54 protein-coding genes and 1 pseudogene (2 of these 55 running past the window's edge) are annotated in these 55,642 nt (G+C 72.5%); 38 read left to right on the forward strand and 17 right to left on the reverse strand.

What is annotated here, in order from left to right; translation table 11 throughout:
* Positions 1-912, reverse strand: partial view of a type I pantothenate kinase gene (gene coaA, locus ACP7BI_RS04455; RefSeq protein WP_425843994.1) — the 5' portion only. Its footprint begins 21 nt before the window's first position; only the first 912 of its 933 coding nucleotides appear in the window; it begins with the start codon at positions 910-912; its stop codon lies off the left edge, out of view.
* A gap of 34 nt (positions 913-946) precedes the next feature.
* Between coaA and glmS the strand changes: the two genes are divergently transcribed.
* The 9 genes from glmS to ACP7BI_RS04500 all read left to right on the forward strand — a co-directional run bounded on the left by glmS (position 947) and on the right by ACP7BI_RS04500 (position 8,777).
* A complete protein-coding gene (gene glmS / locus ACP7BI_RS04460; protein WP_425843995.1) occupies positions 947-2,791 on the forward strand; it encodes a glutamine--fructose-6-phosphate transaminase (isomerizing) in 1,845 nt (614 codons plus the stop codon).
* A gap of 41 nt (positions 2,792-2,832) precedes the next feature.
* Positions 2,833-3,201 (forward strand): holo-ACP synthase, encoded by a 369-nt coding sequence (locus tag ACP7BI_RS04465; protein WP_425843996.1) that lies wholly within the window; start codon positions 2,833-2,835, stop codon positions 3,199-3,201.
* On the forward strand, positions 3,201-5,081 hold the full coding sequence (gene tsaE, locus ACP7BI_RS04470; protein ID WP_425843998.1) for a tRNA (adenosine(37)-N6)-threonylcarbamoyltransferase complex ATPase subunit type 1 TsaE: 1,881 nt from the start codon (positions 3,201-3,203) through the stop codon (positions 5,079-5,081). Before ACP7BI_RS04465 ends, tsaE begins: the two co-directional genes overlap by 1 nt.
* Positions 5,078-5,644, forward strand: a complete 567-nt coding sequence (gene tsaB, locus ACP7BI_RS04475; protein WP_425843999.1) for a tRNA (adenosine(37)-N6)-threonylcarbamoyltransferase complex dimerization subunit type 1 TsaB — start codon at positions 5,078-5,080, stop codon at positions 5,642-5,644. Before tsaE ends, tsaB begins: the two co-directional genes overlap by 4 nt.
* Positions 5,641-6,114 (forward strand): ribosomal protein S18-alanine N-acetyltransferase, encoded by a 474-nt coding sequence (rimI, locus tag ACP7BI_RS04480; protein ID WP_425844000.1) that lies wholly within the window; start codon positions 5,641-5,643, stop codon positions 6,112-6,114. Before tsaB ends, rimI begins: the two co-directional genes overlap by 4 nt.
* Complete coding sequence (gene tsaD, locus ACP7BI_RS04485; RefSeq protein ID WP_425844001.1) at positions 6,111-7,160, forward strand: tRNA (adenosine(37)-N6)-threonylcarbamoyltransferase complex transferase subunit TsaD; 1,050 nt, start codon at positions 6,111-6,113, stop codon at positions 7,158-7,160. The genes rimI and tsaD overlap by 4 nt, the downstream gene beginning before the upstream one ends.
* A 73-nt stretch (positions 7,161-7,233) precedes the next feature.
* Complete coding sequence (locus ACP7BI_RS04490; protein ID WP_425844002.1) at positions 7,234-7,602, forward strand: DUF4190 domain-containing protein; 369 nt, start codon at positions 7,234-7,236, stop codon at positions 7,600-7,602.
* A gap of 48 nt (positions 7,603-7,650) precedes the next feature.
* Complete coding sequence (locus ACP7BI_RS04495; protein ID WP_425844003.1) at positions 7,651-8,478, forward strand: hypothetical protein; 828 nt, start codon at positions 7,651-7,653, stop codon at positions 8,476-8,478.
* Positions 8,475-8,777: a hypothetical protein gene (locus ACP7BI_RS04500; protein ID WP_425844005.1), complete on the forward strand. Its 303-nt coding sequence runs from the start codon at positions 8,475-8,477 to the stop codon at positions 8,775-8,777. The genes ACP7BI_RS04495 and ACP7BI_RS04500 overlap by 4 nt, the downstream gene beginning before the upstream one ends.
* An 11-nt stretch (positions 8,778-8,788) precedes the next feature.
* Here ACP7BI_RS04500 and ACP7BI_RS04505 read toward each other — a convergent pair whose 3' ends face one another.
* Positions 8,789-9,952, reverse strand: a complete 1,164-nt coding sequence (locus ACP7BI_RS04505) for a THUMP-like domain-containing protein (protein ID WP_425844006.1) — start codon at positions 9,950-9,952, stop codon at positions 8,789-8,791.
* A gap of 143 nt (positions 9,953-10,095) precedes the next feature.
* On the opposite strand from ACP7BI_RS04505, the gene groES reads away from it, so the two are divergent.
* From groES to ACP7BI_RS04525, 4 genes are all read left to right on the forward strand, one after another.
* Positions 10,096-10,392, forward strand: coding sequence for a co-chaperone GroES (gene groES, locus ACP7BI_RS04510; RefSeq protein WP_211450405.1), 297 nt, complete (start codon positions 10,096-10,098; stop codon positions 10,390-10,392).
* Positions 10,393-10,454: 62 nt separating this feature from the next.
* Positions 10,455-11,366: an EamA family transporter RarD gene (gene rarD, locus ACP7BI_RS04515; RefSeq protein WP_425844008.1), complete on the forward strand. Its 912-nt coding sequence runs from the start codon at positions 10,455-10,457 to the stop codon at positions 11,364-11,366.
* A gap of 167 nt (positions 11,367-11,533) precedes the next feature.
* Positions 11,534-12,814 carry an ABC transporter substrate-binding protein gene (locus ACP7BI_RS04520; RefSeq protein ID WP_425844010.1) on the forward strand — a complete coding sequence of 427 codons (1,281 nt, stop codon included), beginning with the start codon at positions 11,534-11,536 and terminating at the stop codon, positions 12,812-12,814.
* A gap of 94 nt (positions 12,815-12,908) precedes the next feature.
* Positions 12,909-13,538, forward strand: a complete 630-nt coding sequence (locus ACP7BI_RS04525; RefSeq protein WP_425844012.1) for a maleylpyruvate isomerase family mycothiol-dependent enzyme — start codon at positions 12,909-12,911, stop codon at positions 13,536-13,538.
* A gap of 66 nt (positions 13,539-13,604) precedes the next feature.
* Here ACP7BI_RS04525 and ACP7BI_RS04530 read toward each other — a convergent pair whose 3' ends face one another.
* Genes ACP7BI_RS04530 through ACP7BI_RS04545 form a run of 4 tightly spaced genes read right to left on the reverse strand, consistent with a single transcriptional unit; the run spans position 13,605 to position 17,826 of the window.
* On the reverse strand, positions 13,605-14,453 hold the full coding sequence (locus ACP7BI_RS04530; RefSeq protein ID WP_425844014.1) for an ABC transporter ATP-binding protein: 849 nt from the start codon (positions 14,451-14,453) through the stop codon (positions 13,605-13,607).
* On the reverse strand, positions 14,450-15,445 hold the full coding sequence (locus tag ACP7BI_RS04535; RefSeq protein WP_425844016.1) for an ABC transporter ATP-binding protein: 996 nt from the start codon (positions 15,443-15,445) through the stop codon (positions 14,450-14,452). The genes ACP7BI_RS04530 and ACP7BI_RS04535 overlap by 4 nt, the downstream gene beginning before the upstream one ends.
* Positions 15,438-16,454, reverse strand: a complete 1,017-nt coding sequence (locus ACP7BI_RS04540) for a branched-chain amino acid ABC transporter permease (protein WP_211450400.1) — start codon at positions 16,452-16,454, stop codon at positions 15,438-15,440. The genes ACP7BI_RS04535 and ACP7BI_RS04540 overlap by 8 nt, the downstream gene beginning before the upstream one ends.
* 1 nt (position 16,455) lies before the next feature.
* Complete coding sequence (locus ACP7BI_RS04545; protein WP_425844018.1) at positions 16,456-17,826, reverse strand: branched-chain amino acid ABC transporter permease; 1,371 nt, start codon at positions 17,824-17,826, stop codon at positions 16,456-16,458.
* A gap of 228 nt (positions 17,827-18,054) precedes the next feature.
* Here ACP7BI_RS04545 and guaB point away from each other — a divergent pair, with 228 nt between their 5' ends.
* Complete coding sequence (gene guaB, locus ACP7BI_RS04550) at positions 18,055-19,563, forward strand: IMP dehydrogenase (protein ID WP_425844019.1); 1,509 nt, start codon at positions 18,055-18,057, stop codon at positions 19,561-19,563.
* 89 nt (positions 19,564-19,652) lie between these two features.
* Here the strand turns inward: guaB and ACP7BI_RS04555 are convergent, their stop codons facing one another.
* Positions 19,653-20,552: a hypothetical protein gene (locus ACP7BI_RS04555; protein WP_425844021.1), complete on the reverse strand. Its 900-nt coding sequence runs from the start codon at positions 20,550-20,552 to the stop codon at positions 19,653-19,655.
* Between the two features lie 299 nt (positions 20,553-20,851).
* Here ACP7BI_RS04555 and ACP7BI_RS04560 point away from each other — a divergent pair, with 299 nt between their 5' ends.
* The 9 genes from ACP7BI_RS04560 (at position 20,852) to ACP7BI_RS04600 (ending at position 29,592) form a co-directional block, all read left to right on the forward strand.
* Positions 20,852-21,718 (forward strand): DUF4097 family beta strand repeat-containing protein, encoded by an 867-nt coding sequence (locus tag ACP7BI_RS04560; protein WP_425844022.1) that lies wholly within the window; start codon positions 20,852-20,854, stop codon positions 21,716-21,718.
* On the forward strand, positions 21,715-22,467 hold the full coding sequence (locus ACP7BI_RS04565; protein WP_425844023.1) for a helix-turn-helix transcriptional regulator: 753 nt from the start codon (positions 21,715-21,717) through the stop codon (positions 22,465-22,467). Before ACP7BI_RS04560 ends, ACP7BI_RS04565 begins: the two co-directional genes overlap by 4 nt.
* Positions 22,468-22,501: 34 nt before the next feature.
* Positions 22,502-23,626 (forward strand): GuaB3 family IMP dehydrogenase-related protein, encoded by a 1,125-nt coding sequence (locus ACP7BI_RS04570; RefSeq protein WP_425844024.1) that lies wholly within the window; start codon positions 22,502-22,504, stop codon positions 23,624-23,626.
* Positions 23,627-23,662: 36 nt separating this feature from the next.
* Positions 23,663-25,450, forward strand: coding sequence for a glycerol-3-phosphate dehydrogenase/oxidase (locus ACP7BI_RS04575; RefSeq protein ID WP_425844025.1), 1,788 nt, complete (start codon positions 23,663-23,665; stop codon positions 25,448-25,450).
* 52 nt (positions 25,451-25,502) lie between these two features.
* The gene (locus ACP7BI_RS04580) at positions 25,503-26,327 is read left to right on the forward strand and encodes an SURF1 family cytochrome oxidase biogenesis protein (RefSeq protein ID WP_425844026.1); all 825 of its coding nucleotides are present in this window, start codon (positions 25,503-25,505) and stop codon (positions 26,325-26,327) included.
* 10 nt (positions 26,328-26,337) lie between these two features.
* On the forward strand, positions 26,338-26,865 hold the full coding sequence (locus ACP7BI_RS04585; RefSeq protein WP_425844027.1) for a DUF3817 domain-containing protein: 528 nt from the start codon (positions 26,338-26,340) through the stop codon (positions 26,863-26,865).
* Entirely contained in the window at positions 26,865-28,436 is a 1,572-nt protein-coding gene (guaA, locus tag ACP7BI_RS04590) for a glutamine-hydrolyzing GMP synthase (RefSeq protein WP_425844028.1), read from the forward strand. The genes ACP7BI_RS04585 and guaA overlap by 1 nt, the downstream gene beginning before the upstream one ends.
* 190 nt (positions 28,437-28,626) lie before the next feature.
* On the forward strand, positions 28,627-29,331 hold the full coding sequence (locus ACP7BI_RS04595; protein ID WP_425844079.1) for a hypothetical protein: 705 nt from the start codon (positions 28,627-28,629) through the stop codon (positions 29,329-29,331).
* A 42-nt stretch (positions 29,332-29,373) separates the two neighbouring features.
* Entirely contained in the window at positions 29,374-29,592 is a 219-nt protein-coding gene (locus ACP7BI_RS04600; RefSeq protein ID WP_425844081.1) for a hypothetical protein, read from the forward strand.
* Positions 29,593-29,639: 47 nt separating this feature from the next.
* Here ACP7BI_RS04600 and ACP7BI_RS04605 read toward each other — a convergent pair.
* Positions 29,640-30,275 (reverse strand): annotated as a pseudogene (locus ACP7BI_RS04605) (alpha/beta fold hydrolase); the annotation flags it as partial.
* Between the two features lie 44 nt (positions 30,276-30,319).
* Between ACP7BI_RS04605 and ACP7BI_RS04610 the strand changes: the two are divergent.
* From ACP7BI_RS04610 to ACP7BI_RS04625, 4 genes are all read left to right on the forward strand, one after another.
* Entirely contained in the window at positions 30,320-31,603 is a 1,284-nt protein-coding gene (locus tag ACP7BI_RS04610; RefSeq protein ID WP_425844077.1) for a SufS family cysteine desulfurase, read from the forward strand.
* A complete protein-coding gene (sufU, locus tag ACP7BI_RS04615) occupies positions 31,600-32,058 on the forward strand; it encodes a Fe-S cluster assembly sulfur transfer protein SufU (RefSeq protein WP_425844029.1) in 459 nt (152 codons plus the stop codon). The genes ACP7BI_RS04610 and sufU overlap by 4 nt, the downstream gene beginning before the upstream one ends.
* Before the next feature lie 82 nt (positions 32,059-32,140).
* Complete coding sequence (locus ACP7BI_RS04620) at positions 32,141-33,127, forward strand: bile acid:sodium symporter family protein (protein WP_425844030.1); 987 nt, start codon at positions 32,141-32,143, stop codon at positions 33,125-33,127.
* A 77-nt stretch (positions 33,128-33,204) separates the two neighbouring features.
* On the forward strand, positions 33,205-33,603 hold the full coding sequence (locus ACP7BI_RS04625; RefSeq protein ID WP_425844031.1) for a VOC family protein: 399 nt from the start codon (positions 33,205-33,207) through the stop codon (positions 33,601-33,603).
* Between the two features lie 48 nt (positions 33,604-33,651).
* Here ACP7BI_RS04625 and ACP7BI_RS04630 read toward each other — a convergent pair whose 3' ends face one another.
* Both ACP7BI_RS04630 and ACP7BI_RS04635 read right to left on the reverse strand, forming a co-directional pair.
* Complete coding sequence (locus tag ACP7BI_RS04630) at positions 33,652-34,434, reverse strand: acetoin reductase (protein WP_425844032.1); 783 nt, start codon at positions 34,432-34,434, stop codon at positions 33,652-33,654.
* Positions 34,435-34,586: 152 nt separating this feature from the next.
* Entirely contained in the window at positions 34,587-35,570 is a 984-nt protein-coding gene (locus ACP7BI_RS04635; protein ID WP_425844033.1) for a Bax inhibitor-1/YccA family membrane protein, read from the reverse strand.
* Between the two features lie 106 nt (positions 35,571-35,676).
* On the opposite strand from ACP7BI_RS04635, the gene ACP7BI_RS04640 reads away from it, so the two are divergent.
* Entirely contained in the window at positions 35,677-36,702 is a 1,026-nt protein-coding gene (locus ACP7BI_RS04640; protein ID WP_425844035.1) for a glycerophosphodiester phosphodiesterase family protein, read from the forward strand.
* Here the strand turns inward: ACP7BI_RS04640 and ACP7BI_RS04645 are convergent.
* Positions 36,641-37,162 (reverse strand): DUF421 domain-containing protein, encoded by a 522-nt coding sequence (locus ACP7BI_RS04645; RefSeq protein ID WP_425844037.1) that lies wholly within the window; start codon positions 37,160-37,162, stop codon positions 36,641-36,643. The two genes, ACP7BI_RS04640 and ACP7BI_RS04645, sit on opposite strands and share 62 nt — an antisense overlap.
* Before the next feature lie 128 nt (positions 37,163-37,290).
* Here ACP7BI_RS04645 and ACP7BI_RS04650 point away from each other — a divergent pair, with 128 nt between their 5' ends.
* Complete coding sequence (locus tag ACP7BI_RS04650; protein ID WP_425844039.1) at positions 37,291-39,669, forward strand: ATP-dependent helicase; 2,379 nt, start codon at positions 37,291-37,293, stop codon at positions 39,667-39,669.
* Between the two features lie 107 nt (positions 39,670-39,776).
* On the opposite strand, the gene ACP7BI_RS04655 is transcribed toward ACP7BI_RS04650, so the two are convergent.
* The 4 genes from ACP7BI_RS04655 to ACP7BI_RS04670 form a co-directional block, all read right to left on the reverse strand.
* Positions 39,777-39,953, reverse strand: a complete 177-nt coding sequence (locus tag ACP7BI_RS04655) for a hypothetical protein (protein ID WP_021010806.1) — start codon at positions 39,951-39,953, stop codon at positions 39,777-39,779.
* A 74-nt stretch (positions 39,954-40,027) separates the two neighbouring features.
* Positions 40,028-41,692: a tripartite tricarboxylate transporter permease gene (locus ACP7BI_RS04660; RefSeq protein ID WP_425844041.1), complete on the reverse strand. Its 1,665-nt coding sequence runs from the start codon at positions 41,690-41,692 to the stop codon at positions 40,028-40,030.
* Positions 41,692-42,240: a tripartite tricarboxylate transporter TctB family protein gene (locus ACP7BI_RS04665; protein WP_425844042.1), complete on the reverse strand. Its 549-nt coding sequence runs from the start codon at positions 42,238-42,240 to the stop codon at positions 41,692-41,694. The genes ACP7BI_RS04660 and ACP7BI_RS04665 overlap by 1 nt, the downstream gene beginning before the upstream one ends.
* Positions 42,237-43,283: a Bug family tripartite tricarboxylate transporter substrate binding protein gene (locus tag ACP7BI_RS04670; RefSeq protein WP_425844043.1), complete on the reverse strand. Its 1,047-nt coding sequence runs from the start codon at positions 43,281-43,283 to the stop codon at positions 42,237-42,239. Before ACP7BI_RS04670 ends, ACP7BI_RS04665 begins: the two co-directional genes overlap by 4 nt.
* A gap of 168 nt (positions 43,284-43,451) precedes the next feature.
* Between ACP7BI_RS04670 and ACP7BI_RS04675 the strand changes: the two genes are divergently transcribed.
* Positions 43,452-45,035, forward strand: coding sequence for an ATP-binding protein (locus tag ACP7BI_RS04675; RefSeq protein ID WP_425844044.1), 1,584 nt, complete (start codon positions 43,452-43,454; stop codon positions 45,033-45,035).
* Entirely contained in the window at positions 45,032-45,706 is a 675-nt protein-coding gene (locus ACP7BI_RS04680; RefSeq protein WP_425844045.1) for a response regulator, read from the forward strand. The genes ACP7BI_RS04675 and ACP7BI_RS04680 overlap by 4 nt, the downstream gene beginning before the upstream one ends.
* Positions 45,707-45,719: 13 nt before the next feature.
* Here ACP7BI_RS04680 and ACP7BI_RS04685 read toward each other — a convergent pair whose 3' ends face one another.
* Positions 45,720-46,442, reverse strand: coding sequence for a VIT1/CCC1 transporter family protein (locus ACP7BI_RS04685; RefSeq protein ID WP_425844046.1), 723 nt, complete (start codon positions 46,440-46,442; stop codon positions 45,720-45,722).
* 187 nt (positions 46,443-46,629) lie between these two features.
* Between ACP7BI_RS04685 and sucC the strand changes: the two genes are divergently transcribed.
* From sucC to ACP7BI_RS04705, 4 genes are all read left to right on the forward strand, one after another.
* Positions 46,630-47,796 (forward strand): ADP-forming succinate--CoA ligase subunit beta, encoded by a 1,167-nt coding sequence (gene sucC, locus ACP7BI_RS04690; protein ID WP_425844047.1) that lies wholly within the window; start codon positions 46,630-46,632, stop codon positions 47,794-47,796.
* 14 nt (positions 47,797-47,810) lie between these two features.
* A complete protein-coding gene (gene sucD, locus ACP7BI_RS04695; RefSeq protein ID WP_425844048.1) occupies positions 47,811-48,710 on the forward strand; it encodes a succinate--CoA ligase subunit alpha in 900 nt (299 codons plus the stop codon).
* Between the two features lie 121 nt (positions 48,711-48,831).
* On the forward strand, positions 48,832-49,020 hold the full coding sequence (locus ACP7BI_RS04700; RefSeq protein WP_211450375.1) for a hypothetical protein: 189 nt from the start codon (positions 48,832-48,834) through the stop codon (positions 49,018-49,020).
* A gap of 42 nt (positions 49,021-49,062) precedes the next feature.
* Positions 49,063-49,875 (forward strand): MBL fold metallo-hydrolase, encoded by an 813-nt coding sequence (locus ACP7BI_RS04705; RefSeq protein ID WP_425844049.1) that lies wholly within the window; start codon positions 49,063-49,065, stop codon positions 49,873-49,875.
* A 102-nt stretch (positions 49,876-49,977) separates the two neighbouring features.
* Here ACP7BI_RS04705 and ACP7BI_RS04710 read toward each other — a convergent pair whose 3' ends face one another.
* Complete coding sequence (locus tag ACP7BI_RS04710) at positions 49,978-52,197, reverse strand: NADP-dependent isocitrate dehydrogenase (RefSeq protein ID WP_425844050.1); 2,220 nt, start codon at positions 52,195-52,197, stop codon at positions 49,978-49,980.
* A 148-nt stretch (positions 52,198-52,345) separates the two neighbouring features.
* Between ACP7BI_RS04710 and ACP7BI_RS04715 the strand changes: the two genes are divergently transcribed.
* The 3 genes in view from ACP7BI_RS04715 to purH are tightly spaced (at most 10 nt apart) and all read left to right on the forward strand, a layout consistent with a single transcriptional unit that may run on beyond the window.
* A complete protein-coding gene (locus ACP7BI_RS04715; protein WP_425844051.1) occupies positions 52,346-53,914 on the forward strand; it encodes a DUF6350 family protein in 1,569 nt (522 codons plus the stop codon).
* A gap of 10 nt (positions 53,915-53,924) precedes the next feature.
* Positions 53,925-54,554 (forward strand): phosphoribosylglycinamide formyltransferase, encoded by a 630-nt coding sequence (purN, locus tag ACP7BI_RS04720; protein WP_425844052.1) that lies wholly within the window; start codon positions 53,925-53,927, stop codon positions 54,552-54,554.
* On the forward strand, positions 54,551-55,642 hold the 5' portion of the coding sequence (purH, locus tag ACP7BI_RS04725; protein ID WP_425844053.1) for a bifunctional phosphoribosylaminoimidazolecarboxamide formyltransferase/IMP cyclohydrolase. 627 nt of this gene lie beyond the right edge of the window; only the first 1,092 of its 1,719 coding nucleotides appear in the window; its start codon is at positions 54,551-54,553; the stop codon falls past the right edge of the window. Before purN ends, purH begins: the two co-directional genes overlap by 4 nt.

The raw sequence follows: 55,642 nt of genomic DNA on the forward strand, positions 1-55,642 counted from the left end.
CGAGCGGATCGTGTGGTCGTCGTCCTTCCGCAGCACGAGGTCGGCGCGCGAGCGCGTCGGCAGGATGTGCTCGACGAGGTTCGGGCCGTTGATCGAGTCCCAGATGTCCGACGAGTACGCGCGCGCCTGCGCATCCGTCATGTCCGCGAAGCGGTGGAAGTACGACTGCGGGTCCTGGAACGCGGTCGCCTTGAGCGTGAAGAAGCGCTCGATGTACCACTCCCGGATCGCACGCGTGCGCGCATCCACGTAGACCGAGAAGTCGAAGAGGTCGGAGACCGCGAGGTGCGAGCCCGTCGGCGGCGGCTGCAGCACGTTGAGCCCCTCGACGATGAGGATGTCGGGGCGCCGCACCACGATCTGCTCGCCCGGCACGATGTCGTACGACAGGTGCGAGTACACGGGCGCGCGCACCTCGGCCTCGCCCGACTTCACGCGAGTGATGAACTGCAGCAGCGCGCGCCGGTCGTACGACTCGGGGAAGCCCTTGCGGCCCATGATCCCGCGCTGCTCGAGCACGCGGTTGGGGTGCAGGAAGCCGTCGGTCGTCACGAGGTCGACGCGCAGCTCGCCCTGCCAGCGGCCGAGCAGCTCCTTGAGCAGCCGCGCGGTCGTCGACTTGCCGACCGCGACGGAGCCGGCGACGCCGAGCACGAAGGGGGTCGGATGCGTCGGCGCGCCCAGGAACTCCGTCGTCTCGCGGTGCAGGCGGGCGGCCGAGTCGCGGTAGAGGCTGATGAGCTTCGACAGCGGCAGGTAGACCTCGGCCACCTCGCGCAGCTCGAGCCGGTCGCCCGTGCCGCGGATGCGCCGCACCTCGGCCTCGGTGAGCGGGTCGGGCACGTGGGGCGCGAGCCTCGCCCAATCGGCGCGGTCGATCTCGACGAACGGCGAGCTGATCGGGTGCGACATCGAGCGTGACTCTACCGCCGGTAGGATCGAGGGCATGTGTGGAATCGTCGGATACACGGGTGAGCGCGGCACGGTCGATGTGCTGCTCGAGGGGCTGTCGCGGCTCGAGTACCGGGGCTACGACAGCGCCGGGGTGTCCGTCATCGACGGCGGGCGCATCGCGCTGCGCAAGAAGGGCGGCAAGCTCGCGGTGCTGCGCGAGAGCCTCGAGGACGCGCCGCTGCCCGCGTCGGCGACCGGCATCGGCCACACGCGGTGGGCGACGCACGGCGGCCCGACCGACGAGAACGCGCACCCGCACATCGGTGACGACGGTCGGCTCTCGCTCATCCACAACGGCATCATCGAGAACTTCGCCGAGCTCCGCGCAGAGCTCGAGGCGGCGGGCGAGGCCTTCGCGAGCGAGACCGACACCGAGGCCGCCGCGAAGCTGCTCGGCCGCGCCTACCGCGAGACCGGCGACCTGACGACGGCGATGCGGCAGGTCGTGGGGCGACTGCACGGCCAGTTCACGCTGCTCGCGATGCACGCCGAGCAGCCCGGCGTCGTCGTCGGCGCCTCGCACAACTCGCCGCTGCTCGTCGGCTACGGCGACGGGGAGCACTTCCTCGGCAGCGACGTCAGCGCGTTCGTGAAGTTCACGCCCAACGCGGCCGCCCTCGACAACGACCAGATCGTCACGATCACCAAGGACAGCGCATCCGTCACCGACTTCGACGGCAACGCCGTCGAGCCCAAGCGCTTCGAGGTGAGCTGGGACGCCTCGGCCGCCGACAAGGGCGGCTGGAACTCGTTCATGGCGAAGGAGATCTCGGAGGGCCCCGAGGCCGTCGAGAACACCATGCGCGGCCGCCTCGCCGACTCGCGCGTCGAGCTCGACCTCGGTGCGCTCGACGACGAGGTGCTGCGCTCGATCGACCGCATCGTGATCGTCGCGTGCGGCACCGCGAACTACTCGGGCCTCGTCGGCAAGTACGCGATCGAGACCTGGGCGCGGGTGCCGGTCGAGGTCGACCTCGCGCACGAGTTCCGCTACCGCGACCCCGTGCTCGACGAGCGCACGCTCGTCATCTCGATCTCGCAGTCGGGCGAGACGATGGACACGAAGATGGCCGTGCAGCACGCGAAGGCGCAGGGCGCGCGCACGCTGTCGATCTGCAACACGCAGGGCGCGACGATCCCGCGCGAGTCGGAGGCGGTGCTCTACACGCACGCCGGCCCCGAGGTCGCGGTCGCGTCGACGAAGGCCTTCCTCGCGCAGGTCATCGGCCAGCTGCTGTTCGGCCTGCACCTCGCGCGCGTGCGCGGCACGATGGCCGACGAGGCCATCGCCGAGGTCGTCGCCGAGATGCGCGAGCTGCCGGCCGAGCTGCGCCAGGTGCTCGCCGAGCAGGAGGCGGTGCACGAGCTCGCGCACTGGATGGCCGACAGCCGCTCGGTGCTCTTCCTCGGCCGCCACGTGGGCTACCCCGTCGCCCTCGAGGGCGCGCTCAAGCTCAAGGAGATCAGCTACATCCACGCCGAGGGCTTCGCCGGCGGCGAGCTCAAGCACGGCCCGATCGCGCTCATCGAGCCCGGCCAGGTCGTCTTCGTCGTGGTGCCGAGCCCGCGCAACGAGCCGCTGCTGCACTCGAAGATCGTCTCGAACATCCAGGAGATCCGCGCGCGCGGTGCCCGCGTGATCGCGGTCGCCGAGGCCGGCGATGCCGCAGTGCTGCCGTACGCCGACGTCGTGCTGCGCGTGCCGCTCACGCTGCCGATGCTCGAGCCGGTGCTGCAGGTCGTGCCGCTGCACATCTTCGCGCTCGAGCTCGCGACCGCGAAGGGCCTCGACGTCGACCAGCCGCGCAACCTCGCGAAGTCCGTCACCGTCGAGTGACCCGCGGCAGCTGAACGGGGCCGGATGAGCGGGGGCGGCTCGTGATCGTGGGGCTCGGCGTCGACGTCGTCGACGTCGCTCGCTTCGAGCGCGCCGTCACCCGCACGCCGGCGCTCAAGCCGCGGCTGTTCGCGCCCGAGGAGCTCGTGCGCGCCGACGGGCAGGAGCGCGGGCTCCACTCGCTCGCGGCGCGCTTCGCCGCGAAGGAGGCCGCGTTCAAGGCGCTCGGTGCGCACGCCGGGATGCGCTGGATCGACCTCGTCGTCGTGCAGGCGGCCGACGGCGACCCCCAGCTCGAGGTGCGGGGCACCGCGGCCGCGCAGGCCGCGTCGATCGGCGCCCGCCGGCTGCACCTCTCGATGAGCCATGACGGCGGCGTCGCGACCGCGACCGTCATCGCGGAGGACTGATGCGCGTCGAGGTCGACGCCGTGGTGATCGCGGCGAACGTGCGCGTGCTCGCGGCGCGCGTCGGCGTGCCGGTGCTCGGCGTCGTGAAGGCCGAGGGCTACGGGCACGGCGCGCTCGTCTCGGCGCGCGCGATGCTCGAGGGCGGCGCGGCGATGCTCGGGGTCGTCGACCTCGCCGAGGCCGTCGCGCTGCGCGACGCGGGCATCGAGGCGCCGCTGCTCGCGTGGCTCCACGGGCCGCGCACCGACTTCCGCATCGCCGCGCGCCGCGGCATCGAGGTCGCGGTGTCGTCGATCGCGCAGCTCGAGGCGGCCGCCGACGCCGGCGCGACCATCCACCTCAAGGTCGACACGGGCCTCGGCCGCAACGGCGTCGCGCGCGGCGACCGCGCCGCGGCCCTCGCCCGCGCGACGGAGCTCGTCCGCGGGGGCGCCCGGGTGCGCGGGCTCATGTCGCACCTCGCGGGCTCGAGCCGCGACGCCGACCTCGCGCAGGTCGCCGACTTCGCGTCGGCCGCGGCCGACGCCGAGCCCCTCGCGCTCGAGCTGCGGCACCTCGCGGCCTCCGCGGCCGCGCTCGCCCTGCCCGAGGCGCGCTTCGACATGGTGCGCCTCGGCATGGCCGCCTACGGCGTCGACCCGGCCGGCCCCGGCGATGGCGGCGGCGCGGCTGCGGCGGCGCTCGGCCTCCGACCCGCGATGCGCGTGACCGCGAGGTTCCAGGGCGGCGTCGCGGAAGGCGGGCTCGATGCGGGCCTGCTGCCCGCGATCGGCGCCCCGGTGCAGGTGGGCGACCAGCCCGCGCGCGTCGCGGAGGTCACCGCCGGCGCGCTCCGCATCGAACCGCCGCTCACGGGCGCGGGCGTGCTCTTCGGCGACCCCGCGGCGGGCGAGCCGAGCGCCGACGCGTGGGCGGTCGCGGCCGGCACCATCACGTACGAAGTCGTGACGCGGATGGGTTCGCTCGCCCTCGGCGCGCACGGCACGGCCGCGGATCCCGCGCTCGCGCCGCGGCGAGCGCTCGAGCTCGGGCTCGACGGGACGCCACGGCGGCTCCTCGGCGAGCTCGTCGGCGTCAAGCGCGTCGAGGCGGGCCTCGGCGTCTCCTACGGCGGCGAGCACGTGACCGAGCGGCCGACGACGCTCGCGCTCGTCGGGCTCGGCTACGCCGACGGCGTCACGCGCGCCGCGACCGGCCGGCCCGTGCTGCTCCGCGGTGGCGCGCAGCCCATCCGCGGGCGCGTCGCGATGGACCAGGTGGTGCTCGACATCGGTGACCGCCTCGCGGCCGTCGGCGACGCCGTCTCGCTCGAGCACGCATCCGCGCCCGAGCTCACCGGCATGCTCGGCCCGCGCGTCGCGGTCGAGCTCGCGGGCGACGTGCCCGACGCCGACGCGATGGAGCTGCTCGGCGAGCGCATCGGGCGGAGCCTCGTGGCGGGCGACGCGGTGCTGCTCATCGGGCCGCTCGGCGCGGGCAAGACGACGCTCACGCGCGGCATCGGCCGTGCGCTCGGCGCGCGCGGCACGGTGCAGAGCCCCACCTTCGTCATCGCCCGCACGCACCGCACGGCCGCCGGGCCCGACCTCCAGCACGTCGACGCCTACCGGCTCGGCGGCGACGCGGGCAGCGAGGCGCAGCTCGACGACCTCGACCTCGACCTCGACGGCGCGATCACGGTCGCGGAGTGGGGCGCGCCCCTCGAGCACGCGCTCGACTCGTGGCTGCGGGTCGAGATCGAGCGGCCGGAGGCCGGCCCGGAGGAGGACGACATGGACGACGAGGCGGATGCGCCGCGGCACGTGCGGCTGAGCGGCCACGGCCCGGCGTGGGACGCCGCGCGGCTGCGCGCGCTCGCGCTCGAGGGAGCGGCGCGATGATCCTCGCGATCGACACCTCGCTCGGCACCGCGGTCGCGGTGCTCGACGGCGACGAGCTCGTCTTCGAGGAGCGCTCCGACGACCGGCGCGGGCACGCGGAGCGGCTCGGGCCCATGCTCGAGCGCGCGCTCGAGGGGCGCAGGGCCCAGATCGAGCTCGTCGTCGCCGGCATGGGGCCGGGCGCGTTCACGGGGCTGCGGGTCGGCATCGCCGCCGCCCGCGCGACGGCCATGGGGCTCGGCGTGCCGTGCCTCGGCGTCGCGAGCCACCTCGGCGCGACGACGGGCGACGCGCAGGTCACGACCGACGTGCGCCGTCGCGAGCGCGCGTGGAGCGTCATCGCGAGCGGCGCCGTCGTCGAGGGCCCGCACCTCGCGCCCGCCGACGCCGTCCCCGCGCCCGCGGGAGAGCACGCGGGACTCCCGCGCGTCGACGCAGAGGCGATCGACGCGGGTCTGCTCGCGCGCGCCGCCGCACGCGGCGCGGGGGAGGTGACGGAGGCGCTCTACCTCCGCGAGGCCGACGCCGTCCCGTCGGCAGGCCCGAAGCGGGTGTCGCAGTGACCGCCGCCGACGAGTCCGCCGCGGCCGTGCGCATCCGCACCGCCGACGCCGACGACCTCGACGCGATCATGGCCCTCGAGCGCGCCTCCTTCGGCCCGAGCGCGTGGGAGGCCGAGACGATGCGGCACGAGATCGCGAGCGAGTGGGGCCGCTACCTCGCGGCGGTCGACGCCGAGGGGCGGCTCGTCGGCTACGCGGGCCTCCGCGCCGTGGGCGTCGAGGGCGACGTGCAGACGATCGCCGTCGCGGACGACGCGCGCGGCCGCGGCATCGGGCGTGCCCTGCTCGCCGAGCTGCTCGCCGAGGCCGAGCGCCGCGGCGTGCAGGAGCTCTTCCTCGAGGTGCGCGCCGACAACCCCGTCGCGCGCGGCCTCTACGAGTCGGTCGGCTTCCGCGAGATCGGGGTGCGGCCGCGCTACTACCAGCCGGAGGACGTGGATGCCGTGGTGATGAAGCGGGAGGCGCGATGAGCGAGCGCGCACCGGTCGTGCTCGGCATCGAGTCGAGCTGCGACGAGACCGGCGTCGGCATCGTGCGCGGTACGGAGCTGCTCGCGAACCGCATCGCGTCGTCGATGGAGCTGCACGCGCGCTTCGGCGGCGTCGTGCCCGAGATCGCGGCACGCGCGCACCTCGAGCAGATGCAGCCGACGATCCTCGCGGCGCTCGATGACGCATCCATGACGCTCGACGACATCGACGCGATCGCCGTGACGGCCGGGCCGGGCCTCGCGGGCGCCCTCATGGTCGGCATCGGTGCGGCGAAGGGCCTCGCGACCGCGCGGGAGCTGCCGCTCTACGGCGTCAACCACCTCGTCGGCCACGTCGCCGCCGACGTGCTCTCGGGCGAGCCGCTCGAGCTGCCGACCGTCGCGCTGCTCGTCTCGGGCGGGCACACGTCGCTCCTGCTCGTGCGCGACCTCGCGGGCGACGTCGAGCTGCTCGGCGAGACGATCGACGACGCGGCGGGGGAAGCCTTCGACAAGACCGCGCGCCTGCTCGGCCTCAGCTACCCCGGCGGACCCTCGATCGACGCGGCCGCCGTCGGCGGCGACCCGGAGGCGATCCGGTTCCCGCGCGGCCTCACGGCCCCGAAGGACCGGCAGCGGCACCGCTTCGACTTCTCGTTCTCGGGGCTCAAGACGGCCGTCGCGCGGCACGTCGAGCGCGCGGACGCGGCGGGGGAGGCGCTGCCGATCGCCGATGTCGCGGCGAGCTTCCGCGAGGCGGTCGTCGACGTGCTCGTGACGAAGGCGCTCGACGCGTGCGCCGAGCTCGGCATCCCGCGACTGCTGCTCGGCGGCGGCGTGGTCGCGAACCGCCGGCTGCGCGAGGTCGCCGCGGAGCGCGCGGCCGCGCACGGCGTCGAGCTGCGCATCCCGCCGCTCGAGCTGTGCACCGACAACGGCGCGATGATCGCCGCCGTCGGCGCGATGCTCGTCGCGCGCGGCGACGCCCCGAGCCCTGCAGGCTTCGCGGCCGAGTCGACGCTCGACGCGAGCACGGTGCAGGTCTGAGCCCGCAGCAGGTCGCCGATGCGCCGCACAGGCGCGACTGGCAGGATCGGTGCCGAGACGGAGGAGGCGCAGCATGAGCCAGGCCACGTGGCAGCAGCAGGGGTGGGGTGCCCCGCAGCCCGCCCAGCCCGCTCCGGGACCGCAGTCGACGGCGTGGAGCGCGCCGACGCATCCGGGACCGACGACGAGCACCCTCGCGGTGCTCGCGATCATCGCGGCCGCGTGCGGCGCGACGGTGCTGCCGATCATCGGCTCGCTCGCGGCGATCGTCATGGGCGCGATCGCGCTCGGGCGCATCAAGCGCACCGGTGAGGACGGCCGGCTGCTCGCGATCTGGGCCATCATCCTCGGCGCCGTGACGATCGTGGCGATGCTCTCGGCGACCATCACCGGCATCGCGATGATCGTGCAGCTCGCCGAGCAGGTGCAGCCGGGCCTCTAGGCGATACCGTGATCACGCGCATCCGCGCGCGTGCCAAGGAGGAGCCCCGTGACCGACCAGTTCTCGCAGGCCGACGACCGATTCCGTCGCCCCGACCAGGAGGGCGCCGAGCCACAGGCCGGTGAGCAGCCCGCCGCGGACTTCGGCCAGCAGTCGGCGCAGCCGGCCTACGACCCGCAGCCCGACGCCCCCGCGTACGGACCGCAGGACTCGGGCTCCGGCCAGCCGCCCGCGTACGGGCAGCAGCCGTCGTTCGGCGACCAGGGGCAGGCCTTCTCGCAGCCGGCATTCGACCAGCAGGCAGCGCAGGGCGAGGCCGCGTACGGCCAGTCGGCTCCCGCGTCGGGATACGGGCAGCAGCCCTACGGCGAGCAGCAGCCTGGCTACGGCCAGCAGCAGCCCTACGGCGGCGCGCCGGCCTACGGGCAGCAGCCCGCGTACGGCCAGCAGCCGGCGTATGGCCAGCAGCCCGCCTACGGCGGCGACTCGACCGCCTACGGCCAGGCTCCCGCCTACGGCCAGGCTCCCGCCTACGGCCAGGCTCCCGCCTACGGCGACGCCGCCGGCGGCTACGCGCCCGCCGCCTACGCCGCCGCGCCCGGCGAGAAGAAGCTCAACGGCATCACCGTGTGGGCGCTCGTGCTCTCGGGCCTCGGCCTGCTGCTCTCGTTCGTCTTCGGACTCGGCTTCCTGCCCGCGCTCGTCGGCGCGATCCTCGGCTTCGTCGCCATCCGCAAGAACCCTGAGGGCCGCCCGTGGCCGCTCGTCGCGGGGATCGTCGGCGCCGTCGCGGTCGTGATCTCGATCATCGTCGGCGTCGTCAACGCCATCCGCCTCGCGCAGTGGATCGAGTACTACTCGATCATGGGCGGTTGACCGAGCCGGCTCTCCCGCGGCCGGCGGCCGGCGCCCGCCGGCTGAGCGACCTCACGTGGGTCGCGCTCATCGTGTCGGGCCTCGGCCTCGCGCTCGCGTTCATGAGCGGGGCCGGGCTCCCGATCGCCGCCGGTGGCACCGTCTGCGCGCTCTTCGCCCTCCGGCGGCGCCCGGAAGACAGCCCGTGGCCCTACGTCGCGGTCGCGACCGGCTCGATCGGCACGGTGCTCGCGCTCATCCTCGCGATCGTCACCGCGGTCGAGTGGCTGCCGCGGCTGCCGGAGCTCCTCGTCGGCTGACCGATGCGGCGTCAAACGCGGTCGGCGAGGATCGCGCGGTGGCGCCCGCCCACGCGCGTCGCGATGAGCGTGGCCCGCTCGTCGCCCTTGAGCTTCAGCCGCTTCCGGAGGGCCGCGGGGTCGACGTCCGCGCCGCGCTTCTTGATCTCGAGCTCGCCGATGCCGAGCTCGCGCAGCCGCTGCGCGATCCGCCGCTCGTCGAGCGGGAGCGTCTCGCGCACGCGGAACGCCTGCGCGAGCGGCGTCTCGACGAGCGCGTCGCCCGTGAGGTACGCGATGCCGTCGCTGACGCTCCTCGCGCCCAGCCGGTCGGCGAGCGTGCCGATGAGCTCGGCGCGGATGACGGAGCCCGCCGGCTCGAAGAGCCATTCGCCGAGCTCCCCTGGCTCCGGATGCGTCGGCGCACCGACGAGCTCCTCCGCCACGCCGTCGCCGAGCACGAGCGCGCTGCGCGGCGCGGCGGGACGGGCGAGGGCGCCGGTCCACACGACCGCCTCGACGGTCTCGAGGCCGTCGGTGACCCACTGCTGCTCGGCGTCGGGAGGCAGCAGCGCGCGGTCGATGCCCGGTGCGAGCTTGACGCCCGCCGGCTGCGCGGCAGCGCGCTCGAAGACCCGGTCGAGCGAGGGCGACCAGTCGGCCGGGTCGCGCAGCCGGCTCGCGCCGTCGCGCCGCGCGGGGTCGAACCAGAGCGCCTGGGCGTCCGTGGGCGTCTCGAGGGCGTCGCCGTGCACGACGGTCGCCTGCCACGCCGCGAGGTTGAAGGCGGCGATCGCGGCCGTCACCTCGTCGCGCTCCACCGCAGTGACCTCGAGCCCGAGGGTCGCGAACGCGAGCGCGTCGGCGCCGATCCCGCATCCGAGGTCGGCGACCGAGACCATGCCGGCCGAGCGCATCCGGCCCGCGTGGTGAGCGGCGACGCGCAGCCGTGTCGCCTGCTCGAGCCCCGCTTCGGTGAAGAGCATCCCATCGGCGAACTCGCCGAACTTCGCCCGCGCCCGACGGCGCAGCCTCGCTTGCGTCAGCACCGTCGCGACGAGCAGCGGGTCGTGGCCCTCCGCACGCAGCCGCGCGACCTCGCGCACGACCTCGCCGCCGTCGAGGCCCGCGCCCGTGCGGTCGAGCAGCGCGAGGCCCTCCTTCGACAGCAGGAGTCGCAGCGCATCGGCGTCCATCGCACTCATCCAACACCACCGATCGCCCGCGAACCTCCCGCGATTGGCACTCATGTTGACCGAGTGCCAACTCTCCGCCTAGTCTTGGAGCGGCGCCCGGCATGACCGGGCGCGCCCCAGAGTCTGACAAGAAAGAGGCAACCGTGTCGGTTTCCATCAAGCCGCTCGAGGACCGCATCGTCATCAAGCAGGTCGAGGCAGAGACGACCACTGCAAGCGGTCTCGTCATCCCTGACACCGCCAAGGAGAAGCCCCAGGAGGGCGAGGTCGTGGCGGTCGGCCCCGGCCGCATCGACGACAACGGCAACCGCGTGCCGATCGACGTGAGCGTCGGCGACAAGGTGCTCTACTCGAAGTACGGCGGCACCGAGGTCAAGTTCGGCGCCGACGAGTACCTCGTCCTCTCGGCTCGCGACGTGCTCGCGATCGTCGAGCGCTGAGCCAGGACTGACGCAGCGGCGGCGCCCCTTCGGGGGCGCCGCCTTCGCGATTGAAGGGGACGATGCCCGAGCAGCGCACCACCGGCGTCTGGTATGCCGTCTTCGCCTACGCCTTCTGGGGCGTCGTGCCCGTCTACCTGCAGCTCACGAAGGGCATCGACGGCTTCGAGCTCATCGGCTGGCGGGTGCTCGCCTCCGTCGCGGTCGGCTTCGGCCTCGTCGCGATGACGCGCGGCTGGGTGCGCCTGCGCGCGATCCTCTCCAACCGGCGCGACACCTGGACGCTCGTGCTCGCGGGCCACGCGGTGCTCGTCAACTGGACGGCCTTCATCGTCGCCGTGCTCTCCGACAAGGTGCTCGAGACGAGCCTCGGCTACTTCCTCAACCCGCTCGTCTCGGTCGTGCTCGCGGTGCTCTTCCTCGGCGAGCGCCTGCGCCCCGCGCAGTGGGTCGCGGTCGGCCTCGGCGCCGTGGGCGTGCTCGTCATGGTCATCGGCTACGGCGAGGTGCCGTGGTTCGGCCTCACGGTCGCGCTGTCGTTCGGCGTGTACGGCCTGATCAAGAAGCGCGTCGGGGGATCGGTGGATGCGCTCTCGGGCTTCACGATCGAGACCACGGCCGTGGTCCCCGCCTCCCTCGTCATGCTCGCCGTCGCGGTGAGCATCAACGGGGTGACGGTCGGCGCAGCCGGTGCGACCGGCATCTGGGCGACGGTCGGCCTCGGCCTCGTGACGGCCCTGCCGCTGCTCGCCTTCTCGGCGGCCGCCCGGCGCATCTCGCTCACCGCCCTCGCCTTCACGCAGTACCTCGCGCCCATCATCTCCTTCCTCTTCGGTGCCTTCGTCATGCTCGAGCCCATGCCGCTCGAGCGCTGGATCGGCTTCGCGCTCGTCTGGCTCTCGCTCGTGCTCGTCTCGGTCGACCTCGTCGTCGGGCGGTTCCGCCGGCCACGCCCCTTACCGCCCGCAGCCTGATCGCCGCTCAGCGGCGGCCGAGGACTCACCGTGCCCCGGCGCAAGCGGGGTCGCTTGCGCCAAGACCGTTACCAGGACGTAACGCGAATGCGCGGAATTCGGCGCGATGCTCGCCTACTGTGGTGCAAACGCGCGCGCTAGCGCGTCCCACGCAATTGAGGAGCACAATGCAGTCCTTCCTTCGCACCAAGGGGCCCAAGCCCCGGCGCTTCGCGGCGCTCGGCGCCGCGACCGCCGGCGTGCTGCTGCTCGCCGCATGTTCCGGCGGGGGCGGCGGCGCCGCCACGCCGTCGGGCTCGGCCGGACCCGAGGGCAACGGCGAGGTCGACACGGAGTTCGTGGTCGGCACGATCCTGCCCCAGACGGGCAACCTCGCCTTCCTCGGCCCGCCCGAGTTCGCGGGCGTCGACCTCGCGGCAGCCGACCTCGAGGCCGCCGGCTTCGAGTTCACCGTCGACGTGCAGCACCGCGACTCTGGCGACACGACGACCGACATCGCGACCGCCTCGGCGGGCGAGCTGATCTCGGCCGGCGCGGACATCGTCGTGGGCGCGGCGTCGTCTGGCGTCTCGTTCACGTTCATCGACCAGCTCATCGACGCGGGCGTCGTGCAGATCTCGCCGGCGAACACCTCGCCCGACTTCTCGGATTACCCCGACGACGGGTTCTACTGGCGTACCGCCCCCTCCGACGTGCTGCAGGGCCGAGTGCTCGGCAACCTCATGACGGGCGACGGCGCGGCGAGCGTCGGCTTCATCACGATCAACGATCCGTACGGCACCGGTCTGCAGGAGAACGCGGCCGCGGCGGTCGAGGCCGCCGGCGGCACCGTAACGGGCAGCGTCCTCTACAACCCGGGCGACACGAACTTCACCACGCAGGTGCAGGAGATCATGGCGGGCCAGCCCGACGCGATCGCCATCATCGCCTTCGCCGAGACGGCGCAGATCGTGCCGGAGCTCGTGACGCAGGGCTTCCCGGCCTCGGGCATGTACTTCGTCGACGGCAACCTGTCGAACGACTACAACTTCCCCGAGGGCACGCTCGACGGCGCGAAGGGCACGCTCCCCGGCAACCCCGCCGACGAGACGTTCCGCGACCGCCTCCTCGAGCAGGACCCCAACCTGCAGGACTTCTCGTACGGCCCCGAGTCGTACGACGCGGTCATCCTCGCGGCCCTCGCGGCCGCGCAGGGCGGCAGTGCCGACGCCGAGACCATCCGCGACAACCTGCAGTCGGTCTCCGAGGGCGGCACGAAGTGCACCGACGTCGCGGAGTGCCTGCAGCTGATCGCCGACGGCGAGGACATCGACTACGACGGCCCCTCGGGCCCGATCGAGTTCGACGAGAACGGCGACCCGACCGAGGCGTACATCGGCATCTACCAGTACGGTGCCGACAACCAGTACACCTTCCTGAACGCGGAGTTCGGCTCGCTCAACGAGTGACCTGACGCGCACCGAGAGGGCCCCGCTGCGGCGGGGCCCTCTTCGTGCTCGCAGGTGCCGTGCGGTCCTCGAGCGCATGCGCGAGGATGCTGTCATGGCGGAGGACGGCGCGTGGGCATGGATCGACGCGGAGCGGCAGGCGCTCGCCGACGACCTCGCGGGCCTGGACGACGCGCGCTGGTCGACGCCGTCGCTGTGCGCGGGGCTCTCGGTGCGGGAGGTGCTCGCTCACCTGACGGTCAGCGGCGCGGTCTCGCGCGCGCGATGGCTCGTCGGCGTGCTGCGCGCGCGGTTCGACTTCGACCGGCAGGTCGACGACCGGCTGCGGGAGCAGCTGGGCGAGACGCCCGCCGTCACGCTCGCGCGCTTCCGCGCCACGATCGGCAGCCGCGTCTCGCCCCCGCTGCCGCGCCTGGCGCTGCTCGGCGAGGTCGTCGTGCACGGCGAGGACATCCGGCGTCCCCTCGGCATCGCGCGAGCGCATCCACCGGAGGTGCTCGCGGCGCTCCTGCGCTACTACGCGGGCACCGACCTCGTGGTCGTCGCCAAGCGGCGCGTGCGCGGCCTGCGCCTCGAGGCGGCCGACGTCGACGTGGCGATCGGGGAGGGCGACGTCGTGCGCGGCAGCGCGCTCGCGCTGATCATGGCGATGACCGGCCGCGCGGCGCTCCTGCCGGAGCTCGACGGGCCCGGGCTCCCCCTGCTCGCGGCGCGCTCGGCCTGACGTCGGCCCCGTGGCGACGGCGAGGGCCCCGCAGCTCGCGCAGCGGGGCCCTCGTCGCATCCCGGGTCAGGGCGCCTTCGGGTCCTCCGTGACCACCGGGGGAGCGGTCGTCGTGGCCACGTCGGGCGTCGGCTCGACCGTCGCCTGCGACGACGTGCGCGCCTTCTCCTCGACGTCGGTCGCGAGCGTGCCGAGGTAGAGCTGGATGACCTTGGGGTCGTTGAGCATCTCGCGGCCGGTGCCGGTGTAGGCGTCCTTGCCCTGGTCGAGCACGTAGGCGCGGTGCGCGATCTGCAGGCAGCGCCGCGCGTTCTGCTCGACCATGACGATCGTGACGCCGTGGCTGTTGATCTCGGCGACCCGCAGGAACGTCTCGTCCTGGCGCACGGGGCTCAAGCCAGCGCTCGGCTCGTCGAGCAGCAGCACCGCGGGGTCCATCATGAGCGCGCGGCCCATCGCGACCATCTGGCGCTCACCGCCCGAGAGGCTGCCCGCGCGCTGCTTGCGCCGCTTCACGAGCTCCGGGAAGAGCGCGCCGACGAACTCGAAGCGCTCCTTGAACATCTTCGGCTCCTGGAAGAGCCCCATCTCGAGGTTCTCCTCGATCGTGAGCGAGGGGAACACGTTGTTGTTCTGCGGCACCATGCCGACGCCCTTGCTCACGAGCTTGTCGGCCTTGAGCCCGGTGATGTCGTCGCCGTTGAGCAGCACCGACCCCTCGCGGATGTTCACCTGGCCGAAGACGGCCTTGAGCAGCGTCGACTTGCCGGCGCCGTTCGGTCCGATGATGCCGATGAGGTCGCCCTGGTTGGCGACGATCGAGCAGCCGTTGAGGATGTTGACGCCCGGCAGGTAGCCGGCCACCAGCTCCTTCGTCTCGAGCACCGGGGTGGTCGTCGCACCGGTCGCGGTCATCGCTGGCCCTCCTCGTCGTCGGCGGCCGTGACCCGCGTCGCGCCGCCCGTGCGGGTCTCGGAGTCGGTCGCGGATGCCTCCGGGTCGACCGGCACCTCCTCCTCGGCCGCTTCGTGGATCTGGGCGACCTGCTGGTTCGTCAGGGTGCCCAGGTCGGTGTCGTGGTGCGCGCCGAGGTAGGCGTCGACGACGGCCTGATTCTGCATGATCGTCTCGGGCGGGCCTTCGGCGACGACCTTCCCCTCGGCCATCACGATCACCCAGTCGGAGATGTGGCGCACCATGTGCATGTCGTGCTCGACGAAGAGCACGGTCATGCCCTCGGCCTTGAGCCCCTTGACGTGGTCGAGCAGCGACTGCGTCAGCGCCGGGTTGACGCCGGCCATCGGCTCGTCGAGCATGACGAGGCTCGGCTCGCTCATGAGCGCGCGCGCCATCTCGAGCAGCTTGCGCTGCCCGCCCGAGAGCGACGCGGCGTAGTCCTCGCGCTTCGCGTCGAGCTTGAAGCGGGCGAGGAGCGCGTCGGCGCGCTCGGTGTTCGCCTGCTCCTGCTTGGCCCACAGCGGCTTGAGCAGCGCCGCGAAGATGCCCTCGCCGCGCTGGTCGCGCGCGCCGAGCAGCATGTTCTGGAGCACCGTCAGGCGGCCGAGCGACTTCGTGAGCTGGAACGTGCGCACCATTCCGCGCCGGGCGACCTTGTGGCTCGGCACGTGCGCGAGCGACTGGCCCTCGAACGACCACGAGCCCTTGTTGGGCCGGTCGAAGCCCGTGAGCAGGTTGAAGAACGTCGTCTTCCCCGCACCGTTCGGACCGATGAGCGCCGTGATCATGCCGCGGGGGATCTCGACGTGTGCGACGTCGACGGCCGTGAGGCCGCCGAACTGGCGCACGACGCCGTCGGCGACGACGATCGGGTCGACCTTCTTGCAGCCCGGGCCGACCTCTCCGTCGACGAGCGGGTGCGTGGTGGGAGGCGTGGTCGTGTCAGACATTGAACGACAGCTCCTTCTTGTTGCCGAGGATGCCCTGTGGTCTGAAGATCACCAGGACCATCAGTGCGATGCCGATGAGCACGAACCGGATCTGCCCAGCCTGCGAGCCCGACATGTCGCCGAACACCCCCATGCCGTGGAGCAGGTTGATGACGCCGCCCGTGAACGAGAGCAGCACCCAGAAGAGGATCGAGCCGAGCAGCGGCCCGAACACGGTCGCGGCGCCGCCGAGCAGCAGCGCCGTCCAGATGTAGAACGTCATCGTGGTGGCGAAGTTGTCGGGCTGCACGGCTCGAGGCAGCACGAACATCACGCCGGCGACGGCGCCGAGCACGCCGCCGAGCACGAGCGCCTGCATCTTGTAGCCGTAGACGTTCTTGCCGAGCGAGCGCACCGCATCCTCGTCCTCGCGGATGCCCTTGATGACGCGGCCCCAGGGGCTCCGCATGAGGAGCCAGACGAGCACGAGCGCGACGATCACGAGCGACCACGCGACGATGCGCACCCACGTGTCGTACGCGGTGGCCGTCCACGGTCCGAACCCGTAGGTGGTGCCGGTGAGCGGGTTCATCGCGTCGAAGTCGCCCTTGTAGTCCGCGCCGCGGAGGCCCTGCGAGCCGCCCGTGATGGCGGTGAGATCTTGCGTGCGGACCGAGAAGCGGATGATCTCGGCCGCCGCGATCGTCACGATCGCGAGGTAGTCGCCGCGCAGCCGCAGCGTCGGGATGCCGAGGATGAGGGCGAAGACCACCGCAGCGACGATCGCGACGAGCACGGCCGCGATGAACGACAGCCACACCGGCCAGCCGAGCGTCGCCGTCGGGTCGACCATCATCGTGAAGATCGCGAACGCGTACGCGCCGATCGCCATGAAGCCCGCCTGGCCGAAGTTCAGCAGGCCGGAGTAGCCGAAGTGGACGTTGAGGCCGATCGTCGCGAGGGCGAAGGCGGCGGTGGTGGGCGAGAGGATCTCGCTGGCGGCGGAGTTGATGATGGAGAGGAAGTCCATGTCAGCCGATCCTTTCCCGTCGACCGAGGATGCCCTGCGGTCGGAGCAGCAGCACCAGGATGAGCACGAGCAGCGCGATGGCGTACCGCAGATCGGGTGCGATGAAGAGCGTCGAGATCTCGGTCACGAGGCCGATGATGATGGCGCCGACGAGCGCGCCGAACGCGCTGCCGAGGCCACCGAGGGTGACCGCCGCGAACAGCAGCAGCAGGATCGTGAAGCCGACGTCCCACTTGATGTTCGCGCCGATGAAGTAGGTGTAGAGGATGCCCGCACCACCGGTGAGGAGGCCGGCGAGCACCCACACGATGCGGATGACCTTGTCGACGTCGATGCCCGAGGCGGATGCGAGGCCCGCGTTGTCGCTCACGGCTCGCGTCGCCTTGCCGATGCGGGTGCGCGTGAGGAAGAGGCCGACGGCCACGAGCACGACGATCGCGATGACCGAGCTCACGACGCCGGACGTGCGCATGAGCACCGGGCCGATCTGCAGCACGTCGCCGCGCTCGACGGAGAGGCCGTACGTGCCGCCGCCGATGAGGAACTGGTAGAAGTAGCGCAGCGCGATCGAGAGCCCGATCGTCACGATGAGCACCTGCACGAGGCCGACGCGTCGCCGGCGGAGCGGCTTGAAGATGGCCCAGTCGTGCGCCCAGCCGAGCGCCGCCGAGGCGGCGAGCGTCACGATCACCGCGATCCACGCGGGCCAGTTCACGAGCGTCGTCGTGACGTAGAAGACGATGCCGCCGAAGGTCAGCAGCTCGCCGTGCGCGAAGTTGTTGACGCCCGTCGTGCCGAAGATGAGCGTGATGCCGATCGCGGCGAGCGCGAGCAGGAGGCCGAAGCTCAGTCCGGAGATGACGCGCGCGAGCAGCTGCGAGCCGAAGTCGTTCGAGCTCGAACCGGTGTCGGAGGTGCCGCCGGGCGTCTCGCCGTCTCCCGGCGCGGGCGCCTCGCCGCTGCCCGGGCTGCCGCTCGATCCGGTGCCCGGGTCAGTGCCGGGGCTTGCGCCCGTCGAGGGGCCGAAGGGGAACAGCACGCCGACCGCGGTCGAGCCGCCGACCTGGAACTCCCGGCTCTCGAAGCTGGGGTCGCGCAGGGTGAGACCCTCCGGCAGCGTCGACGTGTCGATCGACACCGTGTACGTGCCGGTCGACGGGACGCCGATGAGCCAGCGTCCATCGGCGCCCGTCGCCACGGTCTCGTCCACGCCGTTGCCGGTGACGGTGATCTCGACGCCCTCGACGGGCGTCTGCCCGTCACGGATGATGCCGTTGAAGTTGTAGGGGGATGCCTGCTCGGTCTGGGCGAGCGGCGCGGCGGCGACCGCGGTCGCACCACCAGCCACCATGCCCATGACGGCCAAGGCCACGGCGATCACTCGCCGCAGCCCGCGCCGTTGCGGTCTGCTGGACGTCTTCACATGTCCTCCATGCTGTGGGGCGACGAGTCCAGCAGGAATGCGGAACGCGGGATGCCCGTTACATCGGTGGTGTCACAGTAGCGGCGGCCGCGCCGCTTCTCGTCCACTTGAGCCGCTCCTCGGGCCAACTTCGCCGAGATGCCGCTGGACCGTAACCGAATCGATACGATGAGAGCGATGGAGATGCGCAACCCGTTCGGGCCGATCGGCCTCACCTACGACGACGTCATGCTGCTGCCGGGCCGGACGGATGTGATCCCGAGCGAGGCCGACACCGGCACGCGGCTCTCGCGCCGCATCCGCCTCGGCATCCCGCTCGTCTCGAGCGCGATGGACACCGTGACCGAGGACCGCATGGCGATCGCCATGGCGCGCCAGGGCGGGCTCGGCATCATCCACCGCAACCTCTCGATCGCCGACCAGGCGGCGATGGTCGATCGCGTGAAGCGCTCGGAGTCGGGGATGATCACGGATCCCGTGACGACGCATCCGGACGCCACGATCGAGGAGGTCGACCGCGTCTGCGGCGAGTTCAAGGTCTCGGGGCTCCCGGTCGTCGACGAGGCGGGCGTGCTCGTCGGCATCGTGACGAACCGCGACATGCGCTTCGTGCCGCGCGACGAGTTCGCGACGACGCTCGTGCGCGACATCATGACCCCATCGCCGCTCAAGACCGCGCCGATCGGCATCTCGCGCGAGGACGCCTTCCAGATCTTCCAGCAGACGAAGCTCGAGAAGCTGCCGCTCGTCGACGAGGACGGCCGCCTCGGCGGGCTCATCACCGTCAAGGACTTCGACAAGGTCGAGCAGTACCCGAACGCGACGAAGGATCCGCAGGGCCGCCTTCGCGTGGGCGCCGCGATCGGCTTCTTCGGCGACGCGTTCGAGCGGGCCGAGGCGCTCGCGGAGGCGGGCGTCGACGTCATCGTGGTCGACACCGCGAACGGCGAGAGCCAGGGCGTGCTCGACATGGTGGCGAAGCTCAAGGGTGACAGCCGCTTCGACGACATCGACATCATCGGCGGCAACGTCGCGACCTACGAGGGTGCGGCGGCGCTCATCGCCGCGGGCGTCGATGCCGTGAAGGTCGGAGTCGGGCCGGGCTCGATCTGCACGACGCGCGTCGTCTCGGGCGTGGGCGTACCGCAGGTCTCGGCCATCTACGACGCCGCGCGCGCCGCGCACGATGCGGGCACCGACATCCCGATCATCGCCGACGGCGGTCTGCAGTACTCGGGCGACATCGCGAAGGCGCTCGTCGCCGGCGGCTCGTCGGTCATGCTCGGCTCGCTCCTCGCGGGCACGAACGAGAGCCCCGGCGACCTCGTGCTCGTGAACGGCAAGCAGTACAAGACCTACCGCGGCATGGGCTCGCTCGGCGCGATGCAGACGCGCGGCAAGAAGACCTCCTACTCGCGCGACCGCTACTTCCAGGCCGACGTGCCGAGCGACGAGCAGCTCATCGCCGAGGGCATCGAGGGGCAAGTGCCCTACCGCGGCCCGCTCGGCTCGGTCGCCTACCAGCTCGTCGGGGGCCTGCGGCAGTCGATGTTCTACACCGGCGCGCGCACGATCGACGAGCTCAAGGAGAAGGGCCGCTTCGTGCAGATCACCGCGGCGGGGCTCAAGGAGTCGCACCCGCACGACATCCAGATGGTCGTCGAGGCGCCGAACTACCGCCGCTGACCGCTCCTCGAGCGTGACTGGGGCGGCTGCGCCCGACCGGGGCCGGCGCGCCCGGCCCGGTCGGGCGCAGCCGCCCCGCTCGGCGCGCCTCACCAGCCGGGCAGCAGCACCGAGCTCACGGGGATGTGCGCGCGCTCGAGCAGCGGGCGCAGCAGCGCGGGGCGGAACGCGTGCTCCCACATCCAGTGCAACGTGTCGATGTGCTCTCGCAGCGCGTCCTCACGCCGCTTCTCGGCGATCACGGCATCGACCGGCTGCATGCCGTTGGCTTCAGCGATCACGCCGTACTTCCACGCGCCGTCGAACTCGCCGCCGAGCGGTCGCATCCCCGGTCGCTCCCAGAGGAAGTCGGGGAAGCGCGGGCCGAGCCGCGTCATGACGCGCACCTGCAGCTGCGGCGGGGGCGCTCCGAGCCGGTGGATGGCGACGCGGCTCCACGACTCGCCCACCGACTGGCACAGCGGGTCGGCGAAGCGGATCACCCACTCGGCGCGGCGCCGGCCGCGCGGTCCCTGGCGACCCAGGGCATCCGTCACCGCCGCCTTCGTGACGATGTCGCGCCGGAGGGCTTCGTCGAGCGCGCTCACCGCGTCGCCCTGCCGCCCGACGCGTGCGAGGTGCGCGAGCGCGTAGGCGGGGGTGCAGCGGGCGATGCCGTCCTCGACGAGGATGTCGTCGTCGTCGACCGCGGCCCGCGTGCTGGCGACGCCGCTGCGGCGGCCCGTCGCGCCGAGGTCGCCGATGACGTGCACCGCGTCCGGCCTGCCGTGCGGAAGGTCGGCGAGGGCGAGCGCGGACTCGCGCGCGAAGACCGCGCCGGGGCGTGCGAGCGCGACCGCGCGCACCTGGACGAGGTGGCGCCGATCTTGCGGCAGTGCCGCGAATGCGGCGGCGTCGACGTACGCACCGCGGCGGACGCGTTGGAGGTCGGCCACACGTCGGAGCCGCTGCGGCTCGCCCGGCTGCAGGGTGAGGATGTCGACGGTCACGGCCGCACCCTGGCGCATCGAACGGGTGGCGGCTCCCGGCGGCCGGCGCACTGTGGACAGCGACGGAGTGGAGAGCGACGCTCGCGCATCGGCGCCCTGCCCGCCGGTCAACCGATGATGCTCGCCGACCGGGGCTCGCCCGCCCGACAGGGGCGGGCGCGCCGGCCCCTGTCGGGCGCACCCGCACCAGCGGAGCGACGGGCGACCGCCAAGGGCTTGTGTTCGTACGAAGACGCGATATATCGTGTGGCGCACGACGCGCTATATCGCGTTTACGAGACCCGGCGAAGGAGCCACAGATGGACGAGCAGTTCGAGAGCGGCGACACCAGGCCGCGCAGCGCATCCGGTGCATCGGCGTCCGGCGCCGACCGGATCGTGGAGGAGTGGGTCGTGCGCGAGGGCGAGAGCCGCGTCATCGACCTCGACGAGGTGCGGGCGCTGCGCGTCGGCATCGTCGGTGGCAGCGTCGACATCGTCGCGCACGACGAGGCGACCGCCCGCGTCGAGGTGCACCGCGTCGAGGGGCGCGACCTCACGGTCAAGCTCGAGCACGGCAGGCTGTCGATCGCGCACCCGCGCGTGAGCTGGGACGACGTCTGGCAGTCGGTCAAGGCGCTCGTCGGCGTGCGCGCGAAGGTCGAGCTCTCGATCCTCGTGCCCCGCGACGCAACCCTCTCGCTCGGCCAGGTGAGCGCATCCGCCCTCGTCTCGGGCCTCCGCTCGACCGCGACGCTCAGCACCGTGTCGGGGCAGCTGCAGGTCGAGTCGCACGAGGGCGAGCTCGAGCTCAACACCGTCTCGGGCGACATCGAGGTGTCGGGCGGCAGCGGTCGCCTGTCGGTCAACGGCGTCTCGGCGGATGTCACGGCGAGCGGCGCGCTCGAGGAGGTGGGCGTCGACACCGTGAGCGGCGACGTGCTGCTCGACGTGCACGGCTCGCCACGCTCGATCTCGGTCAACACCGTCTCGGCCGACGTGACGCTGCGCCTCGACGCCGGTCAGGGCGTGCGAGCGACGACGCGCACCGTCTCTGGCGCCGGCTCGATCGCCGGTCACTCGCTCCCGCGTCGCGGCGGCACCGAGACGCTCGACGGCACGAACCTCTTCGGCTTCACCGCGAACACCGTCTCGGGCGACGTCACGGTCGTGCGGAGGGACGCGTGAGCCCCGCCGTCTTCGGCCACGGCGCGCTGCGGCTCTACCTGCTGAGCCTCCTGGCCGAGGCGCCCCGCCACGGCTACGAGCTCATGCAGGCGCTCGAGCAGCGCTTCGGCGGCACCTACTCGCCCTCCGCCGGCACGATCTACCCGCGGCTCGCGAAGCTCGAGGAGGAGGGGCTGCTGACGAAGACCGTCGACGGCCGCAAGACCACCTACTCGATCACCGACGCCGGCCGCGCCGAGCTCGGCGACCGCGAGGCCGAGCTGCGCGACCTCGAGACCGAGATCACCGACTCGGTGCGGCGGATGGCCTCCGACGTCCGAGCGGGCGTGAAGAGCGCGATGCAGGCCCTCCGTGCCGACCTCGCGGCGGCCGAGCGCGACCCGCGCGAGCCGCGACCGAGCGCGCCGCACGGGCCCGACGCATCCGCACCCGTGCCCGACGCCCCGCTGGCGCGCGAGGCGCCCCACGTGCCCGCGCCGCCGGACGCGCCCGAGGAGCACGTCTCGAACCAGTGGCGCACGCCGCAGCCCGAGTCCGACGGGCGGGCGGATGCGTCGCACCCGGCCGAGCGGGCTGCGGCCCGCATGGCGGTGCACGACGTCGACCTCGCGCTCGGCGAGTTCCGCCAGCAGGTGCGCGCGGCGGTCCGCGCCGACCGGGGAGAGCGGATGACGACCGAGCGGGCCGCGACCGTGCGGCGCGAGCTCGAGGCGGCACTGCTGCGCATCAAGAGCGAGCTCGCGGGCTGAGCGTCGCTCGGCGACCCCGGGATAGGCTGGGGGCGTGACGGAGATCGAGATCGGCCGCAGCAAGCGCGCCCGCATGGGCTACGGCTTCGACGACATCAGCATCGTGCCGTCGCGCCGCACGCGCGACAGCGACCTCGTCTCGCTCCAGTGGCAGATCGACGCGTTCCGCTTCGAGATCCCCGTGCTCGGCGCGCCGACCGACTCGGTCATGAGCCCCGCGACCGCGATCGCGCTCGGTCGCGCCGGCGGCCTCGGCGTGCTCAACCTCGAGGGCGTCTGGACGCGCTACGAGGACCCCGAGCCGCTGCTCGCCGAGATCGCGCACCTGCCGGCCGACCTCGCGACGAGCCGCATGCGCGAGATCTACGCCGAGCCGATCAAGCCCGAGCTCATCCGCGACCGCATCGCGCAGATCCGCGACGCGGGCGTCGTCGTCGCCGGCAGCCTCAGCCCGCAAGCCGTGCAGCAGCACTACGAGGCGGTGCTCGCGGCGGGCGTCGAGCTCATGGTCATCCGCGGCGCGACCGTCTCGGCCGAGCACGTCTCGGCCGACGCCGGCGCGCCCCTCAACCTCAAGCGCTTCATCTACGAGCTCGACGTGCCGGTCGTGGTCGGCGGCGTCGTCACCTACACGGCCGCGCTGCACCTCATGCGCACCGGGGCCGCGGGCGTGCTCGTCGGCTTCGGCGGCGGGGCCGCGTCGACGAGCGAGCGAGTGCTCGGCGTCGCCGCGCCCATGGCGACCGCGGTGAGCGACGTCGCCGCCGCGCGCCGCGACTACCTCGACGAGTCGGGCGGCCGCTACGTGCACGTCATCGCCGACGGCTCGCTCGGCACCTCCGGGCAGATCGTCAAGGCGCTCGCGTGCGGCGCCGACGCCGTCATGCTCGGCACCGCGCTCGCGCGGGCGACGGATGCGCCGGGTCGCGGCTGGCACTGGGGCCCGGAGGCGCACAACCAGAAGCTGCCGCGCGGCAACCGCGTGCAGGTCGACCAGGTCGGCCCGCTCGACGTCGTGCTGAACGGGCCGTCGCCCGTCGCGGACGGCACAGCCAACATCATGGGCGCCCTCAGGAAGGCCATGTCGACCACCGGCTATAAGGATCTCAAGGAGTTCCAGCGGATCGACGTGGTGCTGGAGGCCAACCCGCAGCGCTAACTGCGCCGCTCCGGGCGACGCGAACGAGGAGGATCCATGTCTGAGACCACCAACAGCGTGAGTCGGTCGAGGAAGCTCGGCCCCGAGGAGCGTGCCGCTGCGATCGCCTCGATGCGGGAGCGCGAGCTCGACGTGCTCGTCATCGGCGGCGGCATCGTCGGCACCGGAGCGGCGCTCGACGCCGTCACGCGCGGCCTGCGCGTCGGCCTCATCGAGGCGCGCGACTTCGCCTCCGGAACCTCGAGCCGCTCGTCGAAGCTCATCCACGGCGGCATCCGCTACCTCGAGCAGCTGAACTTCGGGCTCGTGCGCGAGGCGCTCATCGAGCGCGGGCTGCTGCTGCAGCGCATCGCGCCGCACCTCGCGAAGCCGGTGCGCTTCCTCTACCCGCTCGAGACGCCGCTCATCGAGCGCGCCTACATCGGCGCGGGCATGGCGCTCTACGACGTCTTCAGCTACACGGGCTTCATGAAGCCGGGCGTGCCGCTGCACCGCCACCTGACGAAGAAGCAGGTGCTCAAGAAGATCCCGTCGCTCGACCCGAACGCGTTCGTCGGCGGCCTCACCTACTACGACGCCCAGGTCGACGACGCGCGCTACGTCGCCGAGCTCGCGCGCACCGCATCCTTCTACGGCGCCCACGTCGCGAGCCGCGTGCGCGCGGAGGGCTTCCTCAAGGTGGGGGAGCGGGTGGTCGGCGTGCAGGCGCACGACTACGAGACGGGCGAGCAGTTCGAGATCCGCGCGAAGCAGGTCGTGAACGCGACCGGCGTGTGGACGGGCGAGACGCAGGCGATGGTCGGCGAGCGCGGCGAGTTCAAGGTGCGCGCGTCGAAGGGCGTGCACCTCGTCGTGCCGCGCGACCGCTTCCACTCCGAGATGGGCCTGCTGCTGCGCACCGCGAAGAGCGTGCTGTTCGTCATCCCGTGGGGCCGGCACTGGATCATCGGCACGACCGACACCGACTGGAACCTCGACAAGGCGCACCCCGCCGCGACGGCGGCCGACATCGACTACATCCTCGACAACGTCAACAAGGTGCTCGCGACGAAGCTCACGCGCGCCGACGTCGAGGGCGTCTACGCGGGCCTGCGGCCGTTGCTCGCAGCGGGCGGCGACGGCACCTCGACGGCGAACATCTCGCGCGAGCACCACGTCTCGCACACCGTGCCGGGCCTCGTGCTCATCGCGGGCGGCAAGTGGACGACCTACCGCGTGATGGCGAAGGACGCGATCGACGAGGCAGTCAGCGCGATGGACGGCAAGGTGCCCGAGTCGTGCACCGAGCAGATCCCGCTGCTCGGCGCGACCGGCTACCGCGCCGCGTGGAACAAGCGCGCGAAGATCGCGCGGGCCTTCGGCATCCACAAGCACCGCGTCGAGCACCTGCTGAACCGCTACGGCGTGCTGACCGACGAGATCCTCGACATGATCCGCAAGGACCCGTCGCTGCTCGAGCCGCTCCCCGGCGCCGACGACTACATCGGCGCGGAGGTGCGCTACGCATGCACCCACGAGGGCGCGCTGCACCTCGACGACGTGCTCGCGCGCCGCACGCGCATCTCGATCGAGTCGTGGGACCGCGGCGTCTCGGCGGCGCCCGTCGCCGCGCGGATCATGGCGGATGCGCTCGGCTGGGACGACGCGCGCGTCGAGAAGGAGATCAACACCTACAACAAGCGCGTCGCCGCGGAGATCGCGAGCCAGGAGCTGCCCGACGACGAGTCGGCCGACCGCGCACGCACGGAGGCGCCCGACATCGTGCCGCTCAGCGCGCTCCCGACCGCCGACACGGTCGGCACCCGACCGCAGCCCGCGGCCTGAGGGCGCCGAGCGGGCCGGGACGCTCGCGGCGCGTCGGTAGACTGGTCGCGCCGTGAGCACCCCTCTCCCCACCTTCTCCGTCGTCGCCAAGCGACCCCGGTGGATCGGCGTGCTCGTGCTGTGCATCGTCGTCGCCGGCGTCTTCGCCCTGCTCGGCCAATGGCAGATCGAGCGGGCCGTCGAGCAGGGCCAGGCCGACGAGCGCGATACCGAGACCGCGGTGCCGCTCGTGCAGGTCGCCGAGCCCGGCTCGACCCTCACGAGCGAGGCGGGCGGCCGGATGGTCGCCTTCTCGGGCACGTGGACCGACGACTTCGACACCCGCGTCGGCCGCGACCAGCACGGGGACCAGGGCAGCTGGGTCATCGGCCGCGTGCTCGTCGACCAGCCGGGCGGCGGCACCGCGTCGCTCGCCGTCGCCCTCTCGTGGCTGCCCGATCCCGCCACGGCCGAAGCGCTCGCCGCCTCGCTCGAGGCAGGCGAGACTGGAGAGCTCGTCGGCCGGCTCATGCCGCCCGAGGCGCCCACGATGGGCGACGTGCAGGGCGGCACGCGCGAGGCGATGAGCGTCGCCGAGCTCGTCAACGAGTGGGACGACTACGACGGCACCGCCTACGGGTCGTACGCGATCCTCGACGAGCCGTCGGCAGCCGCATCCGACGCCCTCGTCGAGCGCGCAGAGCCGATCGTCTCGGTGCGCCCCGAGGTCGACGCGCAGCTCAACTGGCTCAACGTCTTCTACGCGATCGAGTGGGTCGCCTTCATGCTCTTCGCCTTCTACCTCTGGTACCGGCTCGTGAAGGATGCGCTCGAGCGCGAGATCGAGGACATCGAAGATGCCGAGGCGGACGCCGAAGCTGCCGGGCCGCGCCGATAGGCTGGTAGCCGTGCCCCGCCCCATCGAACAGCTGCCGCAGATCCGCTCCGCCATCCGCATCTACCGCGTGATGTCGTGGGTGACGGGCCTGTTCCTGCTGCTGCTCGTCGCCGAGATGGTGCTGAAGTACTCGCCCACGCACGTCGAGGTCTTCGCCGGCGGCTCGGGCGGGCTGCTCTCGCTGCAGCGCGTCGTGCCCGCCGACGGCTGCCAGTGGTACTCACTGTTCGTGCCCGGCGGCATGGGTTGCGAGATCTCCTCGCTCGGCGACGGCTTCAACATCTCGCTCGCGATCCTGATCGTGCACGGCTGGATCTACGTCGTCTACCTGCTCGCGTGCTTCCGCCTCTGGAGCCTGCTGCGCTGGCCGTTCAAGCGCCTGCTCGCGATGGCCGCCGGCGGCGTCGTGCCCTTCCTCTCCTTCTTCGTCGAGCGCCGCATGCACGACGTCGCGGTCTCCGACGTGACTCGCCTCGAGGCCGAGCGGGCCGCGAGGGACGCCGCCGCTCCCGCCCCTGCAACCCCTTCGGAGGCTTGATGTCCGACACCGCTCAGCGGCCCGTGCTCGTGATCGACTTCGGCGCCCAGTACGCGCAGCTCATCGCGCGCCGCGTGCGCGAGGCCGACGTCTACAGCGAGATCGTGCCCTCGACGATCACCGCAGAGGAGGTGCGCGCGAAGGACCCCGCCGCGATCGTGCTCTCCGGCGGCCCCTCGAGCGTCTACGAGGAGGGCGCCCCGCGCCTCGACGAGCAGATCCTCGAGCTCGGGGTGCCGACCTTCGGCATCTGCTACGGCTTCCAGGTGATGGCCGCGCAGCTCGGCGGCAAGGTCGCGAAGACCGGCAATCGCGAGTACGGCTCGACGAGCGTGCGCGTCGATGGCGGCGGCACGCTGCTGAACGGTCAGCCCGACGCGCAGACGGTGTGGATGAGCCACGGCGACTCGGTCGCGGAGGCGCCCGAGGGCTTCACCGTGCTCGCGTCGACCGCCGACACCCCCGTCGCGGCGTTCGAGGACCGCGAGCGGAAGATGGCCGGCGTGCAGTGGCACCCGGAGGTCAAGCACTCCGAGCACGGGCAGCGCGTGCTCTCGTCGTTCCTGCACGAGATCGCGGGGCTGCCGGGCGACTGGCAGACCGGCAACGTCATCGACGAGCAGGTCGCGCGCATCCGCGAGCAGGTCGGCTCCGACAAGGTGCTGTGCGCGCTCTCGGGCGGCGTCGACTCCGCCGTCGCCGCGGCGCTCGTGCACAAGGCCGTCGGCGACCAGCTCGTGTGCGTCTTCGTCGACCACGGCCTGCTGCGGCAGGACGAGCGGCGCCAGGTCGAGGAGGACTATGTCGCCTCGACCGGAGTGCGGCTCGTGACGGTGGATGCGCGGGAGCGGTTCCTCTCGGCGCTCAAGGGCGTCACCGACCCGGAGCAGAAGCGCAAGATCATCGGGCGCGAGTTCATCCGCGTCTTCGAGCAGGCCGAGCGCGACCTCGCCGCCGAGGCCGCGAGCGAGGGCGAGCCCATCCGCTGGCTCGTGCAGGGCACGCTCTACCCCGACGTCGTCGAGTCGGGCGGCGGCACGGGCGCCGCGAACATCAAGAGCCACCACAACGTCGGCGGCCTGCCTGACGACCTGCAGTTCCAGCTGATCGAGCCGCTGCGCGCGCTGTTCAAGGACGAGGTGCGGGCGATCGGCCGCGAGCTCGGCCTGCCTGAGGCGATCGTCGGCCGCCAGCCTTTCCCCGGCCCCGGCCTCGGCATCCGCATCATCGGCGAGGTCACGCAGGACCGGCTCGACACCCTGCGCCGCGCGGACGCCATCGCGCGCGCCGAGCTCACGGCAGCGGGCCTCGACCAGGAGATCTGGCAGTGCCCCGTCGTGCTGCTCGCCGACGTGCGCTCGGTGGGCGTGCAGGGCGACGGCCGCACCTACGGCCACCCCATCGTGCTGCGCCCCGTCTCCTCCGAGGACGCGATGACCGCCGACTGGACGCGACTGCCGTACGACGTGCTCGCCCGCATCTCGAACCGCATCACGAACGAGGTGCCGGAAGTCAATCGGGTCGTGCTCGATGTGACGTCGAAGCCGCCGGGGACCATCGAATGGGAGTAGGAGCAGGGTGAGCGCGTCGTGCACGCCGCTCCTCAGCTCAGACAATGAAGAGGTCCGGACGCCCCGACGGGGCGTCCGGACCTCTTCATAACTCGCACCCCGCGGCGTGCACGACGCGCTCGCTGGTGGAGGTAGGCAGCCGGGGAGCGGGTGCTGGGCGCGGCTCGGTGCTGGGGAGGAGGATGAGCGCATGGTGCAGCCGAGGGGGCGGGACGTGGCGGCCCGGGTCGTCGCCCTCTGGACGCTCGCCATCGGCTTCGGCGCGAGCGTGCTCGTCGGGCTCTCGCCCACCAGCTGGCTGCTCGCGAGGCTCCGCTACGGCTGCGCGTTCGTGACCGAGGAGTGGGTGTGCGACGGCAACGCGGCGCTCCTCGCGGCCGGCGCGAGCAGCCTCGTGCTGTCGACGCTCGCGCTCGGTGGCATCGCCCTCATCGTGCGCGCCACGTGGGATCGCGTGCGCCTGCGTGCCGAGCGGTTCGGCTGGATCGCGCTCATCGCCGTGCTGCCGACGATCGTCCTCTGCGGGCTGCTGCTGCTCGACGCCGCGACGCACGAGCCGCCCGGCGTGGGCATCGACGACAGCCGCCTCGCGATGTGGATCGAGAGCGCGATGATCCCGGCCTGCTCGACGGCGGTCGCCGGTGTGCTCGCCGGCTCCGGGCTGCGGATGCGCGCACGCGGCCGACCGCGCCGGGTCGCCTTCGTCACGATCGTGCCGGCGTTCGTGCAGCTGCTCGTCGCCGCCGTCATCTCGTTCCTCGGCACGCTGCCGACCGGGATCGTCGCGGCCTCCGCGATCGGCGCGGGCTGGTACCTCGCGGCGGCCGCGTGGCCCGGCGCTGCCAAGCAGACCGTCGGCGATGTCGATCCAGGCCATTCCCGCTCGACGTCCTGAGTGAGAGGGTCGAGACCGACCCACCGGGACGAGGAGTGGACCATGCAGTACATGCTCATCATGCGCGCGAACGACGAAGCGGTCGACGCGTATGAGGAGATCCCCTTCGAAGAGGTCCTCGAGCGGATGGGGAAGTACAACGAGGCGATGATGGAGGCCGGAGGGTCGCTCGAGGTTGCTGAGGTGACCGCAGTCCTCGAGCACGACCAGCTGCGCCCCGGGGATCGCGAGCGCGAACGTGTGCGCGATGCGGAGCGGTGACGCTCGTCGAGCGCGCCCCAGACAAGCAGCGTCGGCACCGCGATGCGGGGCAGCTCGTCGCGGAGGTCGGCCTCGGCCATCGCGCGGAGCTGCTGGCGCAGCGCATGCGGCCGGGCGGCGACCGCCATCGCGCGCACGAGCCGGGCGGTCTCGGCGGGCGGGTCGGCCGCGAACAGACCGGGCGGCAGCTCGAGCGCGCCCGAGTCGGCGGCATCGAGCTGCCGAGTCGCTGCGGCGACGCGGTCGCGCAGCTCCACCGGCGGCAGCGAGCCGCGCCAGCCCGCGTAGGTGTCGGCGAGGATGAGGGCTCGCACGAGATGCGGATGCCTGCGGTGCAGCTCGAGCGCGATGGTGCCGCCCCAGGAGATGCCGCCGACGATCGCCCGCCCGCCCGCCGTCTCGACGAGCGCGGCGAGGCAGTCGGCGTAGTCGTCGAGCCCGAAGCCCTCCGGCACGTCGGAGGAGCGGCCGTGCCCGGGCTCGTCCCACGCGATGACGGTGCAGTCGCTCGAGAGGCGCTCGAGCTGCGGGCCCCACGCGCGACTGTCGTCGCCCGCGCCGTGCGCGAGCACGAGCGGCGGCCCGGCGCCGACCCGCTCGGACGCGATCTCGACGGCACCCACGCGGAGCGTCTCCACGGTCGCCACGCTACGCCGGGGAGCGTCTGGCTGACAGTCGCGCATATGGGGCCGACAGGGTCGGCTACTACCCTGGGTGGGTGACGACGATGAGTGCCGAGGCGACCCTGAGCGAGGAGCGGATCGCGCTGCTGCGCGCCGACTTCCCGATCCTCGCGGAGCAGCCCGCCGGCGTGCCGCTCGTCTACCTCGACTCCGGCGCGACGAGCCAGCAGCCGCGGCAGGTGCTCGAGGCCGAGTGGACGTTCCGCACCCAGCGGAACGCCGCCGTGCACCGCGGCGCCCACACCCTCGCGGCGCTCGCGACCGACGACTACGAGCTCGCGCGCGAGCGCATCGCGCGCTTCGTCGGTGCGAAGCCGACCGAGATCTCCTGGGCGATGAACGCGACGGATGCGCTCAACACCGTCGCGCTCTCGCTCGCCGAGGCCAACCGGGCCGGCGCGACCGACCCGGCCCTCCGCATCCGCGAGGGGGACGAGATCCTCGTCACCGAGGCGGAGCACCACGCGAACCTGCTGCCGTGGCAGCGCCTCGCCGACGAGACCGGTGCGACGCTGCGCTGGATCGAGGTCGACGACGACGGGGTCTGGACGCTCGACGACGCGCTCGCGGCGATCACCGAGCGCACGCGGGTCGTCGCGATCGCGCACGTCTCGAACGTCACGGGGCTCATCGCGCCCGTCGAGGCGATCGCCCGGGCCGCCCACGCGGTCGGCGCGCTCGTCGTGCTCGACGCGTGCCAGTCGGTGCCGCACCGGCCCGTCGACCTCCGCGCGCTCGGCGTCGACGCGGCGGCGTTCTCGAGCCACAAGATGCTCGGCCCCGGCGGTGTCGGTGTGCTCTACCTGAGGGCGCAGCTCGGCGCCGCGCTGCCGCCCGCGCGCGTCGGCGGCTCGATGATCACGACGGTCACGATGACCGAGCGAGACTACCTCCCGGCGCCGCAGCGATTCGAGGCGGGCACGCAGCCGGTCGGCGCGATCGTCGGCCTGGCCGCCGCGGTCGACTACCTCGAGGCGGTCGGGATGCGCGCGATCGAGCGGCACGAGGTCGCGCTCGGCGAGCGGCTCGCCGCCGGCGCCGCCTCGATCGACGGCGTCCGGCTCGTCGGTCCGCGCCCCGGCAGCGAGCGCGCCGGCCTCGCGAGCGTCATCGTCGACGGCGTGCACGCCCACGACGTCGGCCAGGTGCTCGACGCCGCCGGCATCGCCGCGCGCGTCGGCCACCACTGCGCCCAGCCCCTCCACCGCCGCCTCGGCGTCGCCGCGACGACCCGCGCATCCACGTACCTCACGACGACCGAGGCCGAGGTCGACCGGTTCCTCGACGTGCTCTCGAGCGTGCGCTCCTACTTCGGGGCCGGCCGATGAGCGGGCAGGCGTCGCGCGACCCGCTCGCCGGCCTCTACCAGGAGCTCATCCTCGAGCACGCGAAGCGCCGCTCGGGGGAGGGGCTCCTCGATCCCGCCGACGCGGAGCGCTTCCTGCGGAACCCCACGTGCGGCGACGAGATCCGGCTGCGCGTGCGGCTCTCGGGTGACGCGGTGGATGCAGTCGGCTGGGAGGGGCAGGGATGCTCGATCTCGCAGGCCTCCGCCTCCGTGCTCGCGGAGGACGTGCCCGGCCTGACGGCCGCCGATGCGCGGTCGCGCATCGAGGCGCTCCGCGAGCTGCTGCGCTCGCGCGGCTCGATCGAGCCCGACGAGGCGCTGCTCGGCGACGCCGTCGCCTTCGCCGGCGTCGCGAAGTTCCCGATGCGGGTGAAGTGCGCGATGCTCGCGTGGGTCGCGCTCGAGGAGGCGCTCGACGAGCTCGACGCCCGCTGAGCGGCGCGACACCGGGCGTCACAGGGCGCGGCCCGGCATGCCGGCTGTGATGGGATGAAGGCATTCCCTCAGGAGGTCTGACATGTCCAGCACCACGCCCGTCGGCGAGCGGATCGGCCGCGTCGCCGGCACTTGGTTCCCGCTCGTCGTGCTCGCCGCGGCGGCCGTCGCGATCGTCGTCCCGCAGGTGTTCCTGCCGATCGGGCCGTGGATCAACACGCTGCTCGGCATCATCATGCTCGGCATGGGGCTGACGCTGAAGCCGGTCGACTTCACCGTCATCGCGAAGAAGCCCAAGGCCTTCGTCGTCGGCGTCATCGCGCAGTACGTCATCATGCCGCTCGCGGCGATCGGCCTCGCGCTCGCGTTCCAGCTCCCGCCCGAGCTGCTCGTGGGCGTCGTGCTCGTCGGCTCCGCGCCGGGCGGCACGGCCTCGAACGTCATGGTCTACCTCGCGAAGGGCGACACGGCGCTCTCGGTCGCGATGACGACCGCGTCGACGCTGCTCGCGCCGGTGCTCACGCCGCTGCTCGTGCTGTGGCTCGCCGGCTCATACCTGCCGGTCGACGCGTGGGGCCTGTTCCAGTCGATCATCTTCATCGTGCTGCTGCCCGTGATCGCGGGCGTGCTGCTGCGCATCCTGCTGCCGAGGGTCGTGCAGGCGATCCTGCCTTGGCTGCCGCTCGTGTCGGTCACCGGCATCACGCTCGTCGTGCTCGCGGTCGTCGCCGGCTCCGCCGCCACGATCCTCTCGGTCGGCCTGCTCGTCGCGCTCGTCGTCATCCTCCACAACGGCGTCGGCTACGGCCTCGGGTTCCTCGCCGCGAAGGCCGTCGGCCTCGACGAGAGCGCCCGCCGGGCGGTGGCGATCGAGGTGGGTATGCAGAACTCCGGTCTCGCCGCGGGCCTCGCCAAGACGCACTTCTCGCCGGAGTCGGCGCTGCCGGCGGCCATCTTCTCGGTGTGGCACAACGTCTCGGGCTCGCTGCTCGCCTCGTTCTGGTCGCGGCGCCCGCCGAAGGATGACGCGCGCGTCGATGCGCCCGAGGACCAGCCTGTCGCGAGCTGACCGGACCGCGGACGCGCCCCTCGCCCCTCGTGGGCGGCGGGGCGTACGCTTCCCAGCACCGACCGAGAGGAGCTGCGATGGCGCTGCGCTGGTATTCGAACGTGATCGAGTCGACCGACCCGAGGAGGCTCGGCGCCTGGTGGCGCGAGGCGCTCGACTGGGAGGTCATCCACGACACCGACGACGAGGTGGTCGTCATCCCGAAGCACGCGCGGGAGATCGGCGCGAAGCTGACCTTCCACCAGTTCCCGCCCGGGCTCGTGTTCGTGCGCGTCGATCACGAGAAGACGACGAAGAACCGCCTGCACATGGATCTCGCACCGCACACGAGCGATGACCGGGACGCCGAGATCGCGCGGCTCGAGGCGCTCGGCGCCCGGCGCATCGACATCGGGCAGGGGCCCGACGTGCCGTGGACCGTGCTCGCCGACATCGACGGCAACGAGTTCTGCGTGCTCTCGAGTCGCGACATGTGACGCTCGCCGCGGAGCGCCGTGCATCGCGCCCCGCGGCGACCGAGCGGCTCAGCGGTAGACCATGCCGCCGTCGATGAGCGGGGTCTGCCCGGTCATGTAGTCGGAGTCCGGGCCCGCGAGGTAGGACACGAAGCTCGCGACGTCCTCGGGCGTGGATGCGCGACCGAGGGTGATGCCCTCGACGTACTTCTCGTAGGTCGCGCCGACCTCGGCGCCCGTGAGCTCGGCGAAGCCGCGATCGATCTCCTCCCACATGCCGGTGCCGACGATGCCGGGGGAGTAGCCGTTCACCGTGATGCCGAGCGTCGCGAGCTCCTGCGCCGCCGCCTGCACGAGCGCGCGCACCGCGAACTTGCTCGACGAGTACAGGCCGAGCATCGGGAACGACTCGTGCGCGGCGATCGAGGTCGCGGCGATGATCTTGCCGCCGTGCCCGAGCTCCTCGAGCTTGGCGGCGGCCACCTGGATGCCGAACAGCACGCCCTTGACGTTGATGCTGAACACCCGGTCGAAGTCCTGCTCGGTGATGCCGCGCACGGGGGTGATGGGTCCCGCGATCCCGGCGTTGTTGATCATGATGTCGAAGCCGCCGAGCTCGTCCGCCGCGCGGTTCACCGCCGCCTCGAGACTCGACTTGTCGGAGACGTCGCCGCCGATGGTGATCGCGCGCCGGCCGGCGGCCTCCACGAGCTCCTTCGTCTCATGCAGCGAGTCCTCTCGCAGATCCAGGAGCGCGACGTCGGCGCCGTCGTGCGCCAGCCGCTTCGCGATCGCTTGCCCGATGCCCTGCGCCGCTCCGGTGACGAAGGCGACCTTGCCGTCGATGGCCATGATGTTCCTCCCGTGGTGTTGCGTGGATGTCCTCCGACGCTACGGCGGAGCCGGAGCCCGCGCATTGCGGCGATTGCCAGGCTCGGTCGGGACGGCGAGACGACGAAGGCCCCGGCATCTGCCGGGGCCTTCGTGCTGCTGCACGCAGCGCGCTAGTTGTTGCTGCGCAGGATCGCGAGGATCCGCAGGATCTCGACGTAGAGCCAGATGATCGTCATGACCAGGCCGAACGCCGCCGACCAGCCGTACTTCTTGTGCACGCCGCGCTTCACGCCGAGCTCGATGCCCTCGAAGTCCATGACGAGCGAGTAGGCGCCGAGGAGCACCGCGAGGCCGCCGAGCAGCACGCCGAGCGGGATGCCGAAGATCTCCTGCGACCGCAGGCCCCACGGGTCCTGGTTGACGCCCGTGAGCATGAGCACGAAGTTCACGAGCGAGAACAGGCCGTAGCCGATGATCACGATGAAGAAGATCTTGTTGAGCTTCGGCGACGTGCGGAAGACGCGGAACGCGTAGCCGGCGAGTGTCACGCCGAACACGCACGCGGTCGCGAGCAGCGCCTGGAAGATCACGCCCGGCAGGTTCATGCCGAACTCGACCGTCGCCGAGAAGCCGCCGAGGAAGAGGCCCTGCGCGGCGGCGTAGGCGAGCACGAGCGCGGGGCTCGGCTCCTTCTTGAAGATGTTGACGAGTGCGAGCACGAAGCCCACGATCGCCCCGCCCCACGTGAGCGCGTAGAAGAGCGGCGTGGGCCCTGTGAGGAAGAGCATCCCCAGCGTGATGATGAAGCCGATCGCCGTGACGCCGAGCGTCAGCGCCGTCTTCGTGATGACGCCGTCGTAGGTGAGCCGCTCGGTCTCGAGCGGGCCGGCCGAGGGCGCGTTGAACTGCTGGTTGAGCTGCTCGGGCGACGGGATCGGCTGCTGGCCGTACGGCGTGCCGTACTGCTGCTGCTGGCCGTAGGGCGCGCCGCCGAACTGCTGCTGGCCGTACGGTGCCTGTCCGTAGGGCGCCTGGCCGTACGGGGCCTGGCCACCGGGGATGGCCTGGGCCGCGCGCTGCGAGTTCTCGGTGAACGCGGGCGAGTTGCGGAACGCGGGGTTGCCTGCCAAGGGTGTTGCTCCTGTCGAGTGCATGCGGCCGCCTCCAAGGGCGGTCGCGCTCAGCGTAGCGAAACGAGCCAGGATTTCGCTGTGTCGCACGGCTCGTTCGCCCAAGGCAGACGGCGCATAGCCTGAGCGCATGCAGCCGACCGCGCTCATCGCCCACCGCGGCGCCTCCGGCTGGGCGCCCGAGCACACCGAGACGGCCGTCCGCCTGGCCGCCGAGCTCGGCGCCGATGCGGTCGAGCCCGACCTCGTCGCGACCCGCGATGGCGTGCTCGTCGTGCGGCACGACAACGAGCTGGGCGAGACGACCGACGTCGCCGCCCGACCGGAGTTCGCTGACCGCCGTCGCGCACAGTCGATCGACGGTCACGAGCTCGAGGGCTGGTTCGTCGAGGACTTCACCTGGGCAGAGGTCGCGACGCTGCGCGCTCGCGAGCGGCTGCCGCACCTGCGCCCCCTCGGAGCGCGGCTCGATGGCCGCGACCGCGTGCTGCGCTTCGACGAGCTGCTCGCGATCGCCGACGAGACGGGCCTCGGCGTCGTCGCCGAGCTCAAGCACGCCACCCACCACGCCGCGCTCGGCCTGCCGCTCGACGAGCTCGTGGCGGATGCGGTGCGCGGCACCCGCTGGCAGGCGCCGGGGGTGCTCGTGGTCGAGTCCTTCGAGGAGTCGGTGCTGCACGCGGTGCGGGAGCGCGGCGTCGAGGCGCGGCTCGTCTACCTCATGGACCACGACGGCACCGCCGCCGACCTCGTGGCCGGCGGCGACGCATCCGCCCAGACCTACGCCGAGCAGCGCGAGGACGCGGCGCTCGCGGCGCTCGCGAGCCGCGTCGACGCGATCAGCGTCGCGAAGTCGGTGCTGTTCGAGCGCGACGGCGACCGGCTCCGGACGAGCGACCTGGTCGAGCGGGCGCGCGAGGCCGGGCTCGGCACGATCACCTGGACGCTCCGGCCCGAGAACGCGTTCCTCGAGCCCGAGCACCGGCTCGGCGAGCACGATGCGGCGTGGGGCGACTGGACGACCGAGTGGGGAATGCTCGCGGCGCTCGGGCTCGAGGCGGTCTTCGTCGACCACCCGGACCTGTGGCGCCGCCTCACATCTCGGGTCGACCCGGCGGCTCCTCCGACGGCTCGTGGTCGACCGGCAGCACGCTGATCATGCCGTTCGGCTCGAGCCACGCGCGCTTGACCTGCGAGACGTCGGAGAGGCCGTGCAGCCGCAGCTGCGACTCGAGCTCCTCGTGGCTCATGAACTCGCGCCTGAGCGCTCGCCGGTTGAGCCGGCCGTCCTCGATGAGCGGTTTCGGCCGCGCCTTGAGGAGCCGCCCGAGCGCGGGCCAGCGGTAGCCGACCGCGTCGAGCGCGACGCTCCAGAACAGGATCGTGCCGACGAGCACGAGGCTGTCGCCGATCGAGGCAGCGTCGCCGCGCAGCCCGGCGCCCGCCGCGTCGGCGACGAGCACGACGATGAGGATGTCGGTGATGCCGAGCCCGCCCGACTCCCGCTGCCCGACGACGCGCATGAGCAGCGTGAGCGCGAGGAACATCACGGTGCCCCGCACCACGTTCTCGAGCACCGGCACCGTCAGGCCGAAGACCTCTCCCCATTCCGGCATCGCGCTTCCCTCCCGTGAGCGTGCGGTCACCCTAGCCGCGCGAGGTCACAGCCGGCGGTGCGGCATCCCACGGCGGATGCGTCACCACCGTCGGCCGTGTCACCCCTGGCTCGTAGACTGGAGGGGACATGACGGATCTGTGGGGCCTGGGGGACGACGGCTTCGGTGAAGTGCAGCGGCCGACGCCCCTCGGACCGCGCGGTGAGACGATCCCCGAGGAGCTGCTCGAGGGGCTGAACCCGCCGCAGCGCGAGGCGGTCGAGCACCGCGGGCCCGCGCTGCTGATCGTCGCCGGCGCCGGCTCCGGCAAGACGCGCGTGCTGACGCACCGCGTCGCCGGGCTGCTCGCGACCCGCGAGGCGTGGCCGAGCCAGATCCTCGCGATCACCTTCACGAACAAGGCTGCCGCCGAGATGCGCGAGCGCGTCGAGCGCCTCATCGGCGAGGAGTCGCGCGGCATGTGGATCTCGACGTTCCACTCCGCGTGCGTGCGCATCCTGCGCCGCGAGGCCGAGGAGTTCGGCTTCAAGCAGTCGTTCACGATCTACGACTCCGGGGACGTGCGCGCGCTCGTCAAGCGGCTCATCAAGGAGCGCGGCGCCGACATCCAGGGGCTCACGCCCGGCGGCGTCGCCGCGCGCATCTCGAAGGCGAAGAACGAGCTGCACGACGTCGACTCGTGGGCGCGCACCGCGAACCTCGAGAACCCGCTCGACGCCGCCTTCCTCGAGCTGTGGCGCGACTACGACAACGAGCTGCGGCGCGCGAACGCGTTCGACTTCGACGACCTCATCTCGCAGACCGTCTTCCTGCTGCGCGCGTTCCCGCACGTCGCCGCGCAGTACCGCAAGCGCTTCCGCCACATCCTCGTCGACGAGTACCAGGACACGAACGCGGCGCAGTACGCGCTCATCCGCGAGCTCACGCAGCCCGTCACGCGCGCCGACCTGCCCGACCTCCGCGCCGACCTGCCCGGGGCGTCCCTCACGGTCGTGGGCGACTCGGACCAGTCGATCTACGCCTTCCGGGGCGCCGATATCCGCAACATCACCGACTTCGAGCGCGACTTCGCCGGTGCCCGCGTCATCATGCTCGAGCAGAACTACCGCTCGACGCAGAACATCCTCTCGGCCGCGAACGCCGTGATCGGCAACAACTTCGACCGGCGCGAGAAGCGGCTCTGGACCGACTCGGGCGACGGCGCGAAGATCGTCGGCTTCACCGGCTACTCCGGCCACGACGAGGCGCAGTTCGTCGCCGATGAGATCGTCGAGCTCACCTCCGGCGGCATGGCCTACAGCGACATCGCCGTCTTCTACCGCACCAACGCGCAGACGCGAGCGCTCGAAGAGGTGCTCATCCGCACCGCGATCCCGTACCGGGTGATCGGCGGCACGAAGTTCTACGAGCGCGCCGAGATCAAGGACGCGATGGCGTACCTCATCACGGTCGCGAACCCCGCCGACTCGCTGAGCCTGCGCCGCATCATGAACGTGCCGCGGCGCGGCATCGGCCCGGCCACCGAGGCGGCGCTGCAAGCCTTCGCCGACGAGCGGCAGATCACGCTGCGGGATGCGATGCGTCGCGTCGACGAGATCGCCCTCGGCCCGAAGGTGGCCGCGGCGATCAAGGACCTCGCGGCGCTGCTCGACGAGTGGAGCGACCGGCCCGAGGCCGATCCCGGCGAGGTGCTGCGCGACCTCATGAGCCGCTCGGGCTACACCGATCAGCTGCGCCGCTCGCCCGACCCGCAGGACGCGGCGCGGCTCGAGAACGTCGAGGAGCTCATCGCGGTGACGCGCGAGTTCCGGCGGCAGAACCCCACCGGCAACCTCGTCGACTTCCTCACCGAGACCGCGCTCGTCGCCGCCGCCGACGAGCTCGACGACTCCGGCGGGCAGGTCTCGCTCATGACGCTGCACACCGCGAAGGGCCTCGAGTTCGACGCGGTGTTCATCACTGGCGTCGAGGAGGAGCTGCTGCCGCACCGCATCTCGGCGAACGAGCCGGGCGGGCCAGCCGAGGAGCGGCGACTGTTCTACGTCGGCATCACGCGCGCCCGCCACCGCCTGCACCTCTCGCTCGCCATGACGCGCGCGCAGTTCGGCGAGGTCAACCCCGCCGTGCCGAGCCGCTTCCTCGAGGAGATCCCGGCCGACCTGATCGACTGGCGCACCGCGCCGGTGACGGTGCGGCAGGCCTCGTCGCAGCGTGCCGTCGGCCGCTGGCGCGACGAGCCGCGCGAGTCGTTCGTGACGGGCTTCCGCGAGCCTGCGGCGCTGCCGAAGGGCCCGAAGCGGGAGTTCGCCAACACGATCACCGAGGTGCGCGACAACAGCGGCATGGAGCTCGCGCCCGGCGACCGCATCCGCCACAAGGACTTCGGCGAGGGCCGCGTGCAGGCGATCACCGGCGCTGACAAGAAGCGCGTCGCCGAGGTGCTCTTCGACGGGGCCGGCCGCAAGCGGCTGCTCGTGAAGATCGCGCCGATCGAGAAGCTCGGCTGATCGCCGCTGCACCGTCGGTCGAGGAGCCGGCGGAGCCAGCGCATCGAGACCAGCCGCTCCCAACTCGATACGGGCCTGCGGCCCTACTCGATGAGCGGTGGGCGGGGCTAGAGCGACTGCGTGACGAGCAGCACCATCGCGACGAGCGTGAGCGCCGCGCCGCCGACGATGATCGGCCGGAAGCGGCGCGCCATCGTGCGCGGCGGCCGGTCGTCGTCGAAGCGCTCGAAGTAGGGGTCGAGCTCCGGCGGCACCCGGTCCTGCTCGCGGCTCTGCTCCTGCATGTGCCAAGCCTGCCACGGATGACGGATGCCGTCCCGGCGTGTCCGGGACGGCATCCGTCGTGTGGTGGTGCGACTCAGTCGCGGTCGTCGCCCTCGCGGCGGTCCGGGCGCGGTCGCTCGACCTTCGGCAGCGCGGTCGTCGAGAGGCGACCGCGGTCGGGCTGCGGGTGCGGTTCGCGCGACTCGATCTCCTCGTCGATCGCCGCGATGGCCGTCGTGTCGGCCGCGGGCAGGGCCGCCTCGAAGCGAGCGCGGCGGCGCTTGAGCCACAGCGCGAGCACGATGATGAGCGCCATCGCGACGTAGGCGACGATCGAGAACGGGCTCTGCACGAGGTAGGACGGGTCGCCCTGCCCGATCTGCATCGCCTTGCGCAGCTGCTCCTCGGCCATCGGCCCGAGGATCGCGCCGACCACGAGCGGCGCGATGGGGAAGCCGAGGCGTCGCATGAAGAAGCCGAGCACGCCGAGCACGAGCAGCACCCCGATGTCGAACACGGTGAAGTTCGCCGCGTACGCGCCGAGTCCCGCGAAGACCAGGATGCCCGCGTACAGGTAGGGCCGCGGGATCTGCAGCAGCTTCACCCAGATGCCGACGAGCGGCAGGTTGAGCACGAGCAGGAGGGTGTTGCCGATGTAGAGGCTCGCGATGAGCGCCCACACGAGCGCCGGCTGCGTGTCGAACAGCCGCGGTCCCGGCTGGATGCCGTAGCTCTGGAACGCGCTCAGGATGATCGCGGCCGTCGCGGTCGTCGGGATGCCGAGCGTCAGCAGCGGCACGAGCACGCCCGCGGCGGCGGCGTTGTTCGCCGACTCCGGCCCCGCGACGCCCTCGATCGCGCCCTTGCCGAACTGCTTGCGGTACTCGGGCTTCGCGAGGCTGCGCTCGGTCGCGTAGGAGAGGAAGGTCGCGACGTCGGCGCCGCCGGCAGGAATGGAGCCGATCGGGAAGCCGATGCCCGCGCCGCGGAGCCACGGCTTCCACGAGCGCGCCCAGTCGGAGCGGCGCATCCAGGTGCGCCAGCCGCGCGTGATGGGGATGATCGGGATCTCGCCGTTCCGCAGCCGCGAGCCGACGTAGAGCGCCTCGCCGAGGGCGAAGAGGCCGACCGCCACGAGCACGACGTCGATGCCGTCGCCGAGCTGCGGGATGCCGAGCGTGAACCGCGCCTGCCCGGTGAGCGTGTCGACGCCGATGAGGCCGATGAAGAGCCCGATCGAGAGCGACACCATGCCGCGCCACGCGCTGTCGCCGAGCAGCGCGCCGACCGTGAGGAACGCGATCACCATGAGCGCGAAGTAGTCGGCCGGGCCGAGGCTCACGGCGAAGCGCGCCACCACGGGAGCGAGCAGCGTCAGCAGCACCGTGGCGATGGTGCCGGCGACGAACGAGCCGATCGCCGCGGTCGCGAGCGCGGCGGCGCCGCGGCCGGCGCGCGCCATGCGGTTGCCCTCGAGCGCCGTGACGATCGAGGCCGACTCGCCGGGCGTGTTCAGCAGGATCGAGGTCGTCGACCCGCCGTACATGCCGCCGTAGTAGATGCCGGCGAAGACGATGAACGCCGCGGTGGGCTCGAGCGAGTACGTGATCGGCAGCAGCAGCGCGACGGTCATCGCGGGGCCGATCCCGGGGAGCACGCCGACGGCGGTGCCGAGCAGCACGCCGAGCAGCGCCCACAGCAGGTAGATCGGCTGCAGCGCGGTCGCGAAGCCCTCGAGCAGCAGGGTCCAGGTGTCCATCAGAGACCGATCCAGGAGGTCAGGGTGCCGGTCGCCGGGAGCGAGAGGCCGAGCAGCGTGCCGAACACGACTTGCGTGATGACGCCGAGCGCGAGCCCGATGAGCGCGGCGACCCACCAGCGCTTCGCGCCGAGGGCGAGCGATGCGCCGGTGAAGAGGATGGTGACGCCGAGCGGCCACCCGAGGTGGGGGATCGTGAGCATGAGCGAGAGGAAGCTCAGCACGACGACGCCCGTCGAGCCCCACGAGGTGCCGTGCTCGAGGTCGATGTCCTCGCCCTCCTCCGCGTGGCCGAAGCGGCCCCGCAGCTGGCCGACGAGCACGGCGATCGCGCTGACGAGCATGAGCCCGCCGACGGCGTAGGGGACGACGCGAGCGCCGAGGGTGTTGGTGGAGCCCGGAGGCTCGCGGATGGTCGTGGTCGCGATGAGCACGGCGATCGAGAGGAGCGCGATGAGTCCGACGAACGCCATCGCCTCGATCCGGGCGGAGCGCGACGCCGCCGACGCGCCCGAGGAGGTCGCGCCGGCGGACGTCGCGGGGCTCATTCGATGAGCCCGATCGTGCGGAGGGTCTCCTGCGTCTGCGTGATGTCGTCGGCGAGGAACGCGTCGAACTCGTCGCCCGGGAGGAACGCATCCGTCCACCCGTTGGTCGAGAGGATCTCGGTCCAGGCGTCCTGCTCGTGCAGCTCGGTGACGAGGTCGACGAGCGCCGTGCGCTCCGCCTCGGTGATGTCGCCCGGCGCGATGACGCCGCGCCAGTTGGTCACCGCCACGTCGATGCCCTCGTCCTGGATGGTCGGCACGTCGGGGAGCGCCTCGGCGGGCTCGGCGCTCGAGACGGCGAGCGCGCGGAGGTCGCCCGAGAGCACCGACTCGGAGAACTCGCCGACGCCGGAGATGCCGGCCTGCACGGTGCCGCCGAGCAGCATCGTGAGCGCCTCGCCTCCGCCGGAGTTGGCGATGTAGTTGAGCGTCGAGGGCACGTCGGCGGCGTCGACGCCGCCCTCGGTGAGCAGCAGGCCCGCGAGGATGTGGTCGATGCCGCCTGCCGAGCCGCCCGTGACGGCGATGCCCTGGCCCTCCTCGACCACCGCGTCGACGAGGTCCTGCAGCGACTCGTAGGGCGAGTCGGCCGGCACGACGATGACGAGCGGCTCCTCGGTGAGCTTCGCGATCGGCGTCGTGTCCTCGATGCGTGTGTCCGAGGCGTTCGTCTCGACCGCGCCGACCATGACCGAGCCCGTGATCATGAGCGTGTTCGGGTCGGTCTCGGTCGCGAGGCTCGCGAGGCCGACCGTGCCGCCGGCGCCGCCGATGTTCTCGACCGGAGCCGAGCCGACGAGGTCGGTGTCGGTGAGCACCTGCGAGATCGCGCGGGCGGTCTGATCCCAGCCGCCGCCGGGGTCGGCGGGCGCGATGACGTTCACGGCGGTGATGGCCGCGGCCTCGCCGTCGCCGGCGGGCGCGCTGCCCGCGGGGGCACCGCCGCCCGACGAGCAGGCCGCGAGGGCGAGCATCGCAGTCCCCGCGATGCCGACTCGGACGATGGTCGAGAAGCGCGTGCTGCGCGCGGTGCTGGGGTGCATGGACCGTCTCCTCCTTGAGCGCCCGGCGCCATGCCGGGTCACGATCTGCCAGGACGCTAACCGGGCCGGATGCGCTGCGTCGCGTTGTGGTCGATGTGTGCGTTTCGGTCGTTTCGGTCACGATCCGCCGCGCGGCATCGCGCCTACCATGGGGCCGTGAGGAGAGCGATGAAGCTGCGCACGCAGATCGTGCTGCTGCAGAGCGCGATCATGCTCGTCGTCATCCTCGGCTCGGGCGTCGCCGCTGCGTGGCTGCAGGAGCGCTCGCTCCGCGATGCCTACCTCGACCGCATGATCGGGGTCGCCTACTCCGTCGCGCAGCTGCCGTCGGTGACCGAGGCGTTCGACGATCCCGACCCCGCCGCCGTCATCCAGCCGATCGCCGAGACGGTGCGGGAGGCATCCGATGTCACCTACGTCGTGGTCTCGAACGTCGAGGGCATCCGCTACTCGCACCCCAACCCCGAGCGGATCGGCGAGGTGGTCTCGACTCCGCCCGATGCCGCCAGGAGCGGCGAGCTCGTCACCACGACCGAGACCGGCACGCTCGGCACCTCGTGGCGGGCGAAGGTGCCCGTCTTCGGCCCCGACGGGGAGATCATCGGCCAGGTCTCGGTGGGCATCCTCGAGTCAGAGCTGCACGCCGAGTGGCTCAGCACCGTCTGGATCCTCGGCCTGTGCCTCGCCGTCGCGGCGGTCGTCGGCGTGCTGCTCGCGGGCTGGGCGGCGGCGCAGGTGCGCAAGCGCATCTACGGCGTCGAGCCCGAGGAGATCAAGTCGATGCTCGAGACCCGCAACGCGACGCTCCACGGGATCGGCGAGGGGCTCGTCGTGCTCGACGACTCGGCGACGATCACGCTGTGCAACGACTCGGCGCTCCGCCTGCTCGGCCGCGAGGGCGACGACCTCGCCGGTGTCGCGATCGCCGAGGTGCTCGATGCGCAGCTCGAGCTGCTGCTGGCCGACGCGGGCGAGCAGCAGCTCGTGCTCGCGGGCGAGCGGATGCTCGTGGCCCGTGCCGACCCGGTGGTCGTCGACGGCCGCACCGTGGGCACCGTGCTCATCCTGCGCGACCGCACCGAGCTGGACGCGGCGCTGCGCGACCTCGCCGGTGCGCAGGGCATGACCGAGACGCTGCGTGCGCAGCAGCACGAGTTCGCCAACACCCTGCACACCCTCGGCGGCCTGCTCGAGCTCGGCGAGACCGAGGCGGCGATGCAGGTGATCGAGCGCGCCGGCGCGGGCGGGGCGCTCGCGGCGCTCGAGCCCGCGAGCGGCATCCTCGAGCTCGAGGTCGCGGCGCTGCTGCTGGCGAAGCGGGCGCAGGCGCGCGAGCACGGGGTCGAGCTCGTCGTGCGCGACGGGTCGAGGCTGCGCCCCGCCGCCCCCGCGGGCGACGCGAGCGACTGGGTCACGGTGCTCGGCAACCTGCTCGACAACGCGATCGAAGCCGCTGCCGGCGGCCGCGTCGAGGTCGCGATCGACGACGTCGACGCCGAGGCGGGCCGCGTCGTGACGATCGTCGTCGACGACGACGGACCCGGGGTGCCGGAGGGCCGGCGGCTCGCGATCTTCGACCTCGAGGAGTCGACGAAGCCGCGCGCCGCCGGCCTCGCTCGCGGCTATGGGCTCACGCTCGTCCGCCGCGTCGTCGAGAGGCTCGGCGGCAGCGCGGCGGTCGAGGCATCGCCGCTCGGCGGTGCGCGCTTCACCGCGACGCTGCCGGTCGCGCGCCGCGAGGTGCCGGCGTGAGGACGCTGCGAGCACTGATCGTCGAGGACGATCGAGCGGTCGCGATGGTCACGCGCGGGTTCATCGAGCGGCACGGCGCGTTCCTGGTCGCGGGCCAGGCAGGCACGGGTCGGGACGCCCTCGAGGCGATCGAGGCCATCCGCCCCGACCTCGTGCTGCTCGACGTGCACCTGCCGGATGCGTCCGGGATCGAGGTGCTGCGCGTCGCGCGGGCGCGCGGCTTCGCCGGCGAGGTCGTGGCGGTCACGGCCGCGCGGGACCTCGAGACGGTGCGCGCCGCGCGCGCCTTCGGCGTGCGCCACTACCTCGTGAAGCCGTTCGGCCTCGAGGCCATGCGCGAGCGGCTCGAGGCGATCCGGGCCGAGATCGAGCGGGCCGAGGCGCTCGGGCCCGCGGTGCTCGACCAGCGGGCCGTCGACGCGATGCTGCAGCCGGCCGACCGGCAGCGCCCCGCGCCGCCCGGCTCGCAGCTCACGCTCGAGCGCGTCGCGGCGGCGCTCGACGCCGCGGAGGCGACCGTGAGCGCCGCCGAGCTCGCCGAGCTGCTCGGCATGTCGCGCGTGAGCGCGCGCCGGTACCTCGAGCGGCTCGTGCTCGATGGCCGCGCGGAAGTCGCCCCGCGCTACGGGGGCACGGGACGGCCCGAGCTGCGCTACAGCCCGCGCCGCTGAGGCTGGGCCGGCACTAGTGCACCGGCGTGTCGAAGAGCGTGCCGATCATGTACGTCGCCGCGAGCGCGATGCCGCCGCCGATGAGCACGCGGAACATCGCGACCCGCTTGCCGGAAGCGCCGATGCGCGCCGAGACGAAGCCCGTGATGAGCAGCGCGACCATCGTCGCCACGACGATCGGCCAGGGCATCCACGCGCTCGGCGCGAAGAGCGCCGCGAGCAGCGGGATGAGCGAGCCGAGCGAGAAGGCGACGGCGGATGCGGCGGCGGCCGACCAGGGGTTGTTCAGGTCATCGGGGTCGAGGTTGTACTCGATGCTCAAGTGCGCGCGCAGCGGGTCCCGCTCGTGCAGCTCGACCGCGGCGGTGTGGGCGGTCGCGGGGGAGAGGCCCCGCTCCTCGAACATGTGGGCGAGCTGGTCGATCTGCCCGTCGGGGTTGTCGGCGAGGAACTGCTCCTCGCGCCGGATCGCGCCGCGCTCGCTATCGCGCTGCGACGACACCGAGACGTACTCGCCGACGCCCATCGAGAACGCGCCGGCGACGAGCGCCGCCACGCCGGCTGTCAGCACCCCCGCAGGCGAGGTGCCGGCGCCCGCGACGCCGACCATCAGGGCCGCCGTCGAGACGATGCCGTCGTTCGCGCCGAGCACGCCGGCGCGCAGCCAGTTGAGCTTCGACGCGATAGATCCGACCGGCGGCGGCAGGTCGGGACGGCGCTGGAGCGCAGGATCCATGGATGTCCTCCCGGGCGTCCATCGTCCGGTGCCCGTGCGGGCGCCGCAAGCAAGGCGGCACTCGGCGGATCTGCGCCCGCGAGCCGAAGGCATCGGCTTCGGCGAGCCGAAAGCGACAGGGCCGCATGCGGTGCGGGGATAGGCTGGTCGACGGCGATTCCCCAACAGCACACCGATTGGATGACGCGTGGATCTGTACGAGTACCAGGCAAGGGACCTGTTCGAGCAGCACGGGGTCCCCGTGCTGCGCGGCATCACGGCTGACACGCCCGAGGAGGCGCAGGCGGCTGCTGCGGAGCTCGGCGGCGGTGTCGTGGTCGTGAAGGCGCAGGTCAAGACGGGCGGTCGCGGCAAGGCCGGCGGCGTCAAGCTCGCGAAGAGCCCCGAGGAGGCGAAGGACGCCGCGGAGGCGATCCTCGGCCTCGACATCAAGGGCCACACCGTGCACCGCGTGATGGTCGCCGAGGGCGCCGCCATCAAGGAGGAGTACTACTTCTCGGTGCTGCTCGACCGCGCCAACCGCTCGTACCTCGCGATGTGCTCGTACGAGGGCGGCATGGAGATCGAGCAGCTCGCCGAGGAGCGCCCCGAGGCGCTCGCCAAGGTCGAGGTCGACCCGGCGACTGGCATCGACCAGGCGAAGGCCGAGGAGATCGTGCGCGCCGCGAGCTTCCCCGAGGAGCTCGTCGCGAAGGTCGCGCCCGTCATCGTGAAGCTCTACGGCGTCTTCACCGGCGAGGACGCGACGCTCGTCGAGGTCAACCCGCTCGTGCTCACCGAGGGCGGCGACGTCATCGCGCTCGACGGCAAGATCACGCTCGACGAGAACGCCGAGTTCCGCCACGAGACGCACGCGCAGCTCGAGGACAAGGCCGCGGCGAACCCGCTCGAGGCGAAGGCCAAGGAGGCCGGCCTCAACTACGTGAAGCTCGACGGCCAGGTCGGCATCATCGGCAACGGCGCGGGCCTCGTCATGTCGACGCTCGACGTCGTCGCCTACGCGGGCGAGCGCCACGGCGGCGTCAAGCCCGCCAACTTCCTCGACATCGGCGGCGGCGCATCCGCGCAGGTCATGGCCGCGGGCCTCGACGTCATCCTGAACGACGAGGACGTCAAGAGCGTCTTCGTCAACGTCTTCGGCGGCATCACCGCGTGCGACGAGGTCGCGAACGGCATCGTGAAGGCGCTCGAGATCCTCGGGGCGGAGGCCTCGAAGCCGCTCGTGGTGCGGCTCGACGGCAACAACGTCGAGGAGGGTCGGCGGATCCTCGCCGACGCGAACCACCCGCTCGTGACGGTGGTCGAGACGATGGACGAGGCCGCCGACAAGGCCGCCGAGCTGGCTGCGGCATAGGAGAACCAGAAGAGATGTCGATCTACCTCAACAAGGACAGCAAGGTCATCGTCCAGGGCATCACCGGCGGCGAGGGCTCGAAGCACACCGCCCGGATGCTCGCGGCCGGCACCCAGGTCGTCGGCGGCGTGAACGCGCGCAAGGCCGGCACGACCGTCTCCCACACGGCGAAGGACGGCTCCGCCGTCGAGCTGCCGGTCTTCGGCTCCGTCGCCGAGGCGATGGCCGAGACGGGCGCCGACACGTCGATCGTCTTCGTGCCGCCGGCCTTCGCGAAGGACGCCGTCATCGAGGCCGTCGACGCGGGCATCGGCCTGCTCGTCGTCATCACCGAGGGCATCCCGGTGCAGGACTCGGCCGAGTTCTGGGCCCACGCCAAGGCGAAGGGCACGACGCGCATCATCGGGCCGAACTGCCCGGGCATCATCACGCCCGAGGAGTCGCTCGTCGGCATCACGCCGGCGAACATCACGGGCAAGGGCCCGATCGGCCTCGTGTCGAAGTCGGGCACGCTGACCTACCAGATGATGTTCGAGCTGCGCGACATCGGCTTCTCGACCGCCATCGGCATCGGCGGCGACCCGATCATCGGCACGACGCACATCGACGCGCTCGAGGCGTTCGAGGCCGACCCCGAGACGAAGGCGATCGTCATGATCGGCGAGATCGGCGGCGACGCCGAGGAGCGCGCGGCCGACTTCATCAAGGCCAACGTGACGAAGCCGGTCGTCGGCTACGTCGCGGGCTTCACCGCTCCCGAGGGCAAGACGATGGGCCACGCCGGCGCGATCGTCTCCGGCTCCTCCGGCACCGCAGAGGCGAAGCAGGTCGCGCTCGAGGCGGCCGGCGTCAAGGTCGGCAAGACGCCGTCCGAGACCGCCCGCCTCATGCGGGAGGTCATCGAGTCGCTCTGAGCGACTGCGTGAGCACGACTGCGTGAGCAACGGGCCCCGGCTTCGGCCGGGGCCCTTCCTCGTTCCCGGCCGCCGTTCGGGCGCGCGGTCTAGGGTGGCTGCACGACCCGAGGAGGCAGCCATGCATCACGACGCGAGCAGCGAGCACGACGGCGAGGGCACGAAGAAGCCCGGTGGGCTCGGCGACGACGGCACGATCCCCGCGAACCCCGACGGGCTCGGCGCGACGACGACCGACGAGGAGTCGACGTTCGAGCCGGAGGAGGACGAGGCGGCCGACGACGAGGCCGCGAAGCCCGACGTCGACTGACGACGCCTCGCGCTCGGCGCGAGCGCGGTGCACAGTGGCAGCATGACGATCCTCTGCGCGACGTGCGGCGTCGAGACCGCTGCGCCGCTGCCCGAGACCTGCCGCATCTGCGCCGACGAGCGGCAGTGGGTGCCGCTGCACGGCCAGATCTGGACGAGCGTCGAGGAGCAGCTCGCCGATGGCATGCACATCGACGTCGTCGAGCTCGAGCCCGGCGCGTGGGCGCTCACGTCCGACCCCGCGGTCGGCATCGGCCAGCGCTCGATCCTCGTGCAGACCGACGCGGGCAACGTGCTGTGGGATCCGCTCGGCACGATCACCGACGACGCTGTCGAGCAGGTGCGCGAGCTCGGCGGCCTCTCGTACGTCGTCGCGTCGCACCCGCACATGTTCGGCGTGCAGTGCGCGTGGGCGGACGCGCTCGACGCGCGCGTGCTCGTGAACCAGCGCGACGCATCCTGGATCGCCAGGCGGCACGAGCGCATCGACCTGTGGGACGGCGAGCTCGAGCTGCTGCCGGGCGTGCGGCTCATCCGCTTCGGCGGCCACTTCCCGGGCGCCGCCGTCATCCTGTGGGAGCGGGGGAGCGGCGGACAGGGATCGCTGCTCGCCGGCGACACGATGCAGCCGAAGCCCGATCGGCGGAGCGTCGCGTTCATGCGCTCCTACACGAACGACATCCCGCTCTCGGCCGGCGTCGTGCGGCGGCTCGCGGAGCAGTCGGCGGCGCTGCGGTTCCGCCGCGTGTACGGCAACATCCCCGGCCAGGTCGTCGAGGACGGGCCGGAGGCGATCGCGCGCAGCGCGCAGCGCCACATCGACTGGGTGACGGGCGTGCACGACGACCTCACGTGAGGCGTGGCAGCCCGGACGGGGGCGAGCAAGAGGGGCGGATGCGCCCGAGCGGGGCCGGCACGCCCGGCCCGCTCGGGCGGATCCGCCCCTCTCGGTCTCGCGTCAGCGCAGGTGCGCGAGGATCGCGTTGAGCGACGCGCTCGGGCGCATCGCCGCGTCGGCGAGGTCGGTGTCGACCCGGTAGTAGCCGCCGAGGTCGACGGGCGAGCCCTGCACCTCGAGCAGCTCGCGCTCGATCGCGGCGGTCTGCTCGACGAGCTGCTGCGCGACCGGCGCGAACGCCTCGGCGAGCTGCGCGTCGACGGTCTGGCCGGCGAGCTCCTCGGCCCAGTAGCGCGCGAGCCAGAAGTGGCTGCCGCGGTTGTCGATCTCGCCGACCTTGCGCGACGGCGACTTGTTCTCGTTGAGGAACGTGCCGGTCGCCGCGTCGAGCGTCTCGGCGAGCACGCCCGCGCGGGCGTTGCCGGTCGACTCCGACAGGTGGCGGAACGACTCCGCGAGCGCCATGAACTCGCCGAGCGAGTCCCAGCGCAGGTGGTTCTCCTCGACGAGCTGCTGCACGTGCTTCGGCGCCGAGCCACCGGCGCCCGTCTCGAACAGGCCGCCGCCGTTGAGCAGCGGCACGACCGAGAGCATCTTCGCGCTCGTGCCGAGCTCGAGGATCGGGAAGAGGTCGGTGTTGTAGTCGCGCAGCACGTTGCCGGTCACCGAGATGGTGTCCTCACCGCGGCGGATGCGCTCGATCGAGACGCGCGTCGCCTCGACGGGGCTCAGGATCTGGATGTCGAGCCCCTCGGTGTCGTGCTGCGGCAGCTCGGCCTCGACCTTCTTGATGAGCTCGGCGTCGTGCGCGCGCTCGGCGTCGAGCCAGAAGATCGCGGGCGTCGACGAGGCGCGGGCGCGCGTGACCGCGAGCTTCACCCAGTCGCGCACCGGCACGTCCTTCGTCTGGCACGCGCGCCAGATGTCGCCGGCCTCGACGTCGTGCGAGAGCAGCACGTCGCCGGCGGCGTTCACGACCTCGACGCGGCCGTCGCGCTCGATGCGGAACGTCTTGTCGTGCGAGCCGTACTCCTCGGCCTTCTGCGCCATGAGGCCGACGTTCGGCACGGAGCCCATCGTCTTCGGGTCGAAGGCGCCGTTGCGCTGGCAGTCCTCGATGACGACCTGGTAGATGCCGGCGTACGACGAGTCGGGGATGACCGCGAGCGTGTCGGCCTCCTCGCCATCCGGGCCCCACATGTGCCCTGACTGGCGGATCATCGCGGGCATGGATGCGTCGACGATGACGTCGGAGGGCACGTGCAGGTTCGTGATCCCGCGGTCGGAGTTCACCATCGCGAGGCGGGGGCCGTCGGCGATGCCCTGCTCGATCGCGGCGCGCACCGCGGCGGCCGTCTCGTCGCCGAGCTCAGAGAGCCCGGAGAGGATCGAGGCGAGTCCGTTCTCGGGCGAGAGGCCCGCCTCGGCGAGCTGTTCGCCGTACTGCTCGAACACCGCGGGGAGGAACGCGCGCACGACGTGGCCGAAGATGATCGGGTCGGAGACCTTCATCATCGTCGCCTTGAGGTGGGCGGAGAAGAGGATGTGCTCGTCGCGCGCGCGGCGGACCTGCTCGGCGAGGAACGCGTCGAGCGCCTTCGCCGACATGAACGTCGCGTCGACGATCTCGCCCTCGAGCACGGCGAGGCCGTCCTTGAGCACGGTCGTCTCGCCATCGGCGCCGACGAGGCGGATCTGCAGCGTGTCGGCGGCGGGCATCGTCACCGACTGCTCGTTCGAGCGGAAGTCACCCGCGTCCATCGTCGCGACGGCCGTCTTCGAGTCGGCCGACCACGCGCCCATCGAGTGCGGGTGCTTGCGCGCGTACTCCTTCACCGAGCGCGGGGCGCGGCGGTCGGAGTTGCCCTCGCGCAGCACCGGGTTGACGGCCGAGCCCTTGACGGAGTCGTAGCGGGCCCGCACGTCGCGGTCGTCGTCCGTGACGACCTCGTCGGGGTAGTCGGGGAGCGCGAAGCCCTTCGACTGCAGCTCGGCGATGACGGCCTTGAGCTGCGGCACCGAGGCCGAGATGTTCGGCAGCTTGATGATGTTGGCCTCGGGCGTCTTCGCGAGCTCGCCGAGCTCGGCGAGCGCGTCGGCCTCCTGCTGCTCGGCCGGCAGGCGGTCGGCGAAGGCGGCGACGACGCGACCGGCGAGCGAGATGTCACGGCGCTCGACCTCGACGTCGGCGGCCGCGGCGAACGCCTCGACGATCGGCAGCAGCGAGTGCGTCGCGAGCATCGGCGCCTCGTCGGTGTACGTGTAGATGATCTTGGCCATGCGGCTCGAACCCCTCGCGGTCTCGGATTGTGACGGCGGCCTCGAGAGCGTGCGCGGGCCGCGCCGTGCGCATCCAACCTACCGCGACCATGCCCGAGCGCCGCGCGGCGGAAGGACGCGGGGCGGATGCGTCGGTAGGGTGCCAGCCGTGCGTCGCGTGTGGGCCGGGATCGGCCAGGCAGTCGAGTCCGCCGCCATCGCAGCGGTGGGCCTCGTGCTGTGCGCGCTCGTGCTGCTCGCCGTCTGGGGCGTCGATGGGGGCTTCGCCGGCGACCCGCTCGTGCAGTGGCGCATCGCGGCCGACGCGTGGCTCGTCGGCCACGGCGTCGACCTCTCGCTCGAGCTTGGCCGCGACGCGGTCATCGCGGTCGGGATCGAGGCGGCGAGCCGGCCCTTCGCCGTCACGCTCGGCGCGTGGGGCATCGGCCTCATCACGCTGTGGCTGCACTGGCGCAGCGGTCGCCGGCTCGCCGAGCTGCCGATCCTCGATGCGGGCATCGCGACGCTCTGCGGCGCGCTCGCGACCGGCACCGTCGGCCTGCTCGCGGCCGTGAGCGCGCAGCACCCCATCGCATCCCCCGACCTCGCGCAGGCCTTCGCGCTGCCCGCGCTCGTCGCGCTCGTCGGCATGGCCGCCGCGATCGTGCGCGTGCACGGGCACGACTGGCTCGACGCGGCATCGCGTGCGCTCACGATCGAGGACCGCTGGATGCGCCCGCTCCGCGCCGCGCTCCGCACCGGCGCGGGCGGGGCGGTCGCGGTGCTCGGCGTCGGCGGGCTCGTGCTCGGCGTCGGCCTCTTCGCGCGCTTCGCCGACGGGCTGCTCGTGATGGAGTCGCTGCAGGTGACGCACCTCGGCGCGTTCGTGCTCTTCCTGCTGCAGCTCGCGCTCGCGCCCGTCGCGATCGTCTGGGCCGCGGCGTGGGCGATCGGGCCGGGCTTCATGATCGGCACCGGCTCGCACGTCTCGCCGCTCGGCACCGACCTCGGCCCGATCCCCGCGATGCCGCTGCTGTCGGCGATCGACCCCGAGGCGGCGCCGTGGATGCTCGCGGTCGTCGCGCTCCCGGTCGTCGCGGCGGTCGTGGTCGGCGCGCTCGCGCGGCAGACGATCCTCGCGGGCGAGCCCTCGCGCCCCGTGCACTGGTGGGAGCTCGCGATCGCCGGCGTCGGGGGCGGCGTGCTCGCCGGAGCGCTGCTCGGCCTCGCCGCGATGCTCTCGAGCGGCGCGACCGGGCCGGGTCGGCTCGCCGAGGCGGGCCCCGACGCGGTGCTCGTCGCCGCGTGGGGCGCGCTCGAGGTGGGCGTCGGCCTGCTCATCGGCCTCGTCGTCGGCGGCCGCGGCGTCGGCTCGCTCGCCCGCGAGGGAGAGGGCTCGACGATCCGCGAGGTGCTCGGGCTGCGCGCCGACCGTGATGCGGCGGATGCGTCCGCGGGCGGTGCGGACGCCGACGAGCAGGAGACGCGGTCGGTCGCGCCGCTCGCCGAGCCGGCGCCCGCCGAGCCCGTGACGGCCCAGCCGGCGACGGCCGAGCCGCAGGAGACGTCCCCCGTCGTCGCGGTCTCGATCGAGGATCAGGCGGAGACGCAAGCGGTCGAGCCCGTCGACGCGCCCGCCGGCGGTGCGGAGGCGCCCGACGACGGCCCCGAGCCCGGGAGCGCGGCTGACGGAGCGCATCCGACCCCGTCTGCCGACGACGACGAGCGCCGTCGGTAGGCTGGAGGACGTGCTCCGCGTCGTCGTCCTCGTCTCCGGGAGCGGCAGCAACTTCGCCGACCTGCTCGATCGCGCCCGCTCCGGCCGCGTCGCCGTCGAGGTGATCGCCGTCGGCGCCGACCGCGAGTGCGGCGGCGTCGAGATCGCGCGCGCCGCCGGCATCCCGACGTTCGTCGAGCCGTTCGCGCCGCCGCGCGAGGCGTGGAGCGAGCGCGTCGCCGAGCGCGTCGAGGCGTTCGAGCCCGACCTCGTCGTGCTCTCGGGCTTCATGCGGCTGCTCTCGGCGCAGGCGGTCTCGCGCTTCGCGCCGGCGCTGCTCAACACGCACCCGGCGTTCCTGCCCGAGTTCCCCGGCGCGCACGGCGTGCGCGACGCGCTCGCGGCGGGCGTCACCGAGACGGGCGCGAGCGTCATCATCGTCGACAGCGGCGTCGACACCGGCCCGATCCTCGCCCAGCAGCGCGTGCCCGTGCTGCCTGATGACACCGAGGCGACGCTCCACGAGCGCATCAAGGCCGTCGAGCGCGACCTGCTCGCGGGTGTGCTCGAGGGCATCGCCGACGGCTCGATCGACCTCGCCGACCACGGCCTCGAGCACAAGCTCGACCGGCCAGAGACCGCACCGGAGGAAGCCAAGTGAGCGGACCCCAGCACGACCCGAGCCTCTACCGCGAGCGCGATGCGGTGCCCTTCCGGCGCGCGCTGCTCTCGGTGAGCGACAAGACCGGCATCGTCGAGCTCGGCGCGGCCCTCGCGCAGGCGGGCGTCGAGCTCGTCTCGACCGGCTCGACCGCGAAGATGCTCGCGGACGCGGGGCTGCCGGTCACCGAGGTCGCGGCTGTCACCGGGTTCGCGGAGGCCCTCGACGGCCGCGTCAAGACGCTGCACCCGGCGATCCACGCCGGCCTGCTCGCCGACCTGCGGCTCGAGCACCACGAGGCGCAGCTCGCCGAGCTCGGCATCGCGCCGTTCGAGCTCGTCGTCGTCAACCTCTACCCGTTCGTCGAGACGGTGCGCTCGGGCGCGGCCGACGCCGACATCGTCGAGCAGATCGACATCGGCGGCCCGGCGATGGTGCGCGCGTCGGCGAAGAACCACGCGAACGTCGCGATCGTCACCGACCCGCGCGTCTACCCGCTCATCGCGAAGGCCGCCGGCACGGGGCTGGACCTCATGCAGCGCCGCGCCCTCGCGCGCGATGCGTTCGCCCACACCGCCGCCTACGACCGCGCCGTCGCGCGCTGGTTCGCGGGGGAGCCGGTCGACGAGCCGAGCGCCGCCGCGGCGACCGCGCCGGCTGCCGAAGCGCCGGCAGCCGCCGAGGCGCAGGCCGCCCCGGCGACCGCGACGAGCGCGCCCGAGTCCGTCGACGCATCCGCCGCCGACACCTCGAGCGCGAGCGGGCTGCTGCGCGCGGTCGGTGCCGCGAGCCTCGTGCAGGGCCTGCGCTACGGCGAGAACAGCCACCAGCAGGCCGGCTTGTTCGCGCTGCCCGGCGGCCGCGGCATCACGCAAGCCGAGCTGCTGCACGGCAAGCCGATGTCGTTCAACAACTACGTCGATGCCGATGCGGCGCTGCGTGCGGCGTACGACTTCGTCGAGCCGGCGGTCGCGATCATCAAGCACGCCAACCCGTGCGGCATCGCGATCGCGGCGCCCGGCGCTGCCGACGCGATCGCCTCGGCGCACGAGCGCGCGCACGCGTGCGACCCGGTCTCGGCCTTCGGC

The sequence above is a fragment of the Agrococcus sp. TSP3-2-1 genome, from assembly GCF_049897585.1.
Classification (GTDB): Bacteria; Actinomycetota; Actinomycetes; order Actinomycetales; family Microbacteriaceae; genus Agrococcus.

What these genes read in the sequence shown, in the direction of transcription:
- glmS (WP_425843995.1), top strand. Translation starts at nt 947, where the DNA reads ATGTGTGGAATCGTCGGATACACGGGTGAGCGCGGCACGGTCGATGTG.
- tsaE (WP_425843998.1), top strand. Translation starts at nt 3,201, where the DNA reads ATGCGCGTCGAGGTCGACGCCGTGGTGATCGCGGCGAACGTGCGCGTG.
- tsaB (WP_425843999.1), top strand. Translation starts at nt 5,078, where the DNA reads ATGATCCTCGCGATCGACACCTCGCTCGGCACCGCGGTCGCGGTGCTC.
- tsaD (WP_425844001.1), top strand. Translation starts at nt 6,111, where the DNA reads ATGAGCGAGCGCGCACCGGTCGTGCTCGGCATCGAGTCGAGCTGCGAC.
- ACP7BI_RS04490 (WP_425844002.1), top strand. Translation starts at nt 7,234, where the DNA reads ATGAGCCAGGCCACGTGGCAGCAGCAGGGGTGGGGTGCCCCGCAGCCC.
- ACP7BI_RS04505 (WP_425844006.1), bottom strand. Translation starts at nt 9,952, where the DNA reads ATGGACGCCGATGCGCTGCGACTCCTGCTGTCGAAGGAGGGCCTCGCG.
- rarD (WP_425844008.1), top strand. Translation starts at nt 10,455, where the DNA reads ATGCCCGAGCAGCGCACCACCGGCGTCTGGTATGCCGTCTTCGCCTAC.
- ACP7BI_RS04520 (WP_425844010.1), top strand. Translation starts at nt 11,534, where the DNA reads ATGCAGTCCTTCCTTCGCACCAAGGGGCCCAAGCCCCGGCGCTTCGCG.
- ACP7BI_RS04525 (WP_425844012.1), top strand. Translation starts at nt 12,909, where the DNA reads ATGGCGGAGGACGGCGCGTGGGCATGGATCGACGCGGAGCGGCAGGCG.
- ACP7BI_RS04530 (WP_425844014.1), bottom strand. Translation starts at nt 14,453, where the DNA reads ATGACCGCGACCGGTGCGACGACCACCCCGGTGCTCGAGACGAAGGAG.
- ACP7BI_RS04535 (WP_425844016.1), bottom strand. Translation starts at nt 15,445, where the DNA reads ATGTCTGACACGACCACGCCTCCCACCACGCACCCGCTCGTCGACGGA.
- ACP7BI_RS04540 (WP_211450400.1), bottom strand. Translation starts at nt 16,454, where the DNA reads ATGGACTTCCTCTCCATCATCAACTCCGCCGCCAGCGAGATCCTCTCG.
- guaB (WP_425844019.1), top strand. Translation starts at nt 18,055, where the DNA reads ATGGAGATGCGCAACCCGTTCGGGCCGATCGGCCTCACCTACGACGAC.
- ACP7BI_RS04560 (WP_425844022.1), top strand. Translation starts at nt 20,852, where the DNA reads ATGGACGAGCAGTTCGAGAGCGGCGACACCAGGCCGCGCAGCGCATCC.
- ACP7BI_RS04575 (WP_425844025.1), top strand. Translation starts at nt 23,663, where the DNA reads ATGTCTGAGACCACCAACAGCGTGAGTCGGTCGAGGAAGCTCGGCCCC.
- guaA (WP_425844028.1), top strand. Translation starts at nt 26,865, where the DNA reads ATGTCCGACACCGCTCAGCGGCCCGTGCTCGTGATCGACTTCGGCGCC.
- ACP7BI_RS04595 (WP_425844079.1), top strand. Translation starts at nt 28,627, where the DNA reads ATGGTGCAGCCGAGGGGGCGGGACGTGGCGGCCCGGGTCGTCGCCCTC.
- ACP7BI_RS04600 (WP_425844081.1), top strand. Translation starts at nt 29,374, where the DNA reads ATGCAGTACATGCTCATCATGCGCGCGAACGACGAAGCGGTCGACGCG.
- ACP7BI_RS04610 (WP_425844077.1), top strand. Translation starts at nt 30,320, where the DNA reads ATGAGTGCCGAGGCGACCCTGAGCGAGGAGCGGATCGCGCTGCTGCGC.
- sufU (WP_425844029.1), top strand. Translation starts at nt 31,600, where the DNA reads ATGAGCGGGCAGGCGTCGCGCGACCCGCTCGCCGGCCTCTACCAGGAG.
- ACP7BI_RS04620 (WP_425844030.1), top strand. Translation starts at nt 32,141, where the DNA reads ATGTCCAGCACCACGCCCGTCGGCGAGCGGATCGGCCGCGTCGCCGGC.
- ACP7BI_RS04625 (WP_425844031.1), top strand. Translation starts at nt 33,205, where the DNA reads ATGGCGCTGCGCTGGTATTCGAACGTGATCGAGTCGACCGACCCGAGG.
- ACP7BI_RS04630 (WP_425844032.1), bottom strand. Translation starts at nt 34,434, where the DNA reads ATGGCCATCGACGGCAAGGTCGCCTTCGTCACCGGAGCGGCGCAGGGC.
- ACP7BI_RS04635 (WP_425844033.1), bottom strand. Translation starts at nt 35,570, where the DNA reads ATGCACTCGACAGGAGCAACACCCTTGGCAGGCAACCCCGCGTTCCGC.
- ACP7BI_RS04640 (WP_425844035.1), top strand. Translation starts at nt 35,677, where the DNA reads ATGCAGCCGACCGCGCTCATCGCCCACCGCGGCGCCTCCGGCTGGGCG.
- ACP7BI_RS04645 (WP_425844037.1), bottom strand. Translation starts at nt 37,162, where the DNA reads ATGCCGGAATGGGGAGAGGTCTTCGGCCTGACGGTGCCGGTGCTCGAG.
- ACP7BI_RS04650 (WP_425844039.1), top strand. Translation starts at nt 37,291, where the DNA reads ATGACGGATCTGTGGGGCCTGGGGGACGACGGCTTCGGTGAAGTGCAG.
- ACP7BI_RS04655 (WP_021010806.1), bottom strand. Translation starts at nt 39,953, where the DNA reads ATGCAGGAGCAGAGCCGCGAGCAGGACCGGGTGCCGCCGGAGCTCGAC.
- ACP7BI_RS04660 (WP_425844041.1), bottom strand. Translation starts at nt 41,692, where the DNA reads ATGGACACCTGGACCCTGCTGCTCGAGGGCTTCGCGACCGCGCTGCAG.
- ACP7BI_RS04665 (WP_425844042.1), bottom strand. Translation starts at nt 42,240, where the DNA reads ATGAGCCCCGCGACGTCCGCCGGCGCGACCTCCTCGGGCGCGTCGGCG.
- ACP7BI_RS04670 (WP_425844043.1), bottom strand. Translation starts at nt 43,283, where the DNA reads ATGCACCCCAGCACCGCGCGCAGCACGCGCTTCTCGACCATCGTCCGA.
- ACP7BI_RS04675 (WP_425844044.1), top strand. Translation starts at nt 43,452, where the DNA reads ATGAAGCTGCGCACGCAGATCGTGCTGCTGCAGAGCGCGATCATGCTC.
- ACP7BI_RS04685 (WP_425844046.1), bottom strand. Translation starts at nt 46,442, where the DNA reads ATGGATCCTGCGCTCCAGCGCCGTCCCGACCTGCCGCCGCCGGTCGGA.
- sucD (WP_425844048.1), top strand. Translation starts at nt 47,811, where the DNA reads ATGTCGATCTACCTCAACAAGGACAGCAAGGTCATCGTCCAGGGCATC.
- ACP7BI_RS04700 (WP_211450375.1), top strand. Translation starts at nt 48,832, where the DNA reads ATGCATCACGACGCGAGCAGCGAGCACGACGGCGAGGGCACGAAGAAG.
- ACP7BI_RS04705 (WP_425844049.1), top strand. Translation starts at nt 49,063, where the DNA reads ATGACGATCCTCTGCGCGACGTGCGGCGTCGAGACCGCTGCGCCGCTG.
- ACP7BI_RS04710 (WP_425844050.1), bottom strand. Translation starts at nt 52,197, where the DNA reads ATGGCCAAGATCATCTACACGTACACCGACGAGGCGCCGATGCTCGCG.